General features: G+C 46.1%; 34 protein-coding genes. 28 read left to right on the top strand and 6 right to left on the bottom strand.

The genetic code is table 11. The annotated features are described in order from the left end of the window. The 5 genes from AC1DP6_RS31925 to AC1DP6_RS31905 all read left to right on the top strand — a co-directional run. Window positions 1-564: TetR/AcrR family transcriptional regulator (locus tag AC1DP6_RS31925; protein ID WP_477058490.1), on the top strand; the 564-nt coding region annotated here is incomplete at its 5' end. Further along, window positions 554-1,912 carry a TolC family protein gene (locus tag AC1DP6_RS31920; RefSeq protein ID WP_477024179.1) on the top strand — a complete coding sequence of 453 codons (1,359 nt, stop codon included), beginning with the start codon at window positions 554-556 and terminating at the stop codon, window positions 1,910-1,912. The genes AC1DP6_RS31925 and AC1DP6_RS31920, both read left to right, overlap by 11 nt. A 28-nt stretch (window positions 1,913-1,940) precedes the next feature. Beyond that, window positions 1,941-3,071, top strand: a complete 1,131-nt coding sequence (locus AC1DP6_RS31915) for an HlyD family secretion protein (RefSeq protein ID WP_477024178.1) — start codon at window positions 1,941-1,943, stop codon at window positions 3,069-3,071. 177 nt (window positions 3,072-3,248) lie between these two features. Beyond that, complete coding sequence (locus AC1DP6_RS31910) at window positions 3,249-4,826, top strand: DHA2 family efflux MFS transporter permease subunit (RefSeq protein WP_477058489.1); 1,578 nt, start codon at window positions 3,249-3,251, stop codon at window positions 4,824-4,826. A 137-nt stretch (window positions 4,827-4,963) separates the two neighbouring features. After that, window positions 4,964-5,530, top strand: coding sequence for a hypothetical protein (locus AC1DP6_RS31905; RefSeq protein ID WP_477058488.1), 567 nt, complete (start codon window positions 4,964-4,966; stop codon window positions 5,528-5,530). 355 nt (window positions 5,531-5,885) lie between these two features. On the opposite strand, the gene AC1DP6_RS31900 is transcribed toward AC1DP6_RS31905, so the two are convergent. After that, window positions 5,886-6,899: a LacI family DNA-binding transcriptional regulator gene (locus tag AC1DP6_RS31900; RefSeq protein WP_477058487.1), complete on the bottom strand. Its 1,014-nt coding sequence runs from the start codon at window positions 6,897-6,899 to the stop codon at window positions 5,886-5,888. 339 nt (window positions 6,900-7,238) lie between these two features. Here AC1DP6_RS31900 and AC1DP6_RS31895 point away from each other — a divergent pair, with 339 nt between their 5' ends. From AC1DP6_RS31895 to AC1DP6_RS31860, 8 genes are all read left to right on the top strand, one after another. Further along, the gene (locus AC1DP6_RS31895; protein ID WP_477058486.1) at window positions 7,239-10,406 is read left to right on the top strand and encodes a SusC/RagA family TonB-linked outer membrane protein; all 3,168 of its coding nucleotides are present in this window, start codon (window positions 7,239-7,241) and stop codon (window positions 10,404-10,406) included. 21 nt (window positions 10,407-10,427) lie between these two features. Next, the gene (locus tag AC1DP6_RS31890; protein WP_477058485.1) at window positions 10,428-12,020 is read left to right on the top strand and encodes a RagB/SusD family nutrient uptake outer membrane protein; all 1,593 of its coding nucleotides are present in this window, start codon (window positions 10,428-10,430) and stop codon (window positions 12,018-12,020) included. 35 nt (window positions 12,021-12,055) lie between these two features. Next, window positions 12,056-12,946, top strand: a complete 891-nt coding sequence (locus AC1DP6_RS31885; RefSeq protein ID WP_477058484.1) for a DUF5017 domain-containing protein — start codon at window positions 12,056-12,058, stop codon at window positions 12,944-12,946. Between the two features lie 24 nt (window positions 12,947-12,970). Continuing rightward, a complete protein-coding gene (locus tag AC1DP6_RS31880) occupies window positions 12,971-14,689 on the top strand; it encodes a sodium:solute symporter family protein (protein ID WP_477058483.1) in 1,719 nt (572 codons plus the stop codon). 10 nt (window positions 14,690-14,699) lie between these two features. Beyond that, on the top strand, window positions 14,700-17,309 hold the full coding sequence (locus AC1DP6_RS31875) for a glycerophosphoryl diester phosphodiesterase (protein WP_477058482.1): 2,610 nt from the start codon (window positions 14,700-14,702) through the stop codon (window positions 17,307-17,309). 10 nt (window positions 17,310-17,319) lie between these two features. Beyond that, window positions 17,320-20,718, top strand: a complete 3,399-nt coding sequence (locus tag AC1DP6_RS31870; RefSeq protein ID WP_477058481.1) for a hypothetical protein — start codon at window positions 17,320-17,322, stop codon at window positions 20,716-20,718. A 5-nt stretch (window positions 20,719-20,723) separates the two neighbouring features. Further along, entirely contained in the window at window positions 20,724-22,148 is a 1,425-nt protein-coding gene (locus tag AC1DP6_RS31865; protein WP_477058480.1) for an SGNH/GDSL hydrolase family protein, read from the top strand. Between the two features lie 332 nt (window positions 22,149-22,480). Then, a complete protein-coding gene (locus AC1DP6_RS31860) occupies window positions 22,481-24,757 on the top strand; it encodes an FAD-dependent oxidoreductase (protein ID WP_477058479.1) in 2,277 nt (758 codons plus the stop codon). A gap of 103 nt (window positions 24,758-24,860) precedes the next feature. Here the strand turns inward: AC1DP6_RS31860 and AC1DP6_RS31855 are convergent, their stop codons facing one another. Together AC1DP6_RS31855 and AC1DP6_RS31850 are read right to left on the bottom strand one after the other, a co-directional pair. Next, window positions 24,861-27,704 carry a TonB-dependent receptor gene (locus AC1DP6_RS31855; protein ID WP_477058478.1) on the bottom strand — a complete coding sequence of 948 codons (2,844 nt, stop codon included), beginning with the start codon at window positions 27,702-27,704 and terminating at the stop codon, window positions 24,861-24,863. Between the two features lie 92 nt (window positions 27,705-27,796). Next, window positions 27,797-28,258, bottom strand: a complete 462-nt coding sequence (locus AC1DP6_RS31850; RefSeq protein ID WP_441576180.1) for an Mpo1 family 2-hydroxy fatty acid dioxygenase — start codon at window positions 28,256-28,258, stop codon at window positions 27,797-27,799. Window positions 28,259-28,514: 256 nt separating this feature from the next. On the opposite strand from AC1DP6_RS31850, the gene AC1DP6_RS31845 reads away from it, so the two are divergent. Beyond that, complete coding sequence (locus tag AC1DP6_RS31845; RefSeq protein WP_477058477.1) at window positions 28,515-29,402, top strand: NAD(P)-dependent oxidoreductase; 888 nt, start codon at window positions 28,515-28,517, stop codon at window positions 29,400-29,402. A gap of 83 nt (window positions 29,403-29,485) precedes the next feature. Here the strand turns inward: AC1DP6_RS31845 and AC1DP6_RS31840 are convergent, their stop codons facing one another. Then, window positions 29,486-29,890, bottom strand: coding sequence for a winged helix-turn-helix transcriptional regulator (locus AC1DP6_RS31840; RefSeq protein WP_477024172.1), 405 nt, complete (start codon window positions 29,888-29,890; stop codon window positions 29,486-29,488). Window positions 29,891-30,025: 135 nt separating this feature from the next. Here AC1DP6_RS31840 and AC1DP6_RS31835 point away from each other — a divergent pair, with 135 nt between their 5' ends. The 4 genes from AC1DP6_RS31835 to AC1DP6_RS31820 all read left to right on the top strand — a co-directional run bounded on the left by AC1DP6_RS31835 (window position 30,026) and on the right by AC1DP6_RS31820 (window position 34,334). Beyond that, complete coding sequence (locus AC1DP6_RS31835; protein WP_477058476.1) at window positions 30,026-30,427, top strand: DoxX family protein; 402 nt, start codon at window positions 30,026-30,028, stop codon at window positions 30,425-30,427. 133 nt (window positions 30,428-30,560) lie between these two features. Continuing rightward, entirely contained in the window at window positions 30,561-31,085 is a 525-nt protein-coding gene (locus AC1DP6_RS31830) for a hypothetical protein (protein ID WP_477058475.1), read from the top strand. Continuing rightward, window positions 31,085-32,434, top strand: a complete 1,350-nt coding sequence (locus AC1DP6_RS31825) for a hypothetical protein (protein ID WP_477058474.1) — start codon at window positions 31,085-31,087, stop codon at window positions 32,432-32,434. The genes AC1DP6_RS31830 and AC1DP6_RS31825 overlap by 1 nt, the downstream gene beginning before the upstream one ends. A gap of 22 nt (window positions 32,435-32,456) precedes the next feature. Further along, the gene (locus AC1DP6_RS31820) at window positions 32,457-34,334 is read left to right on the top strand and encodes a WG repeat-containing protein (protein ID WP_477058473.1); all 1,878 of its coding nucleotides are present in this window, start codon (window positions 32,457-32,459) and stop codon (window positions 34,332-34,334) included. Window positions 34,335-34,408: 74 nt separating this feature from the next. Here the strand turns inward: AC1DP6_RS31820 and AC1DP6_RS31815 are convergent, their stop codons facing one another. Beyond that, the gene (locus tag AC1DP6_RS31815) at window positions 34,409-36,319 is read right to left on the bottom strand and encodes an SPFH domain-containing protein (protein WP_477058472.1); all 1,911 of its coding nucleotides are present in this window, start codon (window positions 36,317-36,319) and stop codon (window positions 34,409-34,411) included. A 422-nt stretch (window positions 36,320-36,741) separates the two neighbouring features. On the opposite strand from AC1DP6_RS31815, the gene AC1DP6_RS31810 reads away from it, so the two are divergent. The 7 genes from AC1DP6_RS31810 (at window position 36,742) to AC1DP6_RS31780 (ending at window position 49,642) form a co-directional block, all read left to right on the top strand. Next, window positions 36,742-37,620 carry an ROK family protein gene (locus tag AC1DP6_RS31810; RefSeq protein WP_477058471.1) on the top strand — a complete coding sequence of 293 codons (879 nt, stop codon included), beginning with the start codon at window positions 36,742-36,744 and terminating at the stop codon, window positions 37,618-37,620. A 340-nt stretch (window positions 37,621-37,960) separates the two neighbouring features. Next, on the top strand, window positions 37,961-38,569 hold the full coding sequence (locus AC1DP6_RS31805) for an RNA polymerase sigma factor (RefSeq protein WP_477058491.1): 609 nt from the start codon (window positions 37,961-37,963) through the stop codon (window positions 38,567-38,569). Window positions 38,570-38,632: 63 nt separating this feature from the next. Continuing rightward, window positions 38,633-39,766 (top strand): FecR family protein, encoded by a 1,134-nt coding sequence (locus AC1DP6_RS31800; RefSeq protein ID WP_477058470.1) that lies wholly within the window; start codon window positions 38,633-38,635, stop codon window positions 39,764-39,766. A gap of 123 nt (window positions 39,767-39,889) precedes the next feature. Further along, a complete protein-coding gene (locus AC1DP6_RS31795; protein WP_477058469.1) occupies window positions 39,890-43,165 on the top strand; it encodes a TonB-dependent receptor in 3,276 nt (1,091 codons plus the stop codon). Window positions 43,166-43,182: 17 nt separating this feature from the next. After that, window positions 43,183-44,781 (top strand): RagB/SusD family nutrient uptake outer membrane protein, encoded by a 1,599-nt coding sequence (locus tag AC1DP6_RS31790; protein WP_477058468.1) that lies wholly within the window; start codon window positions 43,183-43,185, stop codon window positions 44,779-44,781. A 185-nt stretch (window positions 44,782-44,966) separates the two neighbouring features. Further along, window positions 44,967-46,244: a Gfo/Idh/MocA family oxidoreductase gene (locus AC1DP6_RS31785; protein WP_441576191.1), complete on the top strand. Its 1,278-nt coding sequence runs from the start codon at window positions 44,967-44,969 to the stop codon at window positions 46,242-46,244. Between the two features lie 35 nt (window positions 46,245-46,279). After that, window positions 46,280-49,642, top strand: a complete 3,363-nt coding sequence (locus AC1DP6_RS31780) for a 3-keto-alpha-glucoside-1,2-lyase-like domain-containing protein (RefSeq protein ID WP_477058467.1) — start codon at window positions 46,280-46,282, stop codon at window positions 49,640-49,642. Between the two features lie 50 nt (window positions 49,643-49,692). Here the strand turns inward: AC1DP6_RS31780 and AC1DP6_RS31775 are convergent, their stop codons facing one another. Then, on the bottom strand, window positions 49,693-50,037 hold the full coding sequence (locus AC1DP6_RS31775) for a VOC family protein (protein WP_477058466.1): 345 nt from the start codon (window positions 50,035-50,037) through the stop codon (window positions 49,693-49,695). 275 nt (window positions 50,038-50,312) lie between these two features. Between AC1DP6_RS31775 and AC1DP6_RS31770 the strand changes: the two genes are divergently transcribed. The 3 genes from AC1DP6_RS31770 to AC1DP6_RS31760 all read left to right on the top strand — a co-directional run. Next, the gene (locus AC1DP6_RS31770; protein WP_477058465.1) at window positions 50,313-51,326 is read left to right on the top strand and encodes a hypothetical protein; all 1,014 of its coding nucleotides are present in this window, start codon (window positions 50,313-50,315) and stop codon (window positions 51,324-51,326) included. A gap of 13 nt (window positions 51,327-51,339) precedes the next feature. Beyond that, window positions 51,340-52,764 (top strand): hypothetical protein, encoded by a 1,425-nt coding sequence (locus tag AC1DP6_RS31765; RefSeq protein WP_477058464.1) that lies wholly within the window; start codon window positions 51,340-51,342, stop codon window positions 52,762-52,764. 66 nt (window positions 52,765-52,830) lie between these two features. Then, window positions 52,831-55,991: hypothetical protein (locus AC1DP6_RS31760; RefSeq protein ID WP_477058463.1), on the top strand; the 3,161-nt coding region annotated here is incomplete at its 3' end.

Below are 55,991 nucleotides of genomic sequence, written 5' to 3'. Positions count from 1 at the left end.
TTTCATGGCACATCGGTAAGGGACATAGCACAGGAGGYGGATGTAAATATTGCCATGATCTCCTATTATTTCGGATCGAAGGACAAATTACTGGAGACTATTTTCAGATATAGAATGGAAGCATCCCGTAAGTTCATCAATGAATTATTGGAGAACGATACGATGGAACCGCTTGAAAAAATAAACAGTCTCATTGACCGGTTTATTAATAAGATGCTGGGAGAACAATATTTCCAGTGCATTATGAGCCGGGAACAATTAAACAGCCAGCAAAGCCCCGTAAGGGATTTGATATGGCAACTGAAAGGGGAAATGCTCGGGTTAATGCAGCCCATTGTTACCCATGCGCAGGAAGCGGGCATTTTTCATAAAGATGTAGATGTTGAAATGTTGATGACGACTTTATTCGGGACTATTCATCAGGTAATACCTGCTCAGCATATACTAAAGAAAAGCGCTCCATCCGACGCCATCAGTGACGAAGATTACAGCGTGTATATTAAAAAAAGAGTAAGTATACATTTAAAAAAATTGTTCAAAGCAATCCTAACACATGAATTCTAAAAGCATATACGCACGATTATATGCGCTTGCATCGGGAATCCTGCTGACTTTTTTCTTTCAGACAGCATCCGCACAACAGAGCGTAAAACCGCTTTCGTTAAATGAAGCCATATCGCTGAGTATACAAAACAGCAAACAATTAAGAGTGAGCCACGCTAAAGTAGAACAAGCCACTGCCTCACTCAAAGAAGCAAATGAACGTCAGTTACCCGATGTAAGTGTTTCCGGTTCTTATCTTCGCCTCACTCAGCCGAACATAGACCTGAAACTGAAGCTGGGAGACAATAGTGGTGGTACCCCTGCAGAAAGCCCCAAAGTAAATCAGGCGGCTTACGGATCAGCCAATGTGTCTATTCCGATTTTTGCAGGTGGAAAATTACAGAGTGGTAAAGAATCTGCCCGTTACCTCGCAGAAGCAGCCAGGCTGGATGTTGATAAAGACCGTGAAGATGTTATCCAGAACACGATTGCTGCCTACAGCAATCTGTATAAATCAAAAGCTGCCGTAGCATTGGTACAGGAAAACATCCGTCAGTCGGATGAAAGAGTAAAGGAATTTTCCAACAAAGAAAAGAATGGCCTGCTTGCCCGTAATGACCTCTTAAAGGCAGAACTGCAACAGTCGAATTACCAACTGGCATTAATGGACGCTGAAAACAACCTGAAAATCGCTAACCTGAACATGGATATCATGCTGGGTTTACCGGATAACACCGTGATTCAGGTAGATAGCACCATCTTTAAAGTAGATAACAATATAGATGGTCGTGGTGTGGCGGAATTTGAGCAACTGGCTTATCAGAACCGTAAGGATGCGGCATCACTCAGCGCCCGCGAAAAAGCCGCATTTGCCGGCGTAAAAGGTGCAAAAGCAGATTATTATCCTTCACTGGCAGTGACCGGCGGATACATCGCAGCTTATGTACCGAACCTCATCACCATTACCAATGCAGTGACTGCAGGGGTAGGTGTTAAGTATAATTTATCTTCTCTCTGGAAAACAGGATCAAAAGTAGCAGGTGCTAAAGCTCAAATGGCAGAAGTACAGGCCAACGAAGCGAAGATCGCAGACAATATACACCTGGACGTGTATCAATCTTACGAAAACTACCTCCTGAGCCACAAGAAGATGGACACTTATATTAAGGCGATAGAACAATCAGAAGAAAACTACCGGATTACGAAGAATAAGCATGATAATAACCTGGCTACTACCACAGATCTGCTGGATGCAGATGTGGCTAACCTGCAGTCGCACCTGAACTACGCTTATGCTAAAGCAGATGCACTCGTAGCTTATAACAAACTGTTACAGGCAGCCGGTATACTGGAACCCAACAACAAATAATACGATCAAACTAATAAATATCAAAGCTGTGGAAACGCAAACTCAAACAAAACCTACTAACAATATAAACATGCAGGAAACAACCGCGCCTAAAAAGAAAAGCAAAGGGTTCGTCATAGTGCTGGCAGTGCTGGTGCTGGGTGGCGGCGCATTTGGTATCACTAAATATATTCATGGTCAGCACCATGAAGAAACAGATAATGCGCAGATCGATGCTAATGTAAGCCCGGTTATACCCCGCGTATCCGGTTATGTGAAAGAAGTGAGAGTAAAAGATAACCAGTTCGTAAAGAAAGGCGATACCCTGGTGATCCTGGATGACCGCGATCTGGCTATTGCAGTACAACAGGCAGAAAACGGTTTGTTTGCAGCACAGGCTAACCTGGGTGCTGCAGAAGCTTCTACCGCTGCTGCACAGGCAGGTATCAGCACTGCTCAGGCGCAGGTAGGTACCATCGATGCACAAATCGAAGCGGCGAAAGTAAACCTCTGGAGAGCCAGTCAGGATTTCGATCGTTACGCTAACCTGATCAAAGATCACTCTATCACACAGCAGGAATTTGAACAGGCTTCCGCTGCTAAACAAACGGCTGAACGTCAGCTGGATGTATTAGCTAAACAGAAAGCTGCTGCCGGTCGCCAGACCAGCGTGGTAACTTCCCAGAGCGGTGCTACTTCCAAACAAATCAATGTGGCAAATGCCGGTATCAAACAACGCCAAACCGATGTGGAAAACGCGAAGCTGAACCAGTCTTATGCTATCATCACAGCTCCTGAAGATGGTGTACTGTCAAAAATCTTCGTACAGCCAGGGCAGTTTGTTGCAGCCGGTCAGTCTTTATTCAGCGTGGTACTGAACACCACACCATGGGTAGTGGCTAACTTCAAGGAAACACAGCTGGACAAAATGAAACTGGGCCAGAAAGTAACCGTTCATATAGATGCTTACCCTGGTAAGGGTCTGGAAGGAAAAGTAACTTCTTTCGCACCAGCTACCGGTTCTAAATTCGCCCTGCTGCCAGCAGATAATGCTTCTGGTAACTTCGTGAAGGTGGTACAACGTTTACCGGTGAAAATAGAGTTCGATAATCCGAATGATGAACTGGTAAAACAGTTACGCCCGGGTATGAACGTACTGGTAGATGTGCATCTCAACTAATCATACAAATGAATAACAACTTACCCGGAGTTAATAATTAATGGAACGGAACCATGCAATAATTAACAGACAGGCGTAATCGATTCGACACAAAATATCATCAACAGAAAGGATCATGTTCGTCATTAATTATTAACTCCGGGTGAAATTGTTCTCATTCAAAATACAAAGTGCTGCATGCAACAAGAATCATTGATAGAATACGGCTCGCGCAGGGTGATCATTACGATCACCGCTATATTCTGCGCCTTGCTGGAGATAGTGGATACTACTATCGTAAATGTGGCGTTGAATGACATGCGTGGTAACATGGGCGCTACGCTCAGTGAAATAGGATGGGTGATTACGGCATATGCCATTGGTAACGTAATCATTGTACCGATGACCAGTTGGTTATCACAACAGTTCGGCCGTCGTAACTACTTTGCGGCGTCGATTATTATCTTCACCGTTTCCTCCTTCCTTTGCGGTAACGCAACGACCATGTTTGAGCTGATCATATTCCGCTTCATACAGGGTTTAGGTGGAGGTGCATTGTTGGTAACTTCACAAACTATTATCACAGAAAGTTATCCGCCTGAAAAACGCGGGATTGCCCAGGCCATCTATGGTTTAGGGGTAATCATTGGTCCAACTTTAGGACCTCCGTTAGGTGGTTTCATTACAGATAACTACTCCTGGCCTTATATCTTTTACATCAACATTCCCATCGGTGTGATCGCTACGCTGCTTACCCTGCAGTTTGTACGCAGCCCGAAATATGGAGAAAAACGTTCGATCAGCGAAATCGACTTCCTCGGTATCGGACTCCTGGCGCTGATGGTAGGCTCCTTACAATTTGTACTGGAACGCGGACAGGAAGATGACTGGTTTAATGACTCTACCATTACGGCCTTAACGGTAACAAGTGTATTGGCCCTGTTCTTTTTTGTATGGCGCGAGCTTACTTATAAGAACCCAATTGTGGAGCTGAGGGTGCTCAAAAATGGGAACCTCCGGGTAGGTACTATCCTGTCGTTTATTATGGGCTTTGGGTTATACGGATCTACGTTTATTATACCCTTATATACGCAAGGCTCACTGGGATGGACCGCTACACAATCAGGTATGCTGATGATTCCAGCTGCATTGACTACGGCAGTTATGATGCCGTTGATCGGTAAAATGCTGGAGAAAGGGGTACCACAACAATACATGGTAGCCAGCGGTATGTTCCTGTTCTTTGTCTTCTGTTTCTGGGGATATAAGATCATTACACCGGCTGATACCGGTTCTGAATCTTTCTTCTGGATGCTGATTGTACGTGGTATTGGTATGGGTTTACTCTTTATTCCTATCACCACTTTATCATTGTCTGGATTGAAAGGACAGCAGATTGGTCAGGGTGCCGCCTTTACGGGTATGATGCGTCAGTTGGGAGGTTCATTCGGAGTAGCATTGATTACTACGTTTATGGCCCGCCGGAATATGATGCACCGTAGCGACCTGGTAGCTAAACTGGATACCAATAACCCAGATGTTATTAGCCGGGTAAATGGTTTACAGCATAGTTTCACCGCCAAAGGCATGGATCCTCATCAGGCACTGAATACGGGCTATAAGTTACTGGATTTCACAGTCACCAAACAGGCAGCCACCTTATCTTATATGGATGTGTTTCTGTACCTGGGAATTCTATTCCTGATTTGTGTGCCATTTGTACTGATGGTAAAAGCTAAGAAAGCACCGAAACTGGATCCGTCTGCTATGCACTAATGGAACAGTTTTCAACATAAAAATATTGTTGCAATAACAGTGTAACAGTTGTAGGTTTAGGTAAATAAGCCCCGATTTTAATCGGGGCTTTTGTTTTGTCGGGCCAATGAATTAAATTCATATAAAGCCCCCACACTATGGAAACATTTGGTCACGTAAGAATGGTGATAGGATTTATCCTTAGTCTTAGTATTGCACACCTCCTGAAAGGCACTGCCAAATTCATACAACATCCAAACCGGGAAAAGCCTTACTGGATACACCTTTCCTGGGTATTCTATATCTTCATTCTGCTGATACACTTCTGGTGGTGGGAAATGCCGCTGTATTCCATCAAAAAATGGACCTTCCCGGAATATATCTTCGTGATATCCTTTATCACTACTTTCTTCCTGCTTTGTGCATTACTGTATCCGGATGACCTGAAAGATTATACCGGTTACCCCGACTACTTTTATTCGCGGCGAAAGTGGTTCTTTGGTGTGCTGGCCTTTTCCTTTATCGCAGATGTGGTGGATACCTTATTAAAGGGAGAGATATACTATCATCATTTTGGCATCGAATATCCGATACGCAATGTTGTTCATATTGTGTTGTGCCTGTTGGCCATAAAAATCAGTAACCGGACCTTTCACGGGGCCCTGGTACTTGCTTTTATCTTGTATGAGATGTCTTATATACTCCGGTTGTATTTATCTGCTTAATATTAAAAAGGAGTTACAATTAGTCAGTGGGAACTGCCTTTTTAAAACATACACTTTCTTCTACGCCAGCGTATTGGCCATAATTTGGAATGAGAGTGTAACCATTTTTATGATAGAGTGCAATTGCCTCCGGCAGTATTTTTCCTGTTTCCAGGATGCAATAGGAAGCGTGTAACCCGAGGAAATATCCTATTTCCAGTGTAAAGCTAATAAAGTAATTAAAAATTCAACGCACTTTTATAAACAGCTGGATGCCGTTAAAGCCCATCTGTACTACATTCCATGGATCACCGGTTTCATCGTCATATCATCTTACATGAGAGGAGAAACGGAAACTTGCCTGGTATTTATCTGCCTAGCTGGAATTCCGTACAATCAGCTCCGTCTTTAATACACGGATAATACTTTTCCATTCACTTACGTCGCGGTTGATCTGATCGATCAGCAATTGTGCGGCGGTTCCCCCGATTTCTTTTACCGGTTGTGATACTGTGGTTAATGAAGGGTGAATAAGACCTGAGGCGAAATCATTGCTGAAGCCCACCACTGCAATATCTTCTGGCACATGTAACCCTCTTTTTTTAACCACTTGTATAATCTCTATCGCAGTAGGGTCACTGATCGCGAAGATGGCGTCCGGAGGATGGGGAAGGTTTAAAAGGTGATTGACATAAATATGCACCTTATCGAGATTCAGATCATACGGAATCACCAGGTCTTCATCCAGTTCAATATTGTTTTTTCTTAACGCTGCTTTATAACCATTCAGTCTTTTCTCGCTTATCTTCAGCGATGGTGGCCCCGACAGGTGTGCAATCCTTTTCCTGCCTCTTTCGATGAGGTGATTTACGGCACGGAAGGCGCCATCATAGTCGTCCACAATTACTTTGGGCACATCCATTTCATCACATACGCGGTTAAAAAATACGATGGGAATGCCTTTGCGCTGGAATATTTTTAAATGGTCGAAGTTCTTTGTTTCCTTTGTAATGGATACCAATACACCGTCTACCTGGTTCGCCAGCATCACTTTTGTGTTGGCCACTTCTGTTTCGTAGGTTTCATTGGATTGACAAATCACCGTGTTGTAGCCGGCTTTGCTGGCCACTTCCTGTGCGGCGATGGTAATATTGGGAAAATAAGAACTGGTAAATTCTGGTACGATGATGCCAATCGTATTCGTTTTTCGCGTCACTAGACTGATCGCCAGCATATTGCGCTGGTAATCCATTTTTTCAGCCAGGTCCAGCACTGCTTGCCTGGTCAAGGTATTTACGCTGGGATGCCCGGTCAGGGCTCGTGATACGGTTGATTTAGAGAGCTGGAGCGCTTTAGCAATATCGATAATTGTTACCTGGTGTCGCTTCATGGCCGTTCGTTTTTGTAAAGAAACACAATAATATCAGAATTGGGAACATTCCCAATTTATGGGAATGTTCCCAATCGTAAAATCATCATTTTTTTATTCATCGGGTAGCAGTTAGTTATAATCTTTGGATAGAATAAATTCTCACGATATGAAAGAACTGTTGCTCACAACCTCTTTTGTGCCAGCTATGCCTATACCTGTCACTTTATGCCAACCAACTACTGCTCACCGCGTACGCGAACACATGGAGTAGCCATCTGTAGCCTGTTAGGGCCTGGATCAATTTTAAATGATGTGAATGAATCAATCTGACTAAAACACTAAAACACGTTTGGGGGTATGCATAAAAATGTTCGCTTATCAGCAGGGTATCTGCTTATCCTGTTCTTTATCATCTTCCCGGCTACCGTAATAGTAGCACAGCAGCCCGCCACGGCGCCGGCGGAAAAGAAAGTCATTACAGGCAAAATAACAGAAGCCGCAGGAACACCCTTAATAGGGGTGACTGTCCGGGTAAAAAATAATCAAATATCCGCCATTACCAATGAAAACGGACTATACAACATCAGCGTAAGCAGTGCCCCTGGCACCATACTCGTTTTTACCTATGTGGGATTTCTCCCCAAAGAAATAAAACTCACGGTCGGCAGGAGTGTATATAACACCGTACTGGAACCGGCTATAAAAGGGCTGAATGACGTGGTGGTGATCGGCTACGGCACCGTAAAAAGAAAGGATCTCACGGGGTCGGTAAGTGCCGTTAAAATGGCCGATCTGGCCAAGGCACCGGTGCCTTCCTTTGAAGAAGCACTCGGAGGCCGCGTTGCCGGTGTACAGGTTTCGGCCAGCGACGGACAGCCAGGATCCTCTCTGAATATCGTTATCCGAGGTAATAACTCGGTTACACAAGACAACTCTCCCTTGTATGTAGTGGATGGATTCCCCATGGAAAATCCTTCCAACAACATTTTCAACCCGGAGGAAATTGCTTCCATCGAAGTGCTGAAAGACGCTTCCGCTACGGCTATTTATGGCGCAAGAGGCGCCAATGGCGTGATCATCATCACCACCAAAAAAGGTAAAACAGGGGTACCTTCCGTTTCCTATCAAACCTGGATGGGATTCCAGGAAAATATCAAAAAGCAGGAGATGATGAGTCCCTACGAGTTTGTGAAATACCAGCTGGAGCAAAACACCGCCGTTTATACACCCATCTACCTGAAAGAAGGCAAAACACTGGAAGACTATAAAAATGTAAAGGGAGTAGACTGGCAGGACCAGGTTTTCAGAAAAGCATTTATGCAGAACCACAGTCTCTCTTTAAGAGGAGGCAACGATAAAACCACTTATTCGCTTTCCGGCTCCCTGCTGGATCAGAACGGGATTATCATCAACAGCGGTTTTAAACGATACCAGGGAAGGGCCATCCTGGACCAGCAGGTCAATGAAAAAATAAAAGCAGGCATTAATCTCAACTATACAGCTACCAAAACTTATGGTGCCGTGGCTGCGCCAACACCATCTGGCCCTACCTCCAGCCTGATGTACAGCGTTTGGGGATACCGGCCGGTAACAGGTGATTCGGCCAGCGATGGGTCACTGATAGACGAGCCATTTGATCCCGATGTGGATCCGTTGAGTGAGTATCGCATGAATCCCATCATTTCTACCAAAAATGAATACAACCCGCTATTCAATAATACACTGATCACTAATGCCTATATCGAATACAAGCCGGCAAAATATTTTACGTTAAGAATAGCAGGAGGATTGACGAAAGAAACTCAACGCAAAGAGATCTTCAATAGTTCCAATACCCGCCTGGGAAATCCGAAAAGCAGCCAGCTAGGTGTGAACGGATCCATTAGTAACACAGAAAAAACCAACTGGCTGAATGAAAATACCCTCACCTATGCCCGGGTGATCAACAAGGATCATAGCCTGAATGTATTGGGTGGTTTCACGATGCAAAAGGCCACCTATTATAATTACGGGTTCTCCGCCAGCCAGCTGCCGAATGAGTCGCTCGGCATGAGCGGCCTGGATGAAGGCATCATCAATACTGCGCCGACTGCAAAATCATCCAACGCGCTGATGTCTTTCCTTGGCAGGGTTAACTATGGTTATAAATCACGTTACCTGCTCACGCTTTCCTTCCGGGCGGATGGTTCTTCCAAATTCCCTGTCAACAACCGCTGGGCCTATTTTCCATCGGGCGCAGTGGCATGGCGGATCATCGAAGAATCTTTCATGAAAGATCTTTCGTTCCTCTCGGATGCCAAGATCCGCGCGGGCTACGGTACCACCGGGAATAACCGGGTAGGTGATTTTGCCTACCTTACTTCGCTGCAGCTTTTCCCGTATTCCGGCTACAGCTTTGGCAATTCTCCCGTGCAGGGCATTATACCGAGCAACCTCGGATATCCAAAACTTAAATGGGAAACCACCAGGCAAACGGACATCGGCATAGACCTCGGGTTTTTAAAAAACCGGATCATGCTCGCCGTGGATTATTATAAGAAGAATACAAAAGACCTTCTGTTAAACGCCACACTGGCGCCATCTTCAGGTTACCTGAGTGGTATCAGGAACATTGGAAAGGTATCTAACGAAGGATTGGAGTTTACGGTGAACACGACAAATATCCAGCGGAAAAAGTTTACCTGGTCTACCAACTTCAACATATCCTTTAACCGCAACAAAGTATTGCAGTTGAATGAAGGGGAGCCCAGTTATGCTTCCAGGATCACCTGGGGTAACTTTAATAATGCTTATCCCTATATCGCTATTCCAGGCCACCCGATCGCATCATTTTATGGGTTTATGTTTGATGGCATCTACCAATACAGTGATTTTGATCAATCCAATGGCACCTATGTGCTGAAAGACAAAGTACCTAACAATGGCAATCCCAGGAGCAGCATACAACCGGGGTATATTAAGTTTAAAGATATCAATGGAGATGGACAGGTGGATAATAATGACCTGACCATCATCGGGAATCCTAATCCGATACATACCGGTGGTATCTCCAATAATTTTACTTATAAGAATTTTGACCTGAACGTGTTCTTGCAGTGGAGTTATGGCAATGACATTTTGAATGCCAATCGCATAGAGTTTGAAAATGGTGATGTAACAAGAGCATTCCTGAATATGTTTGCTTCTTATGCCGACCGCTGGACGCCGGACAATCAAAGTAACAAGCTATACAAAGTAGGAGGGCAGGGGCCATTGGTATATTCTTCCAGAACTATTGAAGATGGCTCTTACCTGCGGTTGAAAACGGTGGCACTCGGATATAATCTACCCGCACCACTGTTGAAGCAGGCTAAAATAAAAGCATTGCGTGTATATGCTTCTGCACAAAATCTCATTACCTGGACAAACTACTCAGGACTGGACCCGGAAGTATCTGTAAGACAATCGGCTTTAACACCGGGCTTCGACTGGTCCGCGTATCCTAAAGCAAGAACGATCACTTTCGGTCTTGATGTGACCTTTTAATGAACTAAAAAAGCTGCCATTATGAAATCAGGGACAATAAATATCAAAAAATATATCCTGCTGCTTTGTCTTTTTAGCCTTAGCACATTCAGCGCCTGTAACAAATTCCTGGATACCCAGCCGGAAGATTTTGTAACGCCGGAAAATTATTATAATACAGAAGCAGACCTGGACAGGGCGTTGAATGGGGTGTATAACCGGCTGATAGATAATTTCGGGAGAATGTATTCAAGAGGATTGTTCAGCTTCCTCGCCATCAGCGACGAGTTTTTCTACAAGAATGTGTCGGTAAATAATTTAAAAGTAATGGACTTTGATGCCGGTCAGCTGGATGTAGGTAAATTATGGGAAGTGGCCTACCAGGGCATAGACCGGGCTAACCTGCTGCTGGAGAATGTAGACAAGCCAAAGATGGATGAAAAAAAGAGAGCCGCTATCAAAGGACAGGCATTGTTTTTAAGAGCGTATTTTTATTTTATCCTGGTAGATAATTTCGGAGGTGTGYCGTTGAAACTTTCTTCGACCCAATCTCCAACAGATCCTTCCGTATCCCGCGCTACCGTGGCAACCGTATATGACCGGATCGTGAGCGATATGAAAACTGCTGAGCCATTGGTGAATGACATCAGTACATACACCAATAACGAAAGGGTGACCACCACCACGGTACAGGCAATACTGGCCAGGGTTTACCTGACTATGGCAGGAGAGCCGCTGAAAGATGTGTCAAAGTATGCAGATGCACTCACCTACGCGGATAAAGTGATCACTTCGGCTAAGCATTCTCTGAATACAGACTACAGTGCCATATTTATCAATCATTCCAAAGATATTAACGAACCCCAGGAATGCCTGTGGGAAATAGGTATGTATGGCAATCAGCAGGGATCACAACAACTCGCAGGCGGGGTAGGCATTGAGAATGGCCTGGAGTCCGCCTATGATAATATTGGATTCTCAGGTGGAGCCGTACATCCCACTGCCAGGTTATTCAGTTTGTTTGGTGCAGACGATAGGCGGAGGGATTGGGCCATTGCTCCCTACAAATATGGTACTATCAATGGTGTGGTTGGTAAAGTGCCTTATACGGATGTACAGATCTACGATCGTACCGCCGGTAAATGGCGTCGCGAATATGAAACATCACTTCCTAAAACCAGGCTCTATAACTCCACCAACTTCCCGGTGATCCGTTATGCTGATGTATTGCTGATGAAGGCCGAGTCGGAGAATGCCATCAATGGCCCGGTACCAGCCGCTTATAACGCCGTTAATATGGTGAGAAGAAGAGGGTATGGCAAACCACCCGCCACTCCTGATCCGGCGGTTGATCTGCCCGCAGGGTTAGGTAAAGATGAGTTTCTTGCCGCATTACAGGACGAACGCGCCCGGGAACTTTGTTTCGAAGGCATGCGTAAGCATGACCTGATCCGATGGGGATTATACCTGTCTAAAATGCAATCGCTGGCTGCGGAAATTGCGGCTACCGCACCGAGTGCGTGGAAATATGCCGGCAATGCCGCCAAAAATACAACGGCAAGAAATGTAGTGTTTCCTATTCCAACCACCGAGCTGACCATTAACCACCTGGCAGAACAAAATAAAGGCTGGTAAAAGGAGATTGAAAAAAGCATTAAATGTATCTTACTATGCGAAATTTAATATACCTGCTGATGGTTGTTTTTATACTGATATCCTGTGCAAAGGAGAAAGTGGAAACGCCCTCACTGGAAGTAGCCACCGCTTCATTGACTTATAAAGCCGGGGATACGGTGATCTTTAACTTTACAGGCAACCCGGATAATATCATCTTCTATTCCGGAGAGCCCGGACACAGCTACGCGTTCCGAGAGCGTACCAGCGCGGAAAATGATCTGCAGATTAATTTTAAGACGTTTGTACAGTTTGGGTTAATTTATAAAAATCTGCAGTTACTGGTATCAAATGATTTTAACGGCATAACAGATACCACCAACGTGAGAGCAGCCACCTGGAAGGACATTTCTGACCGGGCAGTTTTTTCCACCGGACAGGATAACACACCATCGGGTACCATCAGTTTAAAAGAATTTGCAGACCCGAAAAATACAGCAGCACGTATTTATGTAGCGTTTAAATATGCTGATTATAAAAAGCCGCAGGGACAAAACAGGTGGGTGATCCGGACCTTTGAAGCCAATAATATTTCTCCGGATAGTGTGGTATCTCCGCTGGCGGCATTATCTACTGCGGGATGGAAAGCGTACGACTTTAAGAACACCGCCTTTGTGTGGGCCGTTACTACTACGCAGTTATTGATGCCCAATAGTAATAAAGATGCGGCTGATAACGAGGATTGGGTGATCAGCAAAGGCTTTGATCCTTTCTCTATTAAGCCGGATGCGGGTATTGCGCTGAAAAATATCAGTACTACCTTATCATCCTATAAATACCGCTACACGAAACCCGGTACTTATAAAGTGGTATTTGATGTATCTGCCGTACGGTATAATGGTGAAAAGAGAGCAACGAAAGAACTTACATTAACTATCACTCCATAGACAGGAGTTAAACAGAAGAAGCTGATGAACACTGTAATTGATACGTCTGTCATTATTGTATTTTCCTTATTTATTATGCTGGTGGGTTTTTCCTTTTCCAGGACGGGGAGAAATCTGAAATCCTTTTTTGCTGCCGGTGAATCAGTACCCTGGTTCATTGGCGGTTTATCGCTTTTTATGAGCTTCTTTTCGGCGGGCACTTTTGTTGCCTGGGGGTCCATTGCCTATAAATATGGATGGGTGGCTATTACCATACAATGGACGATGTGTATCGGGGGATTGGTAACGGGGCTGTACCTGGCGCCCCGGTGGAAAGCTACCGGCAATCTCACGGCGGCGGAATTTATCAGGGAGCGCCTGGGGGTAAATGTGCAGAAGATCTATATCTATATTTTTATGGTGGTATCGTTGCTGATCAAAGGTTCGGTGCTTTACTCCGTGGCGCGGCTGGTCAGTGCATCACTCGGACTTCCTTTGATGCCGTCTACGGTGGTACTCGGACTGTTTATGATTGCCTATACCGCCGTGGGCGGGTTATGGGCGGTAATGGTAACCGATATACTGCAGTTTGTGATCCTCACCGCCGCCATCCTGATTATTATACCATTGGCTTTTGATGCTGCCGGCGGCGTGCAGCATTTTTTACATTTCTCACCGGAAGGTTTTTTCAGTGTAGTAAATGGAGAATATACCTGGGGTTTTATCCTGGCTTTTGCATTGTACCATGTTTTTTATATTGGTGGCAACTGGACTTTTGTGCAACGGTATACCAGCGTAGATGTGCCCCGTTCCGCCTCGAAGGTGGCTTATCTTTTTGCAGGACTATATATCATCAGCCCTGTATTGTGGATGCTGCCGCCGATGTTATACAAAAGTATTAACCCCGGATTGCAGGGACTTGAAACAGAAAATGCGTACCTGATGATGTGTCAGCATGTATTGCCGGCCGGCCTGATGGGCCTCATTCTTACCGGTATGTATTTTTCTACTTCTGCATCAGCTAATACCGCGTTGAATGTAGTATCTGCTGTTTTTACCAACGATATCTACAAAGGATCCATCAACCCGCAGGCAACAGATAAAAAACTCATGCGTGTGGCGAGGATATCTTCCTGGTTCTTTGGACTAGGTATGATATGCATTGCGCTGATTGTTCCGTATATCGGTGGCATCGTAGAATTTACGTTGAGTATCGGCGCCGTTACCGGTGGTCCGTTGCTGGCGCCTCCTATATGGGCACTGTTTTCAAAACGACTAACGGGCAAGGCTACCCTGTATATTACGGGGATCAGCCTGGCCACCAACCTGGTATTTAAAATCATTCTTCCGCTCGCTACGGGTCATGGCTTGAGCCGTGCTAATGAAATGTTGCTGGGTGTAGGACTGCCATTCGTGATGCTGGCCTTATATGAAGCGTATGCTTATTACCAAGGGCGCACAAGTGAAGAATACCGTCTGCTCACACTATTAAGAGCCCAACGCAGGGAAACCGTGCGGGAAGTAGATGAACTGGAAGAACTGGAAATAAAAAAGCAGAACAAGTTTGGTTTGAAGGTGATTGCTTTTTCTCTCGCCTTTATTGCCTTGCTGCTATTTGGCTTGTGTTTCTTTTCCGGCAAGAGCGCCGGACTGGTGGCAGGCATCGCCACCGTTATCCTGTTAGCGGCGGCCATTCCTTTCCGGGCATCGCGGCAGGTGAAAATTAACCCGGTGTCGTCACCATCTGCACATTTCGTGAATTAAAACAGCTCCCTTGAAAAAATTATCAGCTATATTATTATATGCCCTGTGTATTGGTGTCATGCGGGTGAATGCCCAGCAGCAGCCGGTGTTGTCTAATCCGGCGCTGCAGCTTTCCTGGGTAAATAAAAACGGACAGTGGCATATGAAAAATATCTCCATAAAAGATAAAGATCACTGGCAGCAACTGCCCCATACCAGTGGAGAATATACGTTGCTGTATGCAAAGGATAAACCAGAGAATACACCCATCAACTTGTATGATAAGAGCGGTAAAAAAATCATCTTTCCGGAACCACAGTATAAGTACATCATTCCTTTATGGGAAGCCGCGCTGCAGCCCGTGCCGATGAACACAGCCGGAGAAGCCATTCATTTTTATCCTGCTTCGGTAAAAAATAGCGGTGATCAGTTGACTTTCACTGCTGAAAATAATAAAGCGGTGATTACTTCCCGCTGGCGCCTGGATACCGCATTTAACACAGACGTGCTCGTAGAAATATTGTTGCAGGCAAAAGAAGATGGTTATTATTCACTGGCTTCACCCACGCTGGCCACTGTTCCTGAAAGTGAACTGGCCTGGGCAGGCATACCCGGTTATTTTCAAAGCAATGCCATAGAAAAAGATTTTATCAAAGCATATGCCTATATGCAGGGCATTCCTGATAAACCGGTAATTGTCAGGGAGAGAACAGCGGCTACCTTGTCGCCTTTTATCAGTACAAAAAACAAGCTGACCTGGGCAGTCATACCGGCACCCGGCACAGGACGGGACCCCTGGGAAGATGATGCCAGAACACAAGATAACTGGCAACTGGGGCTGTCATTGATGAACCGGGAGGGAGCACTTACCCCCACCATCTATCACCCGGTGTTGGGAGAAAAAGGGTCCTTCCTGAAGAAAGGAGATACCGTGACATTTTCCTTCAGGTATACACTGCAGCATGGCAGCTGGTACACCGTATTTAAACATGCCGTAAATGATGTATACCATTTCAATGATTTTCTGGCTCTGAAAAAAACGCGTCAATCGCTGACCAGCCGCATATTATCGATGCATAAATACCTGGTGGATAATAAAACATCGCTATGGAATATAACGGACTTTAACGGTATGGACATGGGCGCACAATCCTACCTGGGTGGGGTGTATGGCTCGGAAAAAGACGCCATGAAAAATTCTGACTACGGCGCTATGTGGATGCTGGCCACTATTACAGACGATACTGTATTACAACAAACCCGCCTGCCTTATGCGCGCAACTTTAAATTGCAACAGCAGGATACGCATCCTGGTTTTTTCAACGGTGCCACTGCAGGGCAATATTATCTTTCAAAAAGTAAAAGATTTACAGAAGAATGGGGACCTTATGTAGAACCCATTGGCGTTACCTATTACATGATGATGGACATCGGTAATATGCTGTTGTTTAACCCGGGAGATGCTGCATTAAAGAAAGAGCTGCAATCCGCTGCCGACAGGCTGTTGGCGTGGATGAGTAAAGAAGGAAAGTGGGCAGTAGGATATGATCACATATCCGCAAAGGAATTGTTTACCGATGTGGAAGATCTGCGTCCAACTTTTTACGGGTTGTTGATCGCCTGGAAAATATTGAAAGAAGAGAAATATCTGGCCGCTGCGAAACGTGGTGCAGACTGGTATATAAAAGAAGCGACTGCAAAAGGGCATTTCCTGGGTGTTTGCGGAGATACGCGTTTTGTTCCTGATTTTGCTACAGGACAAAGTGCCCAGGCGTTGCTGGATCTGTATGATATTACAAAGGAGCATAAGTATCTGCAGGCAGCTATCAGTACGGCACAATTGTATACTACTTCTATCTATACTCACCCTGTTCCTTCCGCCAAAAGTAAAATGGTGAACGGTGTGCAACGGCAGGACTGGGAAATAAGCCAGGCCGGATTAAGTTTTGAGCATGGCGGTATGCTCGGTTCTGCCAATCATCGTGGCCCCATTCTGTTGGCCAGTCATGCCGGCATGTTTGTAAGGATGTTTATGTTAACCGGTGATTCTCTTTTCCTGAACATGGCCCGTGCCGGCGTACTCGGAAGAGATGCATTTGTAGACAGTGCTACCAGCGTGGCGTCTTACTACTGGGATGTGATGAACAAAGGGGCTGGTCCTTATCCGCATCATGCCTGGTGGCAGGTAGGGTGGATCACAGACTACCTGTTGTCGGAAATGGAAATGCGATCGGCAGGTAAAGTAAAGTTCCCCCGGGGATTTATCACACCCAAGGTAGGCCCGCACGAGACCTATGGTTTTGCCGCAGGGACGGTGTTTGGTACTGCCGCCAGTTTGCTGCTGAAGGAGGGAATGCTGAAAACAGATAACCCTTATCTCGACTACTATTATGCGATCAATACACAACAGCAAAAACTGTTTTTGTTATTGTTGAACGATGATGATGATCCGCTGGAGGCTACGCTGCAACTGGATGCAGATAAGGTGATCCGCGGCAAAAGAATAAAGCCGGTCAGCTGTTATCAGATCAGCGCGAACGGTAATAAAGAAACGATACTAACCAACCATACATTCCAGGTAACTATACCTGCTTACGGACTCCGTGTAATCGCCATCAATTATGAACTGCTTAATCAATAAATATTTTTATTTGGTCGCTATATGCTGCTTCCTGGGAGTATCAGCGGTGCAGGCGCAAACGGCTTACCTGGTGGAAGCGGAAGACTTTCAATTCAAAGGGGGCTGGCAGGTAGAAAAAGTACCTGGCATAGCCGTTTCGAATCATACCATCCTCCGTGTTTTTTCAGGTAAGGTAAAGGCGCCGGATGCGCTGACAGTGATTAATATCAAAACGGCAGGCACATTTGCCGTTTGGGTGCGTACGCCGGATTATCCGGCCAATCAGCCCGGCACCCGTTTATTCCAGGTGGCGGTGAACGGACAGGCCCTGGAAAACGAATCCGGTCAGCATGGCAAGGAGGGCTATTACTGGGAGAAAGCAGGTACCGCTGCGCTGGATGCCGGTGAGAACGTAATCACCCTGCGTGATACGAAAGGTAATTTTGGAAGATGTGATGCCATTTTGCTGACGGGTTTGAATGTTGACCCTAACGAAGAGAAACTGGCMGCGTTGCAGCGGTTTAAAATAGCACCCCTAACGGTGACGTATATACCGCCAGCTATCACTGCCCGCTCCATCGGCGTAGCAAAGATCTCCTCCAATGCAAAGGTGATAGCTGCTGTCAGCAATGGCAAACTACGGCTGCAATTTGTGACTGCAGCGGTATCGGATGGGCCCCCGCGCATAGTGGCCATGAATAGTTTCAGGAAAGATAACCGATGGATCGATGTACCAGCAAATGGTGATGCAAACAGGATATTCCTGTTAAGTACCCATGATCCGCAGATCAGTTTCGGTAGTTTCTTTCCTTCCAGGAATGGCTCCACCGCTTATGGTAGTTTTCAAAGCCGGGGTAAAACGTTCCGCGTACTGTCGCCGGAAAGTCTGAGCAATCCCTTCCTGGCAGGGCTGCGCCGGGAATGCTTCCCAGTAAGTGTGAAACAACTTCGCAGCAACACCATAGAGGTGACCTATCAGACTGCTGATAAGGAAACGGTGAAGGGGATATGGGAGCTGGCAAATGGCAGCAGTCACCTGTTACTAACGTTAACGTATATACCAAAAGAGGCAGGATATTACAGTCTCGCTGTGAGTGCTTTTTCCGGCGTACAAAAAGAACAGGTAGCCGCCATACAACTGCCGCCCATGTTCCAGTATCAGCGCATTCCTGAACATCCGGTGATGCTGCCGGCAGCCATGATGCCGCAACCCCTGGCCATGATGGAAACCAAACAGGGTACAGGAAGCGTGACTGCTTTTATTACGGGTACACCAACAGATTTTCCGCTGGCCTGGGGAGAAGCTTTTGCTTCGCCGATGGGCTTTGCGATTAAGAACCTGGAAAATGATGTGCAGCCGGTAGCGTTTTCACCGGTGCTGGGATTAGATGATTCGCAGCTGGCGGCGGGAAAGGCGCTCACCCGTGAATTTGCGTTAGGTGCATTGCCATCGGGTTGGAATGATGCGATGGAATATATATCAGACAGTATTTATAAAGTAAAGGATTACCGCACACAGAGCGGTACCTCGCTGACTGAAACTGTATTCAATATAACGGAGCTGATCAGGAATGATACGGCGGCAGGCTGGGCTCCGTCACTCAAAGGGTTTTACGATATAGAGGCAGATCCGGCCATAACGCCAACGGTGGTGCAGGCAGCGCCCCTGGCGGTTATTTCGGCTGCGGTGTTGGAAAAAGATGAAGACTTTTATATCAGCAGGGCATTGCCTACCATTGAATATACATTGTCCCGCAGTGGATTCAGGTGGTCACGCGGTATTTCAGGAACCTCATTTAACAGAGATAAACAATCGCTGGTGCTGAGTCCTTTTAATTCACAATTTACCACCGCTTACTACGAAGGATTGCATCAGTTGCTGGGCGGCGCCAATCCCTGGCTGGAAGACATTGCACTTCCCGGAAATAAAATAAGGCCCACCAAAGGGTATTCTGTGAACATACCGGCCTGGACGCAGGAGCTGGCCGCTTACCGTCTCACAAAAAATAAAAGTTGGCTGGATGCAGCTACTACGCATGCAAAAGAATTTATTGCCAGCGAAGTGTATGGCTCTAAAACGCAGCCTTTAGGTAAACAGCCTTTTTACAACGCGGCTTTTTATGCTTACTGGTGGGAGCTGACAGATCTGTTTGAGGTAACAAGCGATACCGCTTTCCTTACGGCCGCTGCCACATCAGCTTTTCAAACACTGGCAGGGGTGAGGGTGTACCCGGAAGTGACCGATCAGTTGCAGACTATTCATCCGGGCAACAAGTATGATGGCAATACCACCATGTGGTGGAAAGGAGGTGAAAAATACCGTCTTGGTTTTCCGAGAAAGAACGGTGATGCACCGGAGAAGCAGGTGTCGCAAAGCCTGGTATCGCCTGTGGGATTGGGATTTGAGCAGCCTTATACTTTTTTTGATCCGGGTAAGCTGGTAAGACCTGTATTTATGAGTAGCTGGGCGCCGCACCTGTTGCGTTTGTTCCGGGATGATCACCGGAAAATATTTGAGACCTATGCGCGCAATGCGGTGATAGGCCGTTTTACGAATTATCCGGGTTACTATGCTACCGGCTTTACAGATATTACTATGCAGCCGGACTTCCCTTACAAAGGTCCGGATGTAAGCTCTGTTTATTATCATCATATTCCACCGCATCTCGCCTTTACGCTCGATTTTCTGGTAACGGAAGCGATACAACGTTCTGAAGGAAAAGTAAATTTTCCTTATGGAAAACAGGATGGTTTTGTATGGTTTAACAACCGCATTTTTGGTGGTGGCAGCGGAAATATATTTGACGACAAACAGGTGCGTCTCTGGATGAAAAGAGGGCTGGTAACCATTGATCGCCGGGAGCTGAATTATGTTACAGGTATTTCTGCTGACCGTTTCTGGGTGCTGTTATTGAATGAATCGCCCGATGCGCTAAACGCTGATATTAATATCGGGAAAGAAGTTGACGTGAAAGATAATGCCGCTGCTACATACTATGCGCGGGCTGCGGCTTCGCCGGCAGTGTTGCCTATGAATAACCGGCAATTACGTATATCCGTTGCCGGTAAAGGTTTTGCTGCCTTCTCTCTGCCGCTGACTGTGAAAAAAGAAACCAAATATATAGCGCCGGTGAAAAATGGTATGCAGGTGCTGGACCTGGGTATGGGCGTTGGGAAGTGTTATGCTTTCAGGATACGTTCTCCTTTTGGATGGGATGCGATATACACTTACCTGGAATCGCCTCCTGAAGCAGGTTTACAGGCCGCCTTTGTATTGAACGGAGAAAACCGCGGCCTGACAGCATATCCTTATGAAAGTTCGTTTTACCCACTGAATGCTGCTAAGGATGCCGTGTTGAAAGTAAAGGTACGCACCAGCAGCGGGGCCGAAAAAGAAGGGACCATTAAATTTGATAACAGCGCCAAATAATAATTATGAAACAATATTTTATTTTCTCCAGCCTGGTCATATGTATGGGAATGTCATTGACAACAATTGCACAAAGCCAAGACGACCCGGAACGGGAAAAGCTGGTAGCTTTGTCGCGGGTAGGTGCTTCGCCTTTATATTTTAATCCTGCTGATACATTGGTACCATTGATAACGCCAGGCGACTTCTACAACAATACAGAATGTATCGTACGTGGGGGATTACCTCATTTTTTTGAAAAGGCTTCCTCTGGTAAACCGGTGACCATCGGTTTTATAGGCGGCAGTATCACCCAGGGTAAGCAATGCTATCGCACCCAGGCGGCAAGGTATATACAATCATTATATCCATCTGTTGCCATGAAAGCGCTCAACGCCGGCGTGTCGGGAACAGGTACAGACCTGGGCGCCTGCCGTTTGCAGGATCAGCTGTTGAAACACCATCCTGACCTGATATTTGTGGAGTTTGCCTCGAACGGCGCTTATACAGATGGCATGGAAGGCATTGTGAGGCAGATCCGGAAATATGATCCCACAATTGATATCTGTCTGATCTATACTATCCATAACGAGGCTACGAGAATATATGTGGCTGGTGGCATACCGGCGCATATACAGGCGCTGGAAAAAATAGCGGTTCATTATAACCTGCCATCTGTACATCTTGGTATGGAAGCGGCCAAGCTGGAACAGGAAGGAAAGTTGCTGTGGAAGGGAGATAGCAGCGGAACTCCGGGTAAAATTGTTTTCTCCACGGATGGTATACATCCGGTGACAGCAGGCGGTAACCTCTACGCTGCTGCGATTGCAAGAGCCATGAATAAGATGAAGCAGGGCGGAAGTGCTACTACGCAAGTATTACCTGATCCACTGATTGCAGATAACTGGGAAGATGCCGGCATGTATGCGCCACAGGAAGTGGCCACCTTCAGTGCCGGCTGGAACGCCGTTACTACGGCCAATTCACCGCAGCGCCAATTCACCGGCTGGTTTCCCTATATCATGAAAGCAGGTCAGCCAGGTGCTTCTTTTACCTGCAGATTTAAAGGAACGATGTTTGGCTTTTTTGATATCGGCGGACCCGAGATGGGACAACTGGAAGTGCTGGTAGATGGGAAACCGGTACAACTCGCAGACCGGGGCATTACAGGTACGCGGCAGCTACAGGTAGTGGATGCAGCAAATCCGGATGGTATCCGTGTTATCAACAGGTTTAATTATTACTGTAACAACAGGTACCGCGGCCAGTATGAATTTATAACACTGCCACCGGGTGTACATACAGTTACGCTTCGTGTATCAGCTGAAAAGGCCGATAAAATAAAGATCCTTGGAGATAAACAACTGGAAGATATTACCAGTCATCCGGCTAAATATGATCAGACTGTGGTGTACATCGGCAAGATCCTTTTACGTGGAGTACCTTATTAGCAGCGGCTGTCCTGACTTTTCCATATCCTCGAATTCTATGGGAACATTCCCGGAAAATGGGAATGTTCCCAACTTTTTTAACCGCCGGATATTTTGAAGTTACGAAGGGCAGGCTGTTAATTTGAAGTATCAAAGAAAACAACGGGTGGAGTATTTTTTATTTCAGGTCATATGCAGTGTTTGTTCATCATAGCTTTCTTATTACCCTTTCACGTTACACTGGCAGCAGGCATTTTACTGTTACATAGTCTGCATAAAAATTTGTGCGCAAATAAAACTTTTGATACAGTGCATTGACCAGGTGCGGATCACAAAAATTATAATTGTAAATCATGATAAAATCTGGAGAAACAAACAGTCGCTCCTTTCCCGGTATAGCCATCAGCGCGGATCTGGTAATAACAGGTGGCGGTCTTTCCGGCGTATGCTGCGCCATTACGGCTGCCAGACAGGGACTAAAAGTAGTATTGGTGCAAGATAGACCGGTATTGGGAGGTAACTCGAGTAGTGAAGTCAGGTTATGGATATTGGGCGCTACTTCACATATGGGCAATAATAATCGTTGGGCCAGGGAAGGAGGGTTGGTGGATGAAATCCTGGTAGAAAATACCTGGCGCAATCCGGAAGGTAACCCCGTGATATTTGATACGGTATTACTGGACAAAGTGATGAAAGAACCTAACATTACTTTGTTGTTAAACACCGCTGTTTATGAAGTAGAAAAAAAGGATGCTGCCACCATCTGCTCTGTGAAAGCATTTTGCAGCCAGAATCAAAAAGAGTATTTATTAACCGCTCCCTTGTTCTGTGATGCTTCCGGCGATGGGGTGGTAGGCTTTTTATCCGGCGCCGCTTTTCGGATGGGGGCAGAAAGCTGCGATGAGTTTTATGAAAAGTTTGCGCCCTCCGCTAGCTACGGGGAGCTGCTGGGACATACTTTATATTTCTATAGCAAAGACACTGGTAAGCCTGTTACATTTATTCCGCCTGATTTTGCATTGAAGGATATTACCAAAATCCCACGCTTCAAAACGTTTAATGCCAAAGATTTTGGCTGTCGGCTTTGGTGGGTCGAATACGGCGGACGACTGGATACGGTGCATGATACAGAAGAAATCAAATGGGAATTATGGAAAGTCATATACGGCGTATGGGACTACATAAAAAACTCAGGGAACTTCCCGGAAGCCGCTACGCTTACGCTGGAATGGGTAGGTACTATCCCTGGTAAACGCGAAAGCCGTCGCTTTGAAGGTGACTATATCATGAAGCAACAGGATATTATTGAGCAACGTGTCCACGAAGATGCGGTGGCATTTGGTGGCTGGTCTGTTGACCTGCATCCTGCTGATGGTGTTTTCAGTGAAAAACCGGGTTGTAATCAATGGCATAGCAAAGGTATTTACCAGATACCTTACCGCAGTTTGTACAGCAAAAATATTACGAACCTGTTTCTTGCCGGGCGCATCATCAGCGCATCACATGTGGCCTTTGCATCCACACGGGTAATGGCCACCGCCGCATATGTATCACAGGCGGTAGGCGTGGCTGCGGCACTGTGTAAAGAAAAGGATCTTTTGCCGGCAGACATCATCCGCAACGGACATATTGTAGCGCTGCAACAACGCCTGTTAAAGACAGGACAATATGTACCGGGACTGGTGCTGGAAGATAATAGTGACCTTGTGCAATCTGCCACCATTAAGACATCCAGCGAACTGGTGTTAACCGGATTTCCCGGCAAACCATTGCTGAAACCATTAACGGTTTCTGTTGCACAAATGCTGCCACTACCCAAAGGAGCAATAGCCCCCGTCATTTTTCATGCAGAGGCCAGCGCTGACACTGAGCTACAGGTGGAACTCCGTATCAGCAGCAAGCCGGGAAATTATACACCGGAAGTAATACTGGCAACACAAACAGTTTCCCTGCATCCCGGCAGAAACTGTGTGGAACTCCGGTTTAATGCCGTGATGGAAAATGCAGCTTATGCTTTCATCACTTTTATAAAGAATCCGCTGGTGGAATTACATTTCACAGAGAAGCGGGTAACCGGGGTATTATCTGTATTCAACAGTGTAAACAAAGCCGTTTCCAACTACGGTAAACAAACACCTCCGGAAGATATAGGGATGGAGGCGTTTGAATTCTGGTGTCCGCAACGCAGACCGGAAGGGCATAACATAGATCTTAAATACAATTCCGGCATAGACCTGTTCAAAGCAGCAAATGTGCGCAATGGTATTGACCGGCCGGCTACACTACCCAATGCCTGGGTGGCCGACTGGAATGATCCGCAACCCAGTCTGACGCTGACCTGGCAGCAGCCGCAACAGATCAGCAGGATTGATCTGCTGATGGATACGGACTACGATCATCCGATGGAATCGGTGCTGATGTCGCATCCGGAATCGGTGATGCCCTTTTGTGTGAGAAATTACAGGATCAAAGATGGAGCGGGGAATGTGCTGGCTGAGAAAAGAGATAATTATCAAACACATAACCGCATTCAGTTTTCAGCATCGGTAACAACGGATGTATTGGTGATTGAGCTGGAGCATCCATCTGATCATGTACCGGCGGCTTTGTTTGCCGTGCGATGCTATTGAAGGAGAAAGCATAAAGCGTAAAGCTATTAAAGCGAATGACCGAAGCGGAATTAATCCTTTGCTCTGGTCATTCGCTTTAATAGCTTTATGCCTTATGCTTTCCTCAAAAATTCAATGCCACTTTTGTAAACAGCCGGATGCCGTTAAAGCCCATCTGTACTGCATCCCAGGGACCGCCGGTTTCACCGTCATATGCAGATAGTTTTGCACCAGGCACATAACCCAGATCAGGATGCACATTGAAAACATTATCTGCGCCCAGGAACCAGCTTACATGAGATGAGAAACGGAAACTGGCATAGAAGTCTGTGGTCACTTTACCCTTGTAGTTAAACTGTTCCGGTACCAGGGTACCGTCTTTGTCCAGCGCTACGAGCGGGCTGATACCGGTACCTTCCAGGTTGGGATCTCCGGGTAAGCCGGTACCTTCTTTGGCCGGATCTCCGGCAAAGCCATAACCCAGTAACACAATTTTACCGTAGTAGACTAAGCGGGTACCTACACTGAATTTTTTGATGCCATATTCAAGATTCAGTCCCAGCTTGGCCGGAGGGGCAGATGCCAGTACGAAATGTTGTTCTCTTTCACTGAAAAATTCGTTGCGGTGCAGGTAGCTGTCATTCAGTTTATCCGGTACATTGATCTTGTCAATATTCATGTGCTGAATATTCCCGGTAAATAGTGCGCGGAAATGCTGATCGCCCCATTTTTTATTGTAGTCGATAACAAGGTCAAGCCCCGTATTGGTGGTGTTCACCGCGTTGGCGAAAAACTGAGCATTATCAATTCTCAGGTCGTTGAGCGCTTTAAGAAATACAGGATCTAATGTAGCATCGGATTTATTAAACTGTCCGGATAATACAATCCTGTCTTTCACCTTTACGAGGTATCCATCCAGGGTGATGGTCAGTTCTGAGATTGGTTTCCAGGAAAATCCCAGGCTGGCATTCAACGATTTTTCCTGCTTTAATGCAGGGATGCCGGCGGATTGGGTGATGATATTGCTGTTCGGCGCAATTTTCACTTCTGTGATACGGCCGCCCTGCACGTTAGTGAACTGGGAACTGTAGTTAATCTGCTGGAGCGAAGGAGCCCTATAACCGGTACTAACGGAACCGCGTATATTAAAATGTGGCGCCACCTTATAACGGGCTGCCAGCTTATAGTTGCTGGTAAAGCCAAAGTCGTTGTAGTTCTCTGCACGGATGGCAGCGCCCAGCAGGAATTTTTTAGTGATGTCCCATTCTGCATCTACAAATCCGGCGATGTTGGAGCGGTTAGCACTCACTACATCGGTAGGACGGTACCCTGGAAATCCCTGTGCACCAGTGGCTTTAATAAATGCAGGATCATAATTCTTCCAGGAGTTTTCATCACCTGCATATATTTTGTAGTTTTCGTAACGGTATTCCGCACCCAGTGCCAGGTTAAAGCCGGCGCCTATATTTGGAATATCTTTAGAGAAAGTGAGGTTGGTGGTATTCTGTAAAAAGGAGTAGCCGCCATCATTAAAGTGTGTGGGGCTGGTACTTCCCAGGGACGCATTGAAGGTTTTATCTCCATAAAAATGAAAATCATTCCTGCCTAATGTATTGCTGAAGTCCCATTTCCAGTCGTTATGCGTGCTGCCTTTTACACCAGCTGCCAGCGATACATCCTGGATATGTGTTTGTATATGCGGATTATAAATGGTGTCCGGCGCCGCGTCAGGAGTAGGAATGCTTTCCATGATGTCCGGATAAAAGATCAGGCCCCCCGCTGCATTGGTAGGAAAGCGTTCCGGGTGTCCGCTGAAAGCCCGCGTATAGGCAAAGGCGTCAGAAGATTTATAGTTGTAACCGCCAAATGCGTAGATGGTGGTGGCACTGCTGCCTACTGGTATTTCCAGGTTGATCATACCACCACCGGTAGTAACAGAACCATCGCCATGGGCGCGTCTGCCGGAGTTAATCGGCAACCCATCGGTATGGGTAAGATTGGTGTCTGATACCTGGCGGAATGTTTTACCCTGTTTCAGGAAGTTGCCTGAGAAGTTAATAAATCCACCGCGTTTGCCCAATGGAAGCCCGTAATTGAGTCCAACGGTAACGGTGTTGCCATCTATGGGGTTGGCGTATTCATATTGTTTTAAATCGCGGTTAAAATAAGTATTGTATTTATGATCATAGTAACCGGCATAACCAGTGGTAATATTCAGGTGGCCGATATCTTTTTTCAGGATGATATTTATAACCCCTGCAATGGCATCAGAGCCATATTGTGCAGAAGCACCATCACGGAGGATTTCCACACGGTCGATAGATGCTTCCGGAATGGCATTGAGATCCGTACCGGAATTACCGCGGCCCCTGGTGCCAAATACAGCCACAAAAGCTGTCTGATGGCGTCTTTTGCCATTAACGAGTACGAGTGTCTGATCGGGTCCCAGTCCTCTTAAGGTGGCGAGATCAATCTGATCGGCGCCATCGCTACCACTTTGTTTGTTGTAGTTAAAAGAAGGAGCGGCGGCATTCAGCAGGGAGGTTAACTCCATCTTGGCGCTGGGTAGCCCGGCCTGGTTAACACTGATTACATCCACTGGCACGGGTGTTTCCGTTTTGGCCCGCCCTCCGCCACGGGTACCTACAGATACAATAGGACCCAGTTCAGCAATCAATGAAACCAGTTGTACATTGATCTGCGTTCGGCCGTTGACGTTTTGTTGTTGGGGTGCATACCCTATGGAACTGAATTCCAGGATATCACTGGCCCCAGCATCCAGTGTAAAAGTACCAGCAGCATTGGTTTGTGTGCCTTTGGCAGCGGATTTAACATGTACGGTGACACCTTCCAGGGTAGCACCTGTACTGGCATCTGTTACCTTACCGCTGATTTTTTGGGCTTGGGAAAAAGAGTAGGACGCGCATAGCAATATACTTGCTAGACAAGGTAGAAGTTTGAGGCTCATATGCAGGGCAGTTGTTTCCTGAATTTAATCAAAAAAACCGGAGATATAAAGTAAATCTCCGGTTTTTCTCCCTGCATGGAGGGTATAGTATGCTATAGTGGAATGCCTGCTTTCTTATAAATAAAGCTGAGAAGCCAGGCCGGCCCTATGAGCAAAAATTGCAGATCCTTGAAAAAAGAAGGTTTAGCGCCTTCGATCTTATGTCCGATAAACTGTCCTATCCAGGCCAGTACAAAAATGGCCAGTGCCACCTGCCAGATGACCAGGCCGGAAACAGCGATCAGCCGCCATAGCCAGAGGCAAAGAATACCAATTATCAGCATGCCTGCCGCCAGGGAAGGAGAGAGACGCACATAATAAATGATCAGCAGTAGTAATACCACATGCGCTAACGTGATATACATGTTTATACCGGGTATGGGTAACGGCACGGCATATAAAAAGCCTACTATACTGAAAAAGATAGCCGGTACACAAACCCAGTGAATCAGCTTGTTGGTATGATTACGGTGGCTGCTGCCGTAATCGTCCAGCCATTGGTGGATAGTTTTCATCGTGGATGTAGTTTTAGTCGTTGCTCTATTAAAATACGTTAAATAAAGCATTACTAAAAATTTACACTGGTATTTATTTCCCGTCAGTCATCGCCTTTTTCATGCCTTCGCGCTTATAGAATAAAAAGATGCTTCAAGTATTTTCGCATGATTCATGATAAGTACAGCGTGGATTTGAGCGCCATCAACGCAGTAACAAATGTGTTCTCATAATTCCATCAAAAGGAATAGATTTGAATAATTAATCGATTGTATTATGGAAACCATTGGATTTATAGGAACCGGACATCTCGGTTACCCGATTGCAGAAAACCTGCTGAGAGCAGGATATACCGTGAAAATATATAACCGTACCCGGGAGAAGGCATTACCGCTGGAGCAGCTGGGCGCAATACTGGTCGGTAGTCCGGAGGAAGCAGCGGAGAAAGGAGGCATCGTGCTGAGTTTAGTGGCAGATGATCATGCCGTGAAAGCTATTGCTACAGATGCTTTGATCAAGGCGCTGGGTGCGGGTGGCATCCATGTGTCGATGAGTACTGTGTCGCCGGATGTATCGAGGGAACTGGCGGCGCTGCATCGGGAGCAGGGCGTAGCATTTGTAACGGCGCCGGTATTTGCACGTCCGGAAGCTGCTGCTGCCAAATTAGGGAACGCTGTTATTTCGGGAGAAGCAGCGGCGAAAGAAAGAATCAAGCCTTTATTGGAGGCCGGATTTGCCAAGAATATTTTTGACCTGGGAACAGACGCTGGCAGCGCCAATGTATTAAAGCTGATTGGCAACTTTATGATCGCTGGTGCTATTGAATTAATGGCGGAATCATTTGCACTCGCTGAAAAGAATAATGTGGATCCGCGTGTGGCGCATGAGATGCTGACCAGTACCTTGTTTACAGGGCCAATATTCAAAAATTACGGCGCCATGATATTGGACCGGAAATTTACGGGCAACCCCTCTTTTAGTGCAGCTTTAGGTTTGAAAGACATGGACCTGGTATTGCAAACTGCGCGCAGATCGTATACGCCGATGCCTATAGCTAACCTGGTACAATCCAGACTGACTACTATTCTGGCCAAGGATATTCACGATGCAGACTGGATCGCCCTGGCAATGGGCGCATTGGAAGATGCCGGAATTACTTCTTAGTAGTGACGCACCGGGCTGTCCGGGATGCGCAAATGAATGCCTCAAAACACCAACGCAGCACGTTCCCGCGCTGCGTTGGTGTTTTAGCCTTTATCTGCCATTGCTACAGCGGCTGTTTTTTTAGCAGACTGACGAGCCGTGGCATCTTCCCGGTGTAAAGTACCCCAGTCAGAAATATGCTGTAACATGCTCTCCATACTCCACCCAAGAGGGGTGAGTTCATATTCTACGCGGGGAGGTACTTCAGGGTAAACAATCCGCTTCACGAGGTGATCGTTTTCCAGTTCTCTCAACTGCAGTACGAGCACTCTTTCGGAAATACCGGAAATGGACTTCTTCAACTCACTATAACGCATTTTACCATCCAACAACCGCCACAGTATGCTGGGCTTCCAGCGGCCGCCAATCAACGACAGGGTATAGGCTGTTCCGCAGTCTCCGCGTAACTGTCTTTCGTTGATAGCATTAGAGGAATTTTCTTTTCGCATACAATCATTTTTTCTTTCTGATGCAAAGATACGTAATGCTTGCTATAGTGTAGGAAACCGCTATCCTTTTGGTTACTCTATTCCATCACCGCGCAAATAGTACTAGGTTTGTCGCATTACTTAAATCGATTAACTATGAAAATTGTTCCACTCGTGGGCAGGATTTTATTTGCCCTTATTTTCCTGATGTCCGGACTTAATCACATCACTGGTGCCGGCGCTGATTATGCGACAGCTGCCGGGGTGCCATTGGCTGGTTTTATGGTGCCATTGGCGGGGCTCATTGCCCTGGTGGGTGCGCTGAGCATCCTGTTGGGTTATAAAGTGAAATATGGCGCGTGGCTGATCGTTATTTTCCTGCTCCCGGTCACCATCGCATTGCATAATTTCTGGTCCGTGAAAGATCCCATGCAGTCACAAATGCAGATGGCGATGTTTATGAAGAATGTGGCCATTTTAGGCGGCGCCTTGTTGCTGGCTTACTTTGGCGCAGGCCCCTATAGTATCGATAACAGGAAAGCGGGACTTTCCAGCTAAGAATAAGAATTACGGATTTCAGATTTATGGTAACGGATATAGGCGCATATCGTGCAGATACATTACCTGGGACCGGGGATCCGTGATTCTTTTCTATTTTCAGGCTTTAATAACCTGATACACTATCTATTATATGAAGAAAAGCCTGGTATTATGTCTTTTGTTGTTTCACGCCTTTATTGCCTGTGACCATCCGGCCTCACCCCCAAAAAAGGCCGATATCATCCATGTTGAAAAAATAACCCACGATTCGAATATCCTGGCACTATACCCTGCACTGCAGTTTACCCACGGCGGTCTGGACCGCTATGAATTTTATGACGAAAGATACCTGCGGTTCCAGGACATCCCGGTACGATACATGAGCTTCTCTATGTCTGACGATCAACTGCATGTCAGCAATATTGATATAAAACTTTTTAAACACAAGGAAGACGTTAAAGCCCTGAAAGATAAGCTCACCAAAGCTTACGGTCAACCGGGCGGGGACTCTTCCAACGATTTTTCTACTTTCGATGATGAAGAGCTACTTGTATGGAAGGATAATCATCAGCTAGTGGGTCTTTTTACAGAGAAGAACTTTGAAACCGTGGCTAAGATAACAAAAGAGCCTACCGTACATATTGTGTTTGTTAAACCAGAAGAAATCAATAACTGATGAGCAGATTATATACCGGCGCCCTGCTGCTATTCGCAATAGCAGCGAGCAGTTGCACCCACAAGCAAATTCGCATAGAAAATATACATAACAGGCAACAACTGGATTCGGTCATTGCCTTATTACCAGGAACAGATGTGAGAATTGATTCTGTCCCCGTACGTATCCTGCAAATGAGACTGAAAGGACTCTTCACCTATTATGGACAACCCGTTAACGAACTGCAGGTATACACTAAAGATGAAGAACTGACCCGTATTGGTTTTGATATGGAGAAAGGAGCCCTGGATGTATTGAATGCACTGGAAAACACAAACGGTACAGGATTAAAAGAAAGTTCCAGTACGCAATTAAGCTGGAAAACAACAGAAAAGAACATCGAGTTTGGCGTACCGGATTTTGAAGGCAATCTGCTTACTTTGAGCAACAAGGAAAAAGCGTCCATCTCCCTCAGCTTTAACAATCCGGTTAAAAACCGTATTACCAGCATCTACACCTCCCTGCATCCATCTTCTAACACAAATAATTATAAACTGGAAGTAGACAATGATGAATGCGGTTACCGTATTTATGTGAATGGTTTTTTAGCATTGGAACACCTGGGCGCCCGCACGCTGGGTGTTACCGCAGATATTAATCAATATCTGGTAAAAGGAAAACAACAGCAGATCACCGTAGAAGTGTTGCCAGGAAAAGATTACAATGGGGCTCCCCGCAAACAGCTGCACCTGGAATCAGTGGTACACGTTGTCATGAACAAGTGGAGTGAAAACTCCAGTCAGTCACCGGTGGTACTTGATTTTCGTACCCCTTATGTAGATACCAGTCTGCGTACGGGTGAAAATTCCTCCCGATATACCAGGGTGTCGAAACTCCGTGGACAGTTATCTGCGCGGGTGAATAACGATTTTGAAATAGATGCGGTGCCTTATGAATTGCCCTGCTATGCAGTAGCTACCGACATCCGCAAAATTCCGGATGCGAAAGAAAAAATCCTCGCACATTATCGCAAACTGCAGGAAGCATACGAAAAAAAGGAAACGGAGCAACTGGAAAATTTACTGTTTCCGCTGGAGCAAAATAAACAAATAGCCTGGTACCAGTTTAAAGCAACAGATAGCCAGTTGGCCTGGACAAACATTATGGAAAGGGCCAAAGGAATTACCGGCAGTAAGCTGGATGAGAAAGCCACCCTGTACATTACACCAGATGGCCGCTTCGCTAAATTATTGCCTTCGGATGGCGGCGACAAACCAGCGTTTTACCTGGAAGATGCTGCCAACATTTATCCGCTGGACTATTATGTTGCCATCAATAAAAACGGGGAAGTACAATTTGCCGTGAATTAATCGCCCATTAACTTATACTATAATGACGTTCAATAAACGCATCGCCTTTATCGCCCTGGTTATTATTGCTGCCGGTGCCTGTAAATCAAAGCAGCCTCCATCTGCTGAAGTACTTGAATTTGTGAAATCATTTGATGGGAAAACATTACCGGAAGCGCGGGAGTTGCTTAATTCAGAAAGTGAAAAAGCAACCAGCTTCATCGATTTTATGAAAAGCTTCGAAAAGGAAAAACCTAAAAGCTTTAAGCCGGAAGAAGAGGAATTTGACCAACCATTTAAGTTAACACCGGCAGAGGAATACGCTGCTAAGTATGCCGCTTATTTCGATGGCATAGGTTTCAAACAGATTATGGAAGCGCCTAACAGCACGGTCGGTACAGATGGTGCATTTCGCAGCAGCAGTGACTTCTCCGGGATCGATGCACCGGACTTTACCACCGTGAAAATATTTTTCCATGATGGTACTACAGACACGAAGCCATATGCCATGGATGCTTCCACCAATATTCCGGTAGTGAAAACAATGGATAGTATCGTAGCCGATGTCAGCTATAGTTATCCTACAAAAATTGCGGTACTTACGCTGGATAAACAACACGACAAACTCACGTACAAAGGCGCTGAAATAAAGATTGATAAGATGAGTGATAACCGGGTGCGGTTAATGATGGGAGACAGTGCATTCAAGGACTATGTCCACGTAGAAGCTTTGAATAAAGATGGTAAACCATTAGGATATAGCAGCACCAACAGCGGTGCTAATAATCCCGAAGATATGACCCGTTTGCTGCTGAATTTCAGTAAAACACTGAAAGGGTTGATCCGTAAACTGGATAAAGGCGCTTTTAAAGATGTAGCGGCGCTGCAAAAGGAAATTGCCGCTGAAATGCCGGATGGATCGCCCTTTGACGAAGGCCATAATGGTTACACAGAAGGATATTACAGGGGTAATGTAGCAAAAGTAAATGTATACATGGCAGATAGCCGTCATACAGAAAAGAAGCAGATGACCCTTAAAAACCTGGAGCCCAATTACGCGGGATTGTTTCTGACAAAAGACGGTAAGAGTGCTAACTATGGCTTCACAGATGCCAGTGGAAAATTTGCGATTGCACCCACTTATAAAAAATTATCTCCCCTCAATGCTTACTTTTTTGTGAATGAGGACTATAACGGGATTTACTATTATCGCCTGGATACAGCTGGCAGGAAGCTGGTGAAAATAGATGATGTGGTCAAAGAACTAAACTCACAACTGGTCACTGTACATAAGGAAGGTAAGGCTAATTCTATGGGGCTGATGGATGGCAATGGCCACCTGATCATTCCTGCGGCCTATGATGCCATTTACCAGGATCCGGAAGAAGCAGTGCTGTATGCAAATAAAACTGAAGAGGATGGGCCACTGCAGGGGATCAATACGTTGTATGATTACAATGGACATCTGATATCACCTGATGGATTCTACACTTCCGGTGGCAGCTATCATAGCGGCTTTTTGCTGGTCATCGACAAAGCGCATAAAATTTATTTTATAGATAATAAAGGGAAGAAAGTCATCGACCTGAAAGGATATGTAGATGCAGAACCTTTTTCTGAGGGACTGGCACGGGTAAGAGTGGCTGGTGGAAATTATGGTTTTATTAATACCAAAGGTGTGTTGGTGATTCCCTGCATCTATTCATCATCTTCGGCCACTTTTAGTGGCGGTTTAGCGATGGTTCGCAGAGAAAATGGTGATGCCAGCGAAGTAGGGCTCATTAATACAAAGAATGAACCAGTACTTCCTTTCAGAAAAGCATCTTCTACTTCAGAATCGGGAGAGGGGCTGAAAAGAGAGTATGTGATTGATGGTAAAAAATATAACGCTCGAGGGGTAGCGTTACCAGCCGATAAGTAGCGGTTGGTTTTTAGTGAAATGCAGCGAAGACTCTTCTTCGCTGCATTCTTTTTTCATAAGTATAGGGGATGGGGTTATTCAGTCTTTTTATCTGCTTCATTTTTCTTCGCCACATCTTCCAGTAGTTTCAGTCCGAGCAGTCCGCTGATAGGGCCGTTGGCACCATCGCCGCCGCTGATCAGTACGTCCGGCATGATGCGGATGTTTTGTGCGCCGATGGCTTCCATTACTTTCAGTTGTGTAAAGTTGTTGCCACCCATCGCTTCTACGGCCAGTTTGTACGATTCTGCGCTGGACTGACCGATAGCCAGGATCTTTTCCGCTTCTGCTTTACCGGTGAGGGCGATTTTTTCCGCATCTGCTTTTGCGATCCATTCGGTACGTTCTGCTTCTGCTTTCGCGAGCAATCGTACTTTTTCCGCTTCACCACCTGCCAGTAATTTCATACGGTCACTTTCTGCGTTAGCCTGCAGACGTACGCTGTTGGCGTCACCGGTAGCTTTCTTTACAGAGGCGTCTGCATGTCTTTCCGCGATCCATACACCCTGATCGGCTTTTACGATTTCTTTCTGCATTTCTGCAATCGCCGTTTCTTTTTCGAGCGACTGACGTGTTTCCTGTGCCAGTCTTTCTGTATCGTAGGTGATCTTCTGTTCTTCCGCTATTTTACGGTCTGTCAGTGTTTTCATCAATGTTTCAGGCGGCACGATGTCACCGATGAGGGTATCTACACCAAATACATTATACTGATCGAGTACTTGTCCGATATGTTCTTTGGCAGAGGTTTGTCTTTCCTTACGGCTGGTGAGGAAGCTGATCACATCAGAGCCCTGGGCCGAGTTACGGAAGTAGTTACCGATGGTTGGTTCCAGTACCTGTGTTACCAGGTTACTCATATTACCGAAGCGGGCAATTACTTTAGGTGCTTCGTTGGTAGGGATATGAATGATCTGGGCTACGTCCAGGTTAAAGGTAAAACCGTCGCGGCTTCTCACCGTAATGGTAGACAGGTTTTTATCCAGCTGGTGGGCTTCACTTCTGGCAGAGGCCCAGTTCAGTACCAGGTTGGTGGTAGGTACCAGTTCCACTTTCATGATGTAGGGGTTTACCGGGTATTTACCGGGTCCTAATGGTTCTGCCCATACACCTTTGGTGCCTTTTGCCACGATGTTACCGTGTTTGAATTCAGCGCCGCTGATGTCCACACCGTCGTTACCTACGAAGGAGATGACTACGCCTACGTGTCCGATGGCAATTTCTGTCATCTTTACCATTTCCAGTTTGGCAAACCAGGGGTTGATGAAGTAGGAACCGGCCAGTATTACCTGTTCCTGCAGTCCTTTGTAGCCACCTTTATCGAGGAAGGCATCCACATCCTGGAAGTTATTGTGCTTTTCAATGGTTTTACCTGCGATGGAGCCGGTTTCTATAGCCTGCCCTTCCAGGGTGGTAACGATACCTACTGCGTTGTCGGGGATAGACAGCATGTCTGTGATTTCCACTTCAAAGAGGAAGGTATTGATACGATAAGATCCGGGGGTGATAATGGCCGTTTGGCGTCCTTTGCGGCCACCATTCTGGAGGAATGCTACCGCATCCTGGAAGGAGTCGCAGGGAACTTTACGGGCCAGGATAGAACCTGTTTCCAGTTCCGATCCGTCTTTCGCCAGTACCAGTCCGATTTTGCCGGTAGGGATGATGGTAAAGGGCTGAAATGCCACGCTGTATTGCCAGATCCATTTCCAGAAATACACGCCTGGAGCCAGGCTTTGGGCCTGGTAACCTGCTTCACCATTGGAAGCCAGGATGCGGCCTTCGGGGAGTTCCTGCTTGCCCAGGAGCACGAATTTTTTAGTCACCAGGCCTATACGGTCTTCCGGTACAATTACTACGCCGAAGCATATACGAAGAATTACTTTGTACAGTAACAGACATAGCAGGGGCACGCCGATGAGCACGGCCCATTTGATAACAGTGTTTTCCATTGTTGGGTTGTTGTTAAGTGTTTAGGTAATGCATTTGTACGGTACACAGCGATGCTGCTGACGGACATGTCAGTTCAGAATTTGGGCTGTGCAGACGTATTTCAGAAAGGGGGAGGAGAGKTATTAAAGTTTGTTGCTATGAAAGCGATAAGGTTGTTGTTGCCGGAGCAATTGTCAGATTCCATTGTAGTAATGAATTACGATGTAAAAGTGATGATTATTTTTCATCCGTCAAAATATTTCGGATAGATTTCTTTTGAAAAGCCTTCCCTGTTTTTTTGATTTTTCAAAAAACGCCCTATATTGGAGCTGTTTAACCATTTTTCACGTTGCTAAAACGATTTTTCTGAGTAAATCAACCAAATAATTTTTTATATTTGTTTAGGTTAAACGATTTAGCAAACACTCTATCTTGAATTTTTATGAAGAATTCCACGGCGTTAGGAATAGATATTGGCGGCTCTCATATTACCGCAGCACTGGTTGATCTGGGCACAAGAACGATCATAGAAGGTTCCTGGAACCGCACGCGTATTGACTCACAGGGAGCAGCTGCAGACATTATAGCGTCATGGTCGGCCGTTATCAGCGAGGTATTTACCAAAGCGCCGGCAGGCATTAAACATATAGGTATTGGCATGCCTGGCCCCTTCGATTATGAACAAGGGATCAGCCTGATGAAAGGGCAGCATAAGTATGATGCACTATATAAGCTGCATATAAAAGACTTACTGGCGGACAAACTGGGCATTCAACCGGAACAAATCCGCTTTATCAACGATGCCGGCTGTTTCCTGCAGGGCGAGGTGTTCAGCGGCGCCGGTAAAAACTACCAACGGGTAATAGGTCTTACTCTAGGCACCGGTTTAGGTTCCGCTGTTTATCGCGATGGCGTGGCAAACGATGCCAACCGCTGGTGTTCCCCCTTTAAAGATGGTATGGCCGAAGATTATCTGTCTACCCGCTGGTTTGTAAAACGCTACCAGGAAGTAAGCGGCGAAACAGTACCAGACGTGAAAGCACTGGTTGCACGTATAGCCGTTGACGATAGTATTCCCGAACTGTTTAATGAATTCGCCCGCAACCTGGCCACTTTACTCATCGATTTTGTACAAGCCGAACAACCGGAAGCCATTGTGATTGGCGGCAATATCGCCAACGCGGCTGACCTCTTCTTTCCATTACTGATTACAACACTACAACAACATCAGATCAATATTCCGGTAGTTACTGCCAGCTTAGGTGAAGCTGCTGCCCTGATTGGCGCGGCCAGTCTATGGCATTTAGCTTTTAGCCGTTAGCTTTTAGCTGTTAGGAAATGCAGCGGAGAATTTCATATAGCTTTTAGCCGTTAGCTTTTAGCTGTTAGGGAAATGCAGCGGAGAATTTCATATAGCTTTTAGCCRTTAGCTTTTAGCTGTTAGGRAAATGCAGCGGAGAATTTCATATAGCTTTTAGCCGTTAGCTTTTAGCTGTTAGGAAATGCAGCGRAGAATTTCATATAGCTTTTAGCCGTTAGCTTTTAGCTGTTAGGAAATGCAGCCGAGAATTTCCCTAACAGCTAAAAGCTAATGGCTAAAAGCTAAAAAAGATTTATATTGGGCGCATCAACCACTTCTAAATATTTACTGATTGAACGACGTGTCAACTGCGGCCAATAATATCTTGTGGGAAAACATCATCCAGGGTGATCAGGAAGCCTACAGGGAATTATATGAGCTGTTTGCAGAGATGCTTTACCGCTACGGATTGCGTTATATACAAGATACGGCTACTATAAAAGACTGTATACAGGACCTTTTCACAGACCTTTACCATTACAGGCGAAATCTATCTCCCAAAGTAAATATCCGCTATTACCTGCTCCGGTCATTCCGGCGGAAAATACACGTGGCCATCAAAAAAGGCGCTGCCATAAGCCCAACCACCGACGCGGAAGATTATTTTTCCGTAGACTATGAGCCGGCTGCGGAAGAACTCATCATTGCTGCGGAACAACAGCAACAAATGCTCCGCCTCCTTGCCCTGGAGCTGAATGCTTTGCCCGCCCGCCAAAAGGAAGTGCTGTTCCTGAAATTTAATTGCGACCTGTCGTATGATGAAGTGGCAGGCATTATGAAAATAAGCATTCCTACCTGTCGTACACTGGCCTACAGAGCCTTCCGGCAACTCCGCACCAATATGGAAAAAATGCCCGTACTCCCGCTCCTCATCCTGTTAATGTCCTGGCTCGCTCAAAAAAATAATTAAAAAATAATTGCTTTCGGGAGTCTATGTCCCGGCTGTTTGCTTCTCTTTATAGTAAATACCTGCATGAAGCCCGGCAAGAAACAACTGAAACTGGAAGATATACTTGGCAATGACCAGCCACCAACAGCGCAAAATGAAGATCCTGCGCAACTGGAGCTGGTAGCTGCTGTACAGCGTATGATTACGAATGCCGGTAATGAAGCATGGGATCCCGCCGATAAAGCATCGTTGTGGCAGGATATTGCGGGTCACCTTGTACCTAAACAAGTTCGTTACCGCTACCTGTTCCTGAAAATAGCCGCCGCAGTGTTGTTATTACTGACCGCTGGTGCCTGGCTCTTCTGGCCGCGGCAGCATAGTGCATTGGTGCAGTTTGCACAGCAGCAGGGCCCTATGGAAAGCGCTACAGATACCCGTTTGATCCTGGGACAAAATAAATCAGTTGTGGTTAAAGGAAAAAACTCCTCCCTGATATATGCCGGCGGTGGCGCCGGTGTTACCATTAATGCCAATAGCACCGCCATTCCGGCTGATGTGTATAATACCCTGCTGGTACCCTATGGCCGCCGTTCCCGGGTGCAGCTGGAAGATGGTACCGTGGTGCTGCTGAATGCAGGATCCCGCCTGGTGTATCCTGCTTCTTTTAAGGATAATAAAAGAGAAGTATACCTGGAAGGAGAGGCTTTCTTCGACATTGCTCCCAACGCACAATCTCCATTTTTTGTATATGCGTCCGGCATAGAAACGGAAGTATTGGGTACCACTTTTAATGTGTGTGCTTATTCGGATGATGCACAGCAAAGCCTGGTACTGGTGTCTGGAAGTGTACGCCTGCACCTTCGGGAGCATGGCTTATTTGGCAAGCATGCACAACAGTTGGAACCTTCCCAAATGGCGACGGTCAGCCCCAAAGGAGGCGACCTGCAGGTAAGCAGGGTAAATGTGAGGACCTATACCGCCTGGAAAGACGGGAGCCTGTTATTTTTCAGCACTCCGCTGAAAGATATCCTGAAAAAATTAACGCGATACTATAATATACAGTTGGACCTTGCATCCACACAACCCGGACTGGAAACCTTTTCCGGAGATCTTGACCTGGATGAAAACCTTGACAACGTACTCGATGCCATCTGCGCTGCCAACTCGCTGCGCTATGAGCGCCATGGACAGCGCATTGTACTAAAAGAGAAAGAGTAAGAACCATACATATCACCAAAAAAAACCGGAAGATGGTGGGACATCTTCCGGTTGCACTGCCCCCGCTGCAAAGCGGGGGACGGGCTTGTCTTTTTGTTTAACGAAAAAAAACGTAGTGAAGTTATGAAAAAAATCTATGCACAATGGCGCGTGCCGCCAGGCAAAGCTTTTGCCGCTAAATTACTTAGAACAATGAAACTAACTGTAATTTTGCTATTCACCGGTATCCTTGGTATCTCTGCCACCGGCAGATCCCAGGATAATCACCTTACTGTTAAACTACACCAGGGTACTTTACCTCAGTTGTTCAGCCAGATCCAGTCGCAAAGCACCTGGCGCATCTTTTATAAAGATGACCTGGTGGCCAGGGAGCAGCCGCTCACCCTGGAACTGCAGGACAAAAAGATCAGTGAAGTCTTGGACAAAGCACTGGCCAATACCAACCTGAGCTACCGTATTGTGCGGAACCAGGTGGCCATCATTCCCAAAGAAAAAAATAAGAACGGCAGTCTCACCGATCCCGCCGCACAGCTGGAAGACAGCGCCTATGTTATAAGGGGAAGGGTATATGATATGCACGAACCGCCGCAGGCATTGCCTGGTGTGACCATCCGCGTAAAAGACAATAACAGCATCGGCACCACTACCGATGCCGATGGCTATTTTTCATTGAAGACCAGGAAAAATGCCGTCCTCGTTTTTACGCAGATGGGCTATCTACCGGAAGAACATACGGTCATCCGCAGTCTGAATGCACTCAATATTTCCCTGAAAGAAAATGTATCTGCCCTCGACGAAGTAGTGGTAGTGGGCCTTTCAGAGCAGCAGAAAAAACATATTGCCAGCTCTATCAGTACGGTGAACATTGCCCAGCAAACCAACGGTAAGCCGATTACCGCTTTGTCGCAGGCGCTGCAGGGTGGTGTAACGGGGATACAGGTATCGCAGAGTTCCGGCCTGCCGGGCGGGGATGCTGCCGTGATCAAAATCCGGGGAATCAGCACTGTTAACTTCTCCAACCCATTGGTGTTGGTAGACGGCGTGCCAATGGATATGGACTATATAGATCCCGTTACCGTGGAAAGCGTGACGATACTGAAAGATGCCGCTGCAGCGGCAGTGTATGGCGCCCGTGCGGCTAATGGTGTTATTCTCGTGACTACTAAGCGTGGTGTAGCAGGCAGAGTGGCTGTTACCTATGATGGATATTACGGTATACAATCACCTTCTACTATGCCTAAATTAGTGGAGGCGCCTCAGTACATGAAGATGTTTAATGAAGCACAAATAAATGCGGGTAACCAGCCTTTTTATGCGGAAGAAGATATTAAACATACAGAAGCCGGTGATGATCCGGTGAAATATCCCAACACCGACTGGCAGAAAGAGATCATTAAGCGTGCAGCGCCCATTACCAGTCACTCGCTGGGTGTGAGCGGAGGTAACAGCCTGGCGCGTTTTGCACTCACCGCGAATTACCAGAATCAACAAGGCATGATTCCCCTGAATCATTCCAATAAATATAATATCCGTGCCAACACCTCCATTACGCTGAATAAGAAATTCCTGGTGTACATGGATATGCTGGCCATCAAGAGAAATACTTTCTACCCTAACCGTCCCAATGGTAATGATGGTAACAGGATACTGGAAGATATTTTCAGGGTACCGCCCACCATTTTGCCTAAATATCCGCAGAAGGATGGCGCGCCCATCATCTATGGCCGCTATGTGGATATTGTAAACCCGGTGGCATATGCAGAACACGGCGGACGCAGTGCCAACGAATACGGACAGTCCAGCATCAACCTGCAACCCAAGTGGGAAATACTACCGGGATTGAATTTGCGTGGACAGTTCAGTTTCCGCTTAAACAGTGACGTAACCAGGACCACCCGCGATAACTACTATTTCTTCGACTACTTTACCGGTAAACTGGTGCAGACCTGGGGTGTGCAAAGGACTGCCAGTATGGATAGAACCACTTATTATTATGCCGGCGTAACAGCAGATTATACCTATGACCTGAAAGATCATCATTTCTATGTGATGGGCGGCTATTCACAAGAAGAAAATAATGGTGGTTTCTGGGATGTAAGATCGCTGCTGTCGTTTTATGCGAAAGTGAACTATTCCTATAAAGATAAATACCTGCTTGAAGGAGCGATGCGTACAGATGGGTCTTCCCGTTTTGGTCCCGGTCATAAGTATGGCACTTTCCCTTCTGTTGCCTTGGGTTGGAATGTGCATAAGGAAAATTTTATGCAATCTCTGCGTATGATCAATAACCTGAAATTGCGGGCGTCTTATGGCAGGTTGGGTAACGAAAATATTCCGCTGTACCAGTATCAGAATATGATTAGTACCGGTGATGGGGTGGAGAGTGTATTTGGCAACCCGGACATTACCTGGGAAACTGTAGATATGCTGGACCTGGGTATGGATCTCGCACTGTTTCAGAGCAAGCTGGAACTCACGTTTGATTATTATAACAAGATGACAAATGGTATCATCCTGAATCCTCCGGTGTCTTATGTAGGTGGAATGGGAAAAACACCTATCAATGCAGGGAAGCTGCGTAATAAAGGAGTGGAGTTGTCACTGAATTATAACAGTCGTATCGGGAAAGATATAACTGTATCTGTGAGGCCGGGTATTTCCTATAACACCAACACATTGCTCACCTTAAAAGGAGGGCCTTATATCAGCGGCGGAAATTCTATTAATAAAGAAGGGTATGCGCTGAACAGCATTTACGGTTATAAAACGAATGGATTATTACAGGCGAGTGATTTTAAACCTGATGGTACTGCATTGGTGCCTATTATAGCCAAGCAGCAACCAGGAGATATCCGGTATGTAGATGTGAACGGGGATAACATTATTGACGGAAACGACCAGACGGTGATTGGAAATCCTACACCTAAAGCCGACTTCTTTGCCAATTTCCGTATTACCTATAAAAAATGGGAACTGRAAATGCTGTTGCAGGGTGTGAACAAAAACGATGCTACATTGGGTGGTATGCTGGCGTATCCACTGGATATGTCATTTGATGGTGGTGTGCCTACGCAGTACTATGCTGATAACTACTGGACGCCGCAGCGTACCAATGCCCGTTTTCCACGTCTCACCACTTCACCGAGCATCAATAAATTGTCGTCTGATTTCTGGCAGCAGAACGGCGCCTATGTGCGGATGAAATATATACAGCTGGGTTACAATTTCAGCAGCACCCGGTTAAAGCGTATGGGCGTTAACGGTGCCAGGGTATATGTGAATGCACAAAATCCATTCGTGTTTACGTCCATGAAACTGGTGGACCCGGAAAGTCAGGGTAACCAGTGGACCTATGGCATCATGAAAGTGTACACCGCAGGCGTGAGCATACAGTTATAACCATTAAACTTTTCGCGATGAAGAAGAAATATAGCATCATCATGATATTGGCCCTGACTTTATTGTCTTTGCCGGCCTGTAAAAAATTTCTTACCCACGATAATCCGTCCGGTGTAACAGATGCGGAGTGGTGGAAAACGGAAACCCATGCTTACAATGCGCTGGCTTCTATTTATGCCGGTATACCAGCGGGTTCGGACGGCCGTAATGTGATGTTCTGGTCTGGCCTCAGCGATGAAGCCGTGTGTCGTGGCGACTTCCGGGGTAACTATGATATTTACACCCGTGGTTTGCAAAACCCTACCTGGGATGTGGCAGAGTGGATATGGAGAGATGATTACATTGATGTACGCCGTGCCTGTCGCTTCCTGGAAAACGTGGATAAATGTTTTATGGGCGATGAGCTGCGTACCCGCATGAAGTATGAAGCCCGTGCGTTGCGTGCTTTTTATCATATGGAAATCATGCTTTTCTTTGGTGACATTCCCATTGTTACTACCTCGCTGACGCCATTGGAGAACCACCTGAAGAGAGATCCTGCCGAAAAAGTGTATGCTTTTATATTGAGCGAATTGAAAGATTGTGCGGAGCACCTGCCACAGGAATATGTCAGTGATGAAACCTGGCGTATATCTGCCGGCACCTGTAATGCGCTGATAGCGAAGCTGGCTTTATTCTTTCATCATTATGATGTGGCCAGAGATGCTGCTGCCAAAGTGATTGGGTCCGGGGCATATAAATTATACCGTGGTGAAAAACCGGGGGTAAACAGTTTTGCCGAATTATTCAGTTATGCCGGGGAGTTAAATAAAGAAAGGATATTTTTCAAAGCGGGAGGCTGTGGTAATGCATGGACTACCTTTGCGCCATATGGCATTGGTGGAGAAACCTATGTATCGCCCACCTCAACAGTAGTAGATAACTTTGAAACAAAGCAGGGGAAAACGCCTGCAGAGCTGGGGCCGGATTCTGTGGCCATCTACCGTAAAGATCCTAATTACAAAAACAACAGGGATCCCCGTTTGGCAGCATCGATATTATATCCCGGGGAACAGTATCTGGATGCGAATTATATCCTGTCGCCCTTTGATAATTCACCAGCAAATAACGATAGGATAGGCGTGCAGAAGTCAACCGCTACCGGTTACTGGATCCGCAAATACCTTGATCCACGCGACCGGCAGAGCAGGGGAGGTTCTCTTGATTTTATGATTATCCGTTACAGTGAAGTATTGTTGATTTATGTAGAATCATTGATAGAGCTGGATGATTGGAAAAATCCGGCCATAGCGTTGCACCTGAATGATATCCGTACACGTGCGGGGATGCCGGCAGTTGACCTGCAAAAGTATAACAGTGCGGCCCTGCTGCGGCAGCTGGTACGCCGCGAGCGTCAATCGGAGCTGGCTTTTGAAGGACAGCGTTATTTTGATATCCGGAGATGGGGTATTGTAAAGCAGGTGATGAACGGGCAGGTATTTGGCGCTACTGATCCGCAAACAGGTGTGGCGGTGAAGGTGCAGGATCGTTCTTATATTGATCGTGATTACCTGTGGCCTATACCGGAAAAAGAAACGTTGTCTAATCCGGAGATGAAGCAAAATCCCGGGTATTAAGCATGGCCATTTTTTTGCCGCTTATCAAATTTCCTTTCTGGTATTTGCATATCACGGTGTTAGATTATATCTTACCAGTCGACAAGCCAGAATCGAATAAGACGGTGAATTTATTATCATACAGTGAACGAATACTATCAGACCAAAACCTAATTTATCAATCCGGCATTCAATTAAACTGAAATATGGCGAAACAAAACAGCGATTCAAGGCGGGCATTTCTTAAAAATTCCCTGGGAGCGCTTGCTGCATTTACTATTGTGCCCAGGCATGTGCTGGGCCGCGGTTACCTGGCTCCGAGTGACCAGCTGACCAAAGCCGTAATAGGCACTGGTGGCATGGGACGTGGCCACTTTGGCTATGCGGGCACCCGGGTAGTGGCGCTCTGCGATGTAGACCGCAGTCATCTGAAACTGGCAATGGATCAGTTGGGAGATAAAAGCAAAGGGGTTAAAACTTTTGCCGACTACCGTGAAGTCATCACCTTACCCGAAGTAGATATTGTACATATTGCGACACCACCGCACTGGCATGGTATCATCGCAGCAGATGCTGCCCGTGCCGGGAAAGACATCTGGTGTGAAAAACCAATGACCGCCACTATCGGTGAAGGCAAACGTCTGGTGGAAGCAGTACAACAGCATGGCAGAATTTTCCGCCTGAATACCTGGTTCCGTTTTGAAGACAGATTTTATGGAATGGGTACTACCGTGAAGCCGATTAAAAAACTGGTAGACAGTGGTCTGCTGGGATGGCCGCTGAAAGTAACGGTGAGCAAGCATACCGGCTTTGACTGGAAATTTTACTGGGTAGGCAAAACCAACCTGGAAGCAATGGCAGTACCAAAAGAGCTGGATTATGATATGTGGCTGGGACCGGCTCCTTATCGTCCGTATAACCCACACCGTGTGCACCAGACCTTCCGTGGCTACTGGGATTATGATGGTGGTGGTTTGGGAGATATGGGACAGCATTACCTGGATCCTATCCAGTACTTCCTGGGCAAGGACGATACCAGCCCGGTAAGCGTAGAAGTAGATGCACCCCAGCAACACCCGGATGCCGTAGGTACCTGGAGAAGAATTACCTACACCTATGCAGATGGATGCCAGATTATTCTTGATGGTGATGGTGCTGATGAAAAAGCTGCTTATATAGAAGGACCAAAAGGTAAACTGTATCCTGGTTTCCGCTCGGATATACAAGACCTCGAAAAGAAACTGGCCGCCTTCCCTGATCCTGCGCCTCAGCAGACAGATTTTGTGGACGCCGTGAAGAACCGTCGCAAATTTGCGCTGAATGAAGAAAATGGTCACCGTTCTGCTACCCTGGTGAATATGGGTAAGATCGCACTGCGTCTTAACCGTTCTTTAAAATTCGACCCGGTGAAACAGGAATTTATTGATGATGCAGGTGCTAATGCTCTCGTTTATCAGCCTATGCGTGGACCATGGACTATCTAAAACAGCCGGAATCAGAACAAACAAGTAAATGAATTATGAAAAAGATATTACACTTACTCATTGCATTACTGGTTGGCTGGAGTAGCCTGGTTTCCGCACAGGGACCATCAGATCAGCGTGCCTTCCATACCAAAGTAGCCGATGTACTGGCCTTGATGCCAGCCCCCAATAAAACGCAGTTTAACGCCAATATGGAGGCGATTGCGGCCCTTGGGGAAGAAGGTCTTACTACCATCGCCGGTATGCTCGCAGCGCCCGGAAAAGGGGATAATACGCAATTGCAGTATGCGATAGCCGGATATGCTTATTATGTGACGCAACCAGGTAAGGAAGCTGCCCGTAAACAAGCGGTTACCGCACTCTGCAAAGCATTGCCTAAAGCCAATGATCCGGAAAATAAGGTATTCCTGCTCACGCAGCTGCAAACCGTAGGTGACGATGCCGCCGTAAGCACCCTGCAGGCTTGTCTTACAGACGATCGTCTTTGTGATCCTGCTGCCCGCGCACTGGTGAAAATCAATACTCCGGCAGCACAACAGGCTTTATTACAGGCATTGCCTGCCGCTACCGGTTTTAACCGTATCACCCTCACAGAAGCGTTGGGTGATAGCCGTTATACTGCCGCTGCTGCTGCCATTGCGCCATTGGCCAATGACGCAGACAAGCGACTGGCAAAAGTGGCGCTCTACGCACTGGCGCAGATCGGCGCTCCGGCTTCTGCCCCTGTACTTGCTGCGGCCGCTGCCAAAAGCGGTTACGCATACGATGTGACAGATGCCACAGCTTCTTATCTTTATTATGCTGCTACCTTATCTGATAAGGTTGCTGCCGGGAAGATCGCCGACAATATCCTGAAACTAGCGAAAACAGACGGTCAGGTACATACCCGCACCGCCGCCTTGAAACTGCTCACTACCATCCGTGGTGAAAAGAACATGCCTCTGTTGTTAGCTGCCGCCGATGATAAAAACCACGAGTACCGTGATGCTGCCCTGAAGTTTGCAGGCCAGAACGGATTAGCGGGGAACGCGCTCTGGTTAAAGAAACTGGCAGGTGCAGATAATGCCAATAAAGCTGCTGTAGTGGGTATGTTGGGAGATAATAAAGTGGCCGCTGCTTTACCTGCTATCCAGAAATTACTGGGCAGCAAGGATGAAACCGTAAAACTGGCGGCTATCAAAGCAGCTGGTCAGATTGGTGGCGCTGCTGCATTACCAGCTTTGCTGCAAACCATGAAAACCGGCGACGCCACTACGGTAGAAGCGGTAAAGAACGCCCTGCTGATTATGCCTGGCGATGAAGTGGCCGCACAATCGGGTGCTTCACTGGCTACCATGCCCGTGTCCGCACAAACAGCATTGCTAACGGTCCTGGCTGCACGTAAAGCAGACAGCCGCGTGAATGATGTATTACCACTTACTGCCAGCACAGATGCCGCTACCCGCAGTGCTGCCATCAGCGCGCTGAAAGATGTGGCTACCAAATCCAACCTCTCTGAACTGTTTACCTTACTGAATAACAGCAGCAATGCTACTGATATCAGCAATCTCCAGGCTGCATTGATCAGCGCCGGCGCCAACAGCGCCGATGTGCTGACACAAATGAAGCAGGTAGCTGCCGATAAACAATCTCGTTACCTTCCTGTATTGGCCGGCATCGGTGAAAAAGCGGCCCTGGCACCAGTGGTATCCGCCTTTAATAATGGTGATGCCGCTACGAAAAAAGCAGCGCTGCTGGCGTTGTCTTCCTGGAAAGATGCCGCCGCAGCTCCCGCATTATTACAGATTGCCAGAGATAAGGCCAACAGCGACTACCGCGAAGAGGCACTGGCAGGCTACGTAGGACTGACCCGCCGTTCTGCATTTCCAGCAGAACAACAGTTGCTGATGCTGCGTAATGCCATGGAATTATCCACTACACCGGTAGTACAGAAAAAAATACTGGAAGGTGCAGAGCGTTGCAAAATATTGCCTGCATTATTGTTCGCCGGTAACTACCTGGACAATACAGCTCTGCAACAGGCCGCAGCCAATGCCGTGATGAATATTGCACTGGCAGATAAAAGCTACAACGGCACCACTGTTCGTGCACTCCTCGAAAAAACATCCCAGGTACTGAAAGGACAGGATGCCGATTATCAGCGCCAGTCCATCAGCAAATACCTCGCGGAAATGCCTGCCGGTGATGGATTTGTGACCATCTTCAATGGTAAAGACCTGAGCGGCTGGAAAGGACTGGTAGAAAATCCGGTTGCCCGCGGCAAAATGGATGCTAAAAATCTCGCTAAAGCACAACAGAAAGCCGATGACAACATGCGCAAAGGCTGGTCTGTAAAAGACGGTTTACTGGTATTCGGTGGCAGCGGTGATAACCTCTGCACCGAGAAAAAATATGGCGACTTTGAAATGCTGGTAGACTGGAAGATCACTGCACAGGGCGATGCCGGTATCTATCTCCGTGGTTCCCCACAGGTACAGATCTGGGATACTTCCCGCACAGATGTAGGCGCGCAGGTAGGTTCCGGTGGTTTGTACAACAACCAGCAACATGAAAGCAAGCCACTGAAACTGGCAGATAATGCCATCGGCGAATGGAATCATTTCCGTATCCTCATGAAAGGGGATCGTGTAACGGTATACCTCAACGGTGAACTGGTAACAGATAATACCATCCTGGAAAACTACTGGGATCGTGGTTTACCCATCTTCCCCGATGAGCAGATAGAACTGCAGGCGCATGGTACTTATGTTGCTTACCGTGATCTGTATGTAAAGGAAATTCCGCGTCCAAAGCCTTATGTGCTGAGCGATGAGGAGAAGAAAGCCGGATATAAATTGTTGTTCGATGGTACCAACATGCACGAATGGATTGGTAACACCAAAGACTACGTCATTGATAACGGCGACCTGATCATAGATCCTTCCAACGGTGGACATGGTAATCTCTATACGAAAGATGAATATAAAAATTTCTCTTTCCGTTTTGAATTCCAGCTTACACCCGGCGCCAACAACGGTTTGGGTGTACGTGCTCCGCTGGAAGGCGATGCCGCTTACATGGGTATGGAATTACAGATCCTGGACAACGAAGCAGATGTTTACAAAGACCTGCATGTATACCAGTATCATGGCTCTGTATATGGTGTGATCGCTGCCAAACGTGGCTTCCTGAAACCTGTTGGTGAATGGAATGTGGAAGAAGCAATTGTAGATGGTACCCATATCAAAGTAACATTGAATGGTACCGTGATCCTGGATGGAGATATTGCAGATGCCCGTAAAAACGGTACACTGGATCATAAAGATCATCCTGGTCTGAAAAATGAAACCGGTCATATTGGTTTTCTCGGACATGGATCTACGGTGCGTTTCAGGCATATGAGAGTGAAAACGCTGTAATCATTTACAGAATTATTTTGGCCGTTCTTACACTTTGTAAGAGCGGCTTTTTATTTTTGGAGGAGTTCGATCTTCCTGCCATCCAGGTCTTTTACCAGGGCGGCGTAGCCCCATTCAGTTTGTGTTGCCGCCGTAATGATGTACTCCGTGGGCAAGGTCTTCATCAGGTTATCCAGTTCATCTACCGTAAAACCTAACCGGGTGGTATTATCCGCTACTGTTACTCCTTTAGGTAAGGGATAAATTTCCAGGACCACACCTTCGCCGGTACTGGCATAATGAAAAGGACCGGTATCGTGTTGATGATAGTGAAATTCAAATCCAAGATGGGTGTAAAACCCGGCTTGTGCGGCGAGTTGGGCAGTCTTGATAACTATGAGATGGGTGATTGGCATGATGCGAAAGTAAGATGTTTTATGCAACGCGGATGTTGGGCAAGTGCCACATAAAATTTTGCCTATCATGGGTTTGCTACAACTAAAGTTGTAGTGATTTGTTTGTAATAAGTTACTTCCTTTGCAAATAATGTTAACCGGTTTGTATTGTTTTATAATTGAATTAACTGTAGCTTTTACTCCATTAGTGTTCGGAACAATTTTACATATTTATTCTATTTAGGTAGCAGTATTAACCTTGAAAAATAAGCCATAATAAAATTATACCCTTAGCTATGAAGCACGTCTTCTTTTTATCATTGCTTTTTGCTGCATGTCTGAATGCCAGCGGCCAGAGAACCAATAGACTGGATTCTACTGGTAATGCAGGTATTGGAACAACTACTCCGAGTGCTTTATTGCATGTTAATGGAGGTAATATAAAACTGACTAATCCAACGGGATATCCATGGGGAATAAATCTGGATGTCGACTATACAGGCGGCTGGAACCGGGAAATCAGCATTTCCAGAGGTGGAACAGGAAAAATGCTGTCATTTGGAGTAATGGCTTCCGGAGGCACCCTCACCTATGGTTATATTGGAGGTAGCACCAGCGCACCGGTAGCTGTTGACAATCCCTGGATGGCATTTAAACCAAATGGTTATGTTGGAATAGGAACAATAGCGCCTTCGACAAGATTGGCCATCGAAGCGGCAGATAGTACAGAGAGTAACTTTATAAGATTTGAGAATAGAGCTTTGCCCAATTCGCTTGTTTATCTTGGTACTGCAAATAATACCCATAGTGTAAATACCTTCAGGATGGCAGCTGTTTTTGAAAGTTATCGTAATCTTCATATCTCAGCAGCTACCGCTTCCGCTAATATATTCTTCGAAACAGGGAGAGTTGATGCCAATGCACCAGTGAGAATGATGATCAATAATATTGGAAATGTTGGTATCGGTACTACCGCACCAGGCCCTTATAAGCTGGCAGTGGAGGGCACTATTGGTGCGCGTAGAGTAAAAGTTACGCAGGTAACCCCCTGGGCAGATTTTGTTTTTGCTTCAGATTACAAGCTACCCACTTTACAGGAAGTAGAAGATTTCATCAGCATCAACAAGCATCTTCCCGATATTCCAAGTGCTGCGGAAGTAACAAAAGATGGCATTGATCTGGGTGAAATCAACCAAAAGTTATTACAGAAGATAGAAGAGCAGATGTTATATATTATCGAGATGAATAAGAAAATTAACACGCTGACAAATGAAATGAAAGATCTTAAAGAAAAAGTGAGTGTTGAATAATAATATACCTGTCATGAAATTTCTCTGTCCCTTTATCCTGTCCTTGTTTATCTGCTCCTTTGCTGTTCAGGCACAGGACAGTCTGATGAAGAAGATCACTCCTATACCGGGGAAATATCTTTCCCAGGTAAAGCAGAAATCCGACAAAATGGAGCGACAGATTTCCAAACGCAGTGAACAGGCGCTGAGCCGGTTTATGAAGCAGGAGGAAAAGCTGAAGCGCCGGTTGGGGCGAATTGATTCCCTCAAGGCGAATAACCTTTTTGCGCATTCTATTGATTCATTAGGGAGTCTTAAGTCGCGCATGAAAGGTAAGCTTGGAAAGTATTCCGGCGCCCTGTCACAAACAGGGGGCGGGGCGTATCTTGATAGTTTGGGTAACTCCCTGGCCTTTTTAAAACAATCAAAAGGACTCCTGGCGCAATCCAAAGGCGTAACAGATAAGTTGAATGGGTCTTTAAAATCGGTAGACAACCTGAAAGATAAACTCGCGCAGGCAGAACAGATCAAAGCGTATATCCGGGAGCGTAAACAGCTGCTGAAAGAGCAATTAGCGCAGTACACCGGGTTCACGAAAGATCTGCAGAAGATGAACAAAGAAGCCTACTATTACGCACAGCAACTGAAAGAGTATAAAGAAGTTTTTAAAGATAAGAAGAAGGCGGAGCAGAAAGCGATGGAGGTCATTAAGAAGTTACCCGCCTATAATGACTTCATGCAAAAGCATTCACAACTGGCCAGTCTTTTTAATATACAGGGCGCCACCGCCTCCGCACAAAGCCTGGAAGGATTACAAACCCGTAGCCAGGTAGAGCAACTTATTCAGCAACGTATTGGTAGCGGCCCCAATGCAAGTGCCGCTGTGAGTCAGCAGATGGCAGAAGCCCGTAGCAAATTTGATGAGCTGAAAAGTAAGTTTCCTGATTTGGACAACGCCGCTGAAATGCCGGACTTCAAGCCCAAAGAAATGAAGACCAAGAGCTTTTTACAGCGGTTAGAGTTTGGCAGCAACGTACAGTTCCAACGCAGCAATAAGTTTTTCCCTACTACCGGCGACCTCGCCGGACAGGCCGCCTATAAATTTCATAAAAACGGTAGTGCGGGTATTGGTCTTTCGTATAAACTGGGCATGGGTACCGGGTTTGATAACATCCGGTTCTCCGGTCAGGGTATGGGTATCCGTTCTTTCATCGACTGGAAACTCAAAGGGACTTTTTTCCTGAATGGTGGGTATGAGCAGAACTATCAGCCGGATTATGCGGGAGTGCCCGAAGGATTAGGGCAGAAGTGGACGCAGAGCGGATTGATAGGTATTAGTAAGAAGTATAAGATTAATAGTAAGCTGAAAGGCAATATGATGGTGTTGTTTGACTTTTTGTACAATTCGCATGTGCCCAGAACGGATCCGGTGAAGGTGAGGTTGGGGTATAATTTTTAGGTGTTAAGTATTGAATTTTTCTTTTTTAAGTAAAAAAACAAGATTGTAAATATTATTTTCTCCATAATGAAACCCATAACAATAAGGATCCCTATTATCAAACAGATTAGTATTCAACTAATTCTTTTGCTAACCCTTAGGACATTACCTCTTTTTTCCCAGGCTGGCGGAGCTGGCATTGCACCTCCGAAGATGGCGCCACCTTCGCCTGATGTGGCAGCACTTTTTAAATTCAGTGAGTTGCCCGTAACGCTTTACACGGGCCTTCCTTCGGTAAGCATTCCTTTTTTTGAAATAAAATTGAAAGAACTCACGATACCTGTTGGGCTTCAGTACCATACCGGAGGTATTAAGGTAGATGAGGTCGCATCCTCAGTTGGGATGAATTGGAGTCTTAATGCCGGAGGAAGTGTTAATGCGATGGTAAGAGGTAAGAATGATTTGGGAAATGGGTATATCACTTTTCCTATCACTCCTGAAATCTATTCAAATGGTGGGCAGTTTCGTTCAGATCTTCCGGATGGAGGCGCTTCATACAATTGGTGTATAGACGTAATAAATGGATTAAATGATCCTGAGTTGGATATGTTCAATTTCAGTGCACCGGAAATAAACGGGAAGTTTTTTTTAGACGCTGATGGAGATGCTCATGTTGCGCCCGTTCAGCCTATAAAAGTATTGCCATTTGGAGCCAATGGAGCTGTAAGAATAATTAACGAGAAAGGCGTACTATATACTTTTGGCTGGCAGGAAGAGACTGGTTCATCGTTTGCAGGATCCAGTTACAATTACTATTTAACACAGATAGTTACTCCCTCGAAAGATACTGTTAACTTTAATTACGAGCCCCGTAGTTATTCTTACCTCGATTATGTAGGTGAGACAAGGGTGCAGTATATTTCCGGGGATAGAAACCCTGAATTGCTTTTGCAGGCAGGCGATGTGATAACCCGTGGAGCATTTTTYGACAGCACCCATGTAATTGGYGGCGCGAGAATCAAATCAATTACCTGTACAAATGGCACAAAGGTAGATTTCAATTATGCCAGTATTCCCCGCAAAGACTTGCCTGGAGGGAATGCGTTAACGGATGTATCATTATATTATAAAACCAGGTTTATCAGGAAATTTGTGCTTCAGCAAGAATATAAAGGAGACATAGGCGCCCCGGATTTGTGTAGACTTTGGTTATCGCAGGTTTACGAAGAAGGCGCTGGTGGTATCAGAGCTACACCATACAAGTTCACTTATAATCCAAAGGCACTGCCTAAAAGACTGAGTAATGCACAGGATCATTGGGGATATGCCAAGGGGTTGTCTACAGGAGGGGGGACCCGTCTACCTAAAAATAATGACTATTGGCCAGACGATGCTATGGGGACGGATAGAAGTCCGGATACTGTTTATTCTCAGGCCGGGCTGATGACTAGTCTGACATACCCTACGGGAGGAAGCACTGCTTTTACATATGAACCAAATGATGCGTGGATAGATAATGAACGGTCCATTATTAAAACGGATGTTGTCGAGAATATCGGCGGGGCACCATTTACGGTTAGAGAAATTTCATTTGTCATTCCATCTGGTGTTAAAACCGGGAAAATATTTTATAACACGTATAAAAACGGTCCACCGCCCAGGGGAGGAGGAGGAATTCCAGACCCAACTGACGATGAGGAGAGCTGTGGCATTACCGTCCTGAAGCCCAATGGGCAAACGCAGGAGCTTTCTCTCACAAATAGTAATCCCAACGGTGATGCGGTGAATTGGGGCCCCGGAAATTATAAAGTTACACTAAACACATTTGGGGATAGCTATAGTGGCTTTTTTGAATTACGTTATGAAAGAGCCGACACAAGTTATTTTACAGGTAGTAGAATAGTTGGAGGCTGGAGAATAAAAAAACTGGCATATAAAGATCCCTATGCGACTTCCGGTGATAAAACATACAGATATGCCTATGCGTTAAATGATTCGTTTCCGGGGCATTCTTCTGGCGTTTTGYCAGCAACGAAACCTGAGTACGAGTACTTCAGAAACTTATCAATGTATAAATCTGACGTTTCTACAGACCTGCGTATTCTTTCCTGTCAGGTGGTAGTTCAAAGCGCTAACAGTTTGCTGCCCCTTTGGAACGACCATGGTCATATTTTCTATGAAAGAGTAACAATATTGGATGGTGAAAATGGAGAGAATGGTAAAAGCGAGCACACTTTTGGCTATATGGCGAATACTGGCGGATATTATGGATATCCTTTTGTGCCCGCAACGAACAACGACCAGCATAATGGTAAGTTGTTGACTAAAATTGACAGCCGAAGGAATAAAGATGGAACTTTTACGATTGTTCAGTCTGAAGAGAATAAATATAAAATGGGTAAGGATTCTGTATTCTGGCAGGATATGTATCATAAACCGGAGCCTCCTGAATTCCTTAAAGGAATTGGAGCATCAGTTACTATGGAGTTACCTATAATGTCCATTGGTTTGCGTGTATTTCCATATGTTTTCAAGCTGAATACTTATCATTATTCATCTACCTGGATGCAACTTGACTCTACTATCGTTACTCAATATCCCGACGGAAGTCAGGCACTTAAAACTATCGTTTCTTATGGTTATCGTAATGGGGTTAGTCTGCAGCCAACTGACATTAAAACAATCAATAGTAAAAATGAGGAAACGGTTACAACCAAAACATATCCAAGTGACTACAAGGGGATAGCCGTATATGACACGATGATAAAACGTAATATGGTAGTGCCGACTATTCAGCAGACGAATTTCAATAATAATAAAGTATTGATGCGTCAACGAACCAATTTTTTACGTACCTCCGCCAACTTATATTTACCAGGCAGCGTAGATAAAGCTATTTATGGTAATGTTGCGGATACAGAAATTGTATATAGCCGTTATGATGAAAAAGGAAACCTACTGGAATATTACACCAGGGATGGAATTACACATTCTTTTCTGTGGGGATACAACCAAAGCTATCTCGTGGCTGAAATAACAGGCTGCGGGTATGATAAAGCATTGTCATATATTAACCCTGGAGTACTCACAGAGCCAACAGATCTGCAATTGAGGACCGAATTAAATAAAATTCGTTCCGGGATCGCTGCCACTTCTGCAACAGTAGTTTCATATACCCACGCTCCACTTATAGGCGTGACAAGTGTTACAGATCCAAATGGAAGAACATCCTATTATGAGTATGATGG

Source organism: Chitinophaga sp. 01L420 (assembly GCF_056399985.1).
The sequence above is the reverse complement of the archived record's forward strand: the minus strand, read 5'-3'. Positions and strand labels throughout refer to the sequence as shown.

What these genes read in the sequence shown, in the direction of transcription:
- AC1DP6_RS31825 (WP_477058474.1), top strand. Translation starts at nt 31,085, where the DNA reads ATGAGCAGATTATATACCGGCGCCCTGCTGCTATTCGCAATAGCAGCG.
- AC1DP6_RS31845 (WP_477058477.1), top strand. Translation starts at nt 28,515, where the DNA reads ATGGAAACCATTGGATTTATAGGAACCGGACATCTCGGTTACCCGATT.
- AC1DP6_RS31855 (WP_477058478.1), bottom strand. Translation starts at nt 27,704, where the DNA reads ATGAGCCTCAAACTTCTACCTTGTCTAGCAAGTATATTGCTATGCGCG.
- AC1DP6_RS31860 (WP_477058479.1), top strand. Translation starts at nt 22,481, where the DNA reads ATGATAAAATCTGGAGAAACAAACAGTCGCTCCTTTCCCGGTATAGCC.
- AC1DP6_RS31765 (WP_477058464.1), top strand. Translation starts at nt 51,340, where the DNA reads ATGAAATTTCTCTGTCCCTTTATCCTGTCCTTGTTTATCTGCTCCTTT.
- AC1DP6_RS31800 (WP_477058470.1), top strand. Translation starts at nt 38,633, where the DNA reads ATGAAGCCCGGCAAGAAACAACTGAAACTGGAAGATATACTTGGCAAT.
- AC1DP6_RS31865 (WP_477058480.1), top strand. Translation starts at nt 20,724, where the DNA reads ATGAAACAATATTTTATTTTCTCCAGCCTGGTCATATGTATGGGAATG.
- AC1DP6_RS31900 (WP_477058487.1), bottom strand. Translation starts at nt 6,899, where the DNA reads ATGAAGCGACACCAGGTAACAATTATCGATATTGCTAAAGCGCTCCAG.
- AC1DP6_RS31920 (WP_477024179.1), top strand. Translation starts at nt 554, where the DNA reads ATGAATTCTAAAAGCATATACGCACGATTATATGCGCTTGCATCGGGA.
- AC1DP6_RS31830 (WP_477058475.1), top strand. Translation starts at nt 30,561, where the DNA reads ATGAAGAAAAGCCTGGTATTATGTCTTTTGTTGTTTCACGCCTTTATT.
- AC1DP6_RS31905 (WP_477058488.1), top strand. Translation starts at nt 4,964, where the DNA reads ATGGAAACATTTGGTCACGTAAGAATGGTGATAGGATTTATCCTTAGT.
- AC1DP6_RS31815 (WP_477058472.1), bottom strand. Translation starts at nt 36,319, where the DNA reads ATGGAAAACACTGTTATCAAATGGGCCGTGCTCATCGGCGTGCCCCTG.
- AC1DP6_RS31810 (WP_477058471.1), top strand. Translation starts at nt 36,742, where the DNA reads ATGAAGAATTCCACGGCGTTAGGAATAGATATTGGCGGCTCTCATATT.
- AC1DP6_RS31885 (WP_477058484.1), top strand. Translation starts at nt 12,056, where the DNA reads ATGCGAAATTTAATATACCTGCTGATGGTTGTTTTTATACTGATATCC.
- AC1DP6_RS31785 (WP_441576191.1), top strand. Translation starts at nt 44,967, where the DNA reads ATGGCGAAACAAAACAGCGATTCAAGGCGGGCATTTCTTAAAAATTCC.
- AC1DP6_RS31770 (WP_477058465.1), top strand. Translation starts at nt 50,313, where the DNA reads ATGAAGCACGTCTTCTTTTTATCATTGCTTTTTGCTGCATGTCTGAAT.
- AC1DP6_RS31780 (WP_477058467.1), top strand. Translation starts at nt 46,280, where the DNA reads ATGAAAAAGATATTACACTTACTCATTGCATTACTGGTTGGCTGGAGT.
- AC1DP6_RS31880 (WP_477058483.1), top strand. Translation starts at nt 12,971, where the DNA reads ATGAACACTGTAATTGATACGTCTGTCATTATTGTATTTTCCTTATTT.
- AC1DP6_RS31835 (WP_477058476.1), top strand. Translation starts at nt 30,026, where the DNA reads ATGAAAATTGTTCCACTCGTGGGCAGGATTTTATTTGCCCTTATTTTC.
- AC1DP6_RS31820 (WP_477058473.1), top strand. Translation starts at nt 32,457, where the DNA reads ATGACGTTCAATAAACGCATCGCCTTTATCGCCCTGGTTATTATTGCT.
- AC1DP6_RS31850 (WP_441576180.1), bottom strand. Translation starts at nt 28,258, where the DNA reads ATGAAAACTATCCACCAATGGCTGGACGATTACGGCAGCAGCCACCGT.
- AC1DP6_RS31790 (WP_477058468.1), top strand. Translation starts at nt 43,183, where the DNA reads ATGAAGAAGAAATATAGCATCATCATGATATTGGCCCTGACTTTATTG.
- AC1DP6_RS31895 (WP_477058486.1), top strand. Translation starts at nt 7,239, where the DNA reads ATGCATAAAAATGTTCGCTTATCAGCAGGGTATCTGCTTATCCTGTTC.
- AC1DP6_RS31840 (WP_477024172.1), bottom strand. Translation starts at nt 29,890, where the DNA reads ATGCGAAAAGAAAATTCCTCTAATGCTATCAACGAAAGACAGTTACGC.
- AC1DP6_RS31910 (WP_477058489.1), top strand. Translation starts at nt 3,249, where the DNA reads ATGCAACAAGAATCATTGATAGAATACGGCTCGCGCAGGGTGATCATT.
- AC1DP6_RS31775 (WP_477058466.1), bottom strand. Translation starts at nt 50,037, where the DNA reads ATGCCAATCACCCATCTCATAGTTATCAAGACTGCCCAACTCGCCGCA.